Below are 57,671 nucleotides of genomic sequence, written 5' to 3'. Positions count from 1 at the left end.
ATAATTGGTCCATGATACGGATTGCAGGTGCGTCATCGCCCTCATATAAAAACTCTTCATCTTTAGCGTCGTTTAAATCATAATAACGGTTAATGGCTTGCAGAATATCTTCTTTCGTTGCAATAACTGGTGTAATTTGAAAACCTGTGGAAATTTCCAAATCATCAATAGCGTAATAGTCCATCGGATCATTCATCGCTACGGTTAACGTGTTACTTTCTTGCTTAATCGGGATAGCTAGGTTTCTCCTAGCAAATTCTTTAGAAACAAAACTTAGCAATTTCGTATCCATTGGATAGTTATAAAGGGATACACTTGGAATTTTAAGTTGAAACTCCAGCACTTCAATCAATTGGTTTTCTGTAATTACACCTAACTCCAATAGTGCGTCACCAAGTTTTTGGTCACGCTTTTTCTTTTCAAGTGCTAATAGTATTTGATCCTCAGTTATTAAGCCTGATTCTTTTAAGAGATCCCCTAATTTTTTACGTCGATTTTGAGCCATTAAATACCCTCCACAAAAATTGGTTTATGCATGCCTTAAATAGGATTAAAAGGGAAATTCTTCTCCAGAAGAAGGCATTTCAAAGTTGATATGTGAGTTCCCTGTTACAGAAACTTGCCTTGCTATAATGATTCCTTTAAATGTTGAACTTCCGTTAATATTTACGACACCATTTGGGGCAAATAACACGCCTGAAACATGTACATTACCTTCTAAATTTATATTACCCTGAGAGACGATCGACACATTGTGAAACTGATTACTTCCCTGATCTCTAAAAGTTAGTGTCGGACCGAAATATTTCATATCATGATCCAGGGTTTGATCATTGGAATAACCTCGTGCACTATACCAACTCTCATCTTTTAAATTTGGAATATCAAAAGTCGGAAAAGATATTTCATCTAATTTCTCAGGTGGTTTTGTCATAACAGATGAGTCAAGGTTTGATTGATATTTAAGTTCACCTGTATGCTTTAAATAACCATATATTCTTGGTCCTCCACCACCAAACGTTATTCCGCCATCCACATATATATTGCTCGAAGGTCCACTTGAGTTACCGAGAGAGAAGTTACGCATCATCATATCGCCTTTTATATATATTTCTTTTGCTTCAATATATTTTTTTGACGCGGAGGCAGGTTGGAAATTTTCTTTTATTATGACAGTTGCTTCACTGCCCTTTATCGTTGAACTTCCTGTAATTTTAATAATGTTACTATATACATAAATATTATTATTGCGTACATATTCACCAAAAGTTTCTTCACTAGAGGGCTTTTCTATTGTTAAAGCTAGTGGTAAAGCCTTTTCTTTTTTTGCTTCTATCGTGGTTTCTAAATTAAAACTTTGATTTTCATTATTTTGCAGCTTTAAATCTAATTTTAAGTCCAAGGATGTATCGATGTTCTCACATCCCCCACCTGCAATATTCTGACCATTCAATACTAGCTGTTGTACAGTGCTATTTATATTTAGGAGCTGACTCTCACAAAACTGGTAATTTTCTCCATTATGATTTTCTCTTATTTGTGTAACTATAAGATTGGCTTCTTGTCTTACATCAGTAAAAGCTGTAGATTTTGTATTGAAATTAAAAGTAGAAGTAACAACGCCAAAAGTAACCCCAATTAACAGCATTAAAATAGTGAGTGTCGCTAATAATTCAATTAAAGTAAAACCATCTTCATTACGAGAGAATTTTCTCATAGCATTTAACACTCCCTATTTTTAATGTTTTAGCACCGTCAATTTTTATTCCACTATCTCTAAATCAACCGTTTGATCCTCAGAAATAACATTTTCATCATGGTATTGCCCTGTAGCAGAAGGAGTAATGTCATAGCTTAGTATAATAGTAGAATCTTCTATATCAATTTCTTTTATTTCCATTTTAAATCTAAATTTCGCTGGGTCTAAAATTATTTCGTGTTGTGGATTTAATCCGTATGTTGCTAGTTCCGCTTCAAGTTCAACTTCGTATCTACTAATAATAGCTGCATTATTTTCCAACACACTAGAGGATTGATTTTCCATCCACTCTTCCAAATTTTCTAATGCTGTGTTAGAGGCAGCTTCAATAGCATGCTCTACAAAGGTAATACCCATTACTTCCATTTTTTCAAGTTGGATGAGCTCTTCTGTTTTTTTATATTGCGTAGTTGCATTTAAAATATTGACCAGAATGGGAGGAATAAGCAGCATGATAATTGTAATCGATAACAAAACAATCAATAGGGCATATCCATTTTGATTTTTCATCATGGGGCTTCCTCCTGAATCATATAACCGAAAACTTCAGCGTCCGCATTAGAATCATTTAGATCCGTATAAACTTTTACATGAACTCTTTTTAAACCTAAAAGCTTTTCCTCTTCAGTAAGGTCCGATTCGTCTACTATGTTCGCTTCGGGATAGTACATTTTGCCATTAACTTCCCTCGCAGCTAAAGAAAAAGAGCCATTTGGTGGAATGCTAGTGTTTTTTACCTCCACTAAAAATTGTTCTGCAACATTAGAAGCAGTTAATTCATCATCTACTTTAGAAGAAAGTGTAACCGATTGTGAAAAGAAGCTTAGGAAAGAAACGATGACTATAGCTAACAAAGTAACTGCTGCCAGTAACTCAATTAAGGTAAAACCTTGCTGATTACTATGCTTTTTATCATACTTTATCATTCGCTATCACCATTCTTTCCTACTTATTTAACGAAAACAGGTCCATTTACGTATTGCGTGTGTACTATAAGTATAAATTTGTTTCATCCTTATGTAAATTGAATATTAGACAAAAGCCATGAAAAGATAAAGGTTTTACGACAATTATTGACAATAAACTTTCCTTCATTAAAGGGTTTTAAGAAATCTTATAAACTTAAACTAAACGAGTTTTCTTCTTACAAGCGCTACGAATTCTAGCGAACCCACGATAAAGGTAAGAGGTGCTTCTCCATCACTTACCATATCATCAATTAATTTCTCCCAATTTTTATTAAAACTTTTCCTTTCTAATTTCGACATTTCATACAGTCTTTCTGCATTACAAGCTCTTGGATGGTCAAAAGTAGTAAATGCTATCTCTTGAAAAACACTCTCTATTTTTTCTAACATTTGTGAAATTGGTTTATCTTTATAAACCGCAAATATGACTTGTTTTTTACGATTAGGGTAAAACTTTTTTACCGTTTCTAAAAATGCTATTACACCCTCGGTATTGTGAGCAGCATCTATTATAATTTCAGGATCCTCATGGATTTTTTCAAATCTACCAAGTAACTGCGCGGATTGAATTCCTTTTATAATGTCAGTTGAAGCTATATTTAAATTCAGTTTTAATACAGCCATAACGGCTAAAGAAGCATTCTCCAATTGATGTTGTCCATTCATTTTTGTTTGAAGATTTAGAACATGATGATCAGAACGAAAAGTAAATCTACCAGTCTCTAGTTTAGCTTCCATGCTGAAATCTTTTCCAAACTCAGTTACTGGAGCATTCTTCTTTTCTGCCTCGCTTCTAATCACATCGATTGCTTCTTTGGGCACTTTTCCGATTACAACTGGGATATTTTCTTTAATTATCCCTGCCTTATGGCTAGCTATTTTCTCGAGAGTATCTCCAAGAAAAGAAGTATGATCAAAACCTATCGTAGTAATAACGGATAAAATAGGAGTAATGCAATTCGTTGCATCTTCTCTTCCACCCATCCCAGCTTCTAGTATTGTTATATCTGCATGATCTGCCAAATAACCAATCGCAATGGCAACAATTATTTCGAATGAACTTGGACTATCTCCAACTTTGTCTAACTGTTCAATAGATTCACTTAACTGATTAAAATATTTCAGAAAATCTTTATCGAAAAGTGGAGTGCCATTTATTTTAATCATATCGTTTCGAGTAGACATACTTGGTGATGTAAAGGTACCTACCTTATAATGAGAAGTGGATAAGACAGATTCGATATAGGTAAGCGTTGATCCTTTCCCATTCGTACCGGCAATATGAATTGCTTTTAACCGGTTTTCAGGATGCTTTTGTGCTTCTAATAGGAAATACATCCTATCTAAGCCAGGCTTTATACCAAGATTTGCTCGACTATCTAAAAAATGATCAATTTCATGGACATACTGGAACAAATTTCTACACCTTCTTTCAAAATATATACAGTAAAAGTCATAATTAGTATATCATGCAATTAAGTTAATAGATAAGAAAGGAAGATTTCTTTATGTTGGGATGGGTTATTTATAATGGCCATTTAAACAGTAAAAAATTTATCGAATTTGGCCAGTGGATAAAATTTGCTGCGCAAACTCACAAGATCGATATAGAACTAGTTAAAAACAATGATTGCTATAGTGTGATGGATCTAGATGGTCCTGTAGTGCTACATTCATATTTCTCTGAGTTACCAGACTTTGTCGTATTTTTAGATAAAGACATTGCACTAGCTAAACAGTTTCAATCAATTGGAGTTCGTGTTTTTAATAGTCCCGAAGCAATTGATGTATGTGATAACAAAATAACGATGTATCAGCGTCTAAGTGAACAAAATATTGCTATTCCCAAAACAATTATCGCTCCTAAAACTTTTTTCAAACCTCAGAATATCGAGTGGAAATCGTTCATTAGAATAGGGTCTATTTTAAACTATCCTTTAATTATTAAAGAGGCTTATGGTTCCTATGGTGATCAAGTATATCTAATTCAAGACGAAAAGGAGCTTAAGAAGAAAATAGAAGAATTAGTTCATATTCCACTTCTATTTCAAGAATATATTTCAGAAAATATCGGAAAAGATCGTCGAATCTATGTAGTAGGAGATAAAGTTATCGGCGCTATAGAAAGAATTTCTGAAAAAGATTTCAGAGCTAACGTCGAACTAGGAAGCACTGTTACGGCGCACGTACCTAGTGAAAAAGAAATAGAACTGTCTATTCGTGCGACAAAAGCAGTAGGTGCAAGCTTTGCAGGAATTGATTTATTAACAAATGAGAAAGGTGAACCTATCGTTTGTGAAGTAAATACGAATGCACACATTAAAAACATTTATGATTGTACTGGTGAAAATGTTGCAGAACATCTAATCAGTTTTATCGTTAACGATATAGAAAAAAACCCCAAAAATTAATTTGGGGCTTTCTTTTATCCTTTTAATTCTTTAATTCTTTCTTCAACTTTTTCACGTTTTTCTATATAATCACGCTCTTTTTGTTTTTCTTCCTCTACCACTTTTTCAGGTGCTTTTTTTACAAAACCTTCATTTCCTAACTTCTTCTGCACGCGCTCTACTTCTTTCGTTAATTTATCAAATTCAGCATTAAGACGAGCAATCTCCTTATCAATATCAATTAAACCTTCAATTGGCAAATATAATTCTGCACCCGTCACTACTGAAGACATTGCTTTTTCAGGGGCGTTAATTTCAGTAGAAATTGTAAGTTCACTTGTATTGCAGAATCGTTCTAAATAAAGTCTATTTGCCTCTAATTCACTTTTAATCTGATTGTCATTCGCTTTAAGATATAATACTACCTGCTTTGACATTGGTGTATCAACTTCCGCACGAATATTTCTCACTGAACGGATAATAGAAACTAACTGTTGCATTTCTTCTGCCGCTTTATTATCTGAATAATCTTCATTTACTTTCGGCCAAGCTGCTCTTACAATTGATTCTCCTTCATGTGGAAGTGACTGCCAGATTTCTTCTGTAACAAATGGCATAAACGGATGAAGCATACGCATTATATTATCCAATACATGAACAAGAATCGATCTTGTTGTTAATTTTGCTTGTTCATCTTCCCCGTAGAGCGGAAGCTTGGCCATTTCAATATACCAATCACAAAAATCATCCCAAATAAAATTATATAGATGGCGGCCTGCTTCACCAAAATCATAACGATCACTGTTCTTATTTACTTGCTCTATCGTTTCATTTAAACGGGTTAAAATCCATTTATCTGCTACTGATTTTTCACCTGATAAATCGATATCCTCTATTTTCATTCCTTCTAAATTCATTAGCACAAAGCGAGAGGCATTCCAAATTTTATTGATAAAATTCCATGTTGACTCAACCTTTTCCCATTGGAAGCGTAAGTCCTGACCAGGAGTTGAACCCGTTGCAAGGAAATAGCGTAAAGCATCTGCACCGTATTTTTCAATTACCTCCATTGGATCTACACCATTACCGAGTGATTTACTCATCTTTCTGCCTTCAGCATCTCTAACAAGTCCATGAATCAAAACATCTTCAAAAGGTTTTTCATCATTAAACTCTAAGGATTGGAAGATCATTCTAGCAACCCAGAAAAAGATAATATCATAACCTGTAACAAGTGTACTTGTAGGGAAGAAATGCTTATAATCATCATTTTCCGTATCTGGCCAATTTAAGGTTGAAAATGGCCATAAAGCAGATGAAAACCAAGTATCTAAAACATCTTCATCTTGCTTCCAATTTTCTATATCTTTTGGTGCAGTTTTACCAACGTATATTTCTCCAGTTTCTTTGTGATACCATGCAGGGATTCTATGACCCCACCATAATTGTCTGGAGATACACCAATCTCTAATGTTTTCCATCCATCTTAGATAAGTACCTTCAAATCTTTTCGGTACAAAATTAACTTTTTCATCTTCTGATTGGCTTTGCAAATCAACAGCTTGATCAGCTAATGGTTGCATATGAACAAACCATTGTGTTGATAGGTATGGTTCAACTACAGCTCCACTTCTTTCTGAGTGCCCAACTGAATGCATATGCTCTTCAATTTTGAACAAAACTTCTTGATCCTGTAAATCTTTCACTATTTGCTTTCTGCAGTCAAATCGGTCCATACCTTGATATTTTCCAGCTTTTTCGTTCATCGTACCATCTTCATTCATTACTAGAACTCTTTCAAGATTGTGACGATTACCAATTTCAAAGTCATTTGGATCATGAGCAGGGGTTATTTTCACAGCACCTGAACCAAATTCCATATCCACATAGTCATCTGCTACAATTTCAATTTCTCTATTCACAATCGGTAATACTACTTTTTTACCAATCAAATGCTTATATCTATCGTCTTTAGGGTGAACAGCAACAGCAGTATCTCCTAGCATAGTTTCTGGACGAGTTGTCGCAACCTCAATATAAGCCTCTTCATCCTTTAGAGGGTAACGCATATGGTAGAAGTGACCTTGTACCTCTTCATGAATAACCTCTATGTCTGATAATGCCGTTTTTGTAGCAGGATCCCAGTTAATGATATATTCCCCGCGATAAATGAGTCCTTTTTCATAAAGCTTAACAAAAACCTCTTTTACAGCTTCTGATAACCCGCTATCTAGAGTGAAACGTTCTCTAGAATAATCAAGCCCTAATCCTAATTTAGACCATTGCTCTCTAATAAAGCTTGCATATTCTTCTTTCCAATCCCAAGCCTGTTCTAAAAACTTTTCGCGTCCAAGATCATACCTGTTTTTGCCCTGTTCTTTTAATTTAGCTTCTACTTTAGCTTGTGTAGCTATACCGGCATGATCCATACCAGGTAAATAAAGAACATCATATCCTTGCATCCGTTTCATTCTTGTCAATATATCTTGAAGTGTTGTATCCCATGCATGCCCAATATGAAGCTTACCTGTAACGTTTGGAGGTGGAATCACAATTGAATATGGTTCCTTATCTCCTTTCCCACTAGCTTCAAAAAATTTATTGTCAACCCAAAATTGGTACCGATCTTTTTCAACACTAGTTGGATCATACTTAGGTGGTAAGTTTATTTCATTTTGCTCTGTCATTTTGTTTCCTCCTTGTTAAATCTATCATATAAAGCTTCTTTTAAAATCACTAACATTAAGAATTAAACCACTTACTATTTTATTGAATTAAAAAAATCCCCCTCATCCTTATGAAAAGGACGAGAAGGACATGCTTCCGCGGTACCACCTTTATTTATAAGTATTTCTACTTATACGCTTACTAAAGTAACGGCTTCACACCGGCTTTTTCTACTATTACTTCAAAAAAGCTGCATCCAAGGCTACCTTCTTTCTACGTTAAACCTAGGAGATGTTTCAGCCTTGCATCTCCTTCTCTTTTTAGGAACAATAGAAATACTCTTCCTCTTCTTCGCATTTTACATATAATCGTTATTTTCTTGTGCTTATTTTATCTAAAAACAGCAGTTAAAGTCAAGTTCAATCTTTGATAAGTAGATGAGTTTAGCCTTTTAATTGTGCTTCTTTATTGAAAAATGTTTGATACCCAAAATATAAAAACAAAATAACTGTGAGTGCAACACTTCCAGTGATCCCTAACATTATAGCGATTTGATATTTTATCGCATCTAAAGGGCTGGCACCAGAAAGGATGACCCCGGTCATCATTCCAGGTAAAAACACAATACCCATTCCTACCATATTATTTATGGTTGGTAAAATTGCTGAATCAAACGAGTGATTAACAATGGAACGAGCAGCTCGGTTTGGTGTAGCTCCGAGCATTAGAGCTGACTCTACCTCTTTTCTTCTTGAGGAGAAGCCTTCTATTAGGGCACTTACACCTAATGTTACTCCCGTCATTGAGTTTCCTATAATCATACCGGCAATTGGTATGAAATATCTCGGGTCATACCACGGTGAAAAATGCACGACAACAAAATCAAAGTAAAAAAGCGTAAATAACGTACCTGTCACCATAGATACTGCAATAATTTTCTTTAATTGTTTGTCCATCTCAATTTTGCTTCGTTTATAAATATTAAATACTGCAAAAACCTGCATAATTACTAGTACTATTATTGAATACAATACATGTTCATTTTCAAAAATAAATGTTAGTAGATAACCCACTAATACAAGCTGAATAGTCATCCTTAGTGTAGCTATAATTATTTCTTTTTCACGAGGAATTTTTCGCAAGCGAACGATTGCTAATAAAATTAAGATAAAAATATAGGCAGATAGTAATTGTAAGAGGGTGATATCAATCATTCCGTCCATGCGTCGCACCCCCTACCATCAAATTCTTCATATAGATCACTTCATCAGAATATTTCTGGGCTACTTCTTTAGAATGTGTCACCATTACTGCTGTTTTATCATTATCTTTTATAAAATTTATAAATAAATCCATAATAGTGGTTTCTGTTGATTCATCTAATGCAGAAGTAGGTTCATCTACTAAGTATACAGGAGCATCTAATAACATAATTCTACCAAGAGCAACTCGCTGCTTTTCGCCACCCGATAATTCTTTTCCATCGTCATCTAATTGCTTTTTAACCTTTAATGATTCTAACAACTTCATTAATTCTTGATCTTCTTTCTTTTCTTTTTCGGAAAATTCAAGTCCTATTTGCAAATTATCTCTAACTGTCCCCTTAAAAATTGTTGGTTCTTGAGGAAGCATAATAACTTCTCTTCTCAGTTGTATAGGATCCAAAGTAGAAATCTTTTGATTTTTATATGTAATTTCTCCACTTTCATTTGTATGAATTCGATTTAATAATTTTAAAAATGTGGACTTTCCACTCCCACTTTCTCCGAATAAAGTAGTAATCGCTTGACCCTTAATTTCAATATTATCTATGCTTAATATATTTTTGTAGGATACATTTTTTAATGTAAACATATCTTATCTCCAATCTTTTGTATCTTTTAAGGCATTATATCCTGCTTTTTTATAATCTGTCATATAAATGGATTAATATATGTTCATTATGTCTTTATACCATAAAAACTCAGAAAAAAATAATCCGCCCATAGTCTATTATGAGCAGATTAAATCTGTTTTATCTAAAGTCACGAGTTTCTTCAATACTACGAGAAACAACCACGTAAGCAATAGTGGAAACAATTGTTACTAATGTAAAGAGTAATGTGTTTTTCATTTTTTACCCCTCCCTTTTTTGGAAGCAATATTTTTAATACTTTAAAATGGACGGAACTTACCTTTTTTAAGTACTAATAGTGGACCACCTAACATAAATAGATAACGGTCATCAATAATATTTTTCATCGCTTTTGCTTGTACACCATATAATTTGTGTCCATCAAAAATCGTACCCATGGCATGTTTTCCACCTAATGAAGCAACTGTTCCTTTATTATCAAAGTGGAATTCTTCAAGCTCGCCACCATTAATAGATGCAGCAATGTTATGTGCACAAGTATCCGCTTCTTGAATCGCAATTTGTGCAGTTGGAGGGTATGGTCTTCCTGTTTCTTGATTCATTACCCAAGCACAATCACCTAGAATAAATACTTCATCATGACCAGGTGCTCTCAATGTAGGATCCACATTCACTTTGCCTTTTGTTAGTTCAAAGCCTGAATTTCCAACAATACGATTAGCCTGTACGCCACCAGTCCAAACAACAGTAGCTGCTTTAATTTCATCTTTTTCTTCCCCAATTAAAACACCATCAGGCTTCACTTCTTTTATCACAGTACCTGTTTTAAATTCAACGTTTCTGAATTCAAGGGATTTTTTAGCATAATCAAGCAAGTCATCATCAAAACCAGGAAGAATAGTTGGTGCCATTTCAATATTAATGATCTTTACTTTGTTTTTATCAACATCATGTTTTTTACATAACTCAGGTAGCTTCTCAGCTAATTCCCCAACAAATTCAATTCCAGTGAATCCTGCTCCACCTACAATGAAGGTTAATAGATGATCTTGTGTAGGGTCATTTTTGTAACTAGCAAATTGATATTCGATATGCTCTCTTATCAATCGGCTTTTTTCCACATCTTGAATCGAGAATGCATACTCTTCCATTCCTGGTATACCAAATGTTGCTTTCTCAAATCCTAACCCAATTACTAGGTAATCATAATCAATCTCTTGGTTTTCTAAAACAACCTTTTTACTATCCTTTTTAATTTCTACTACAGCATCTTGAATAAATTCTACACGCTTATTATTGATTACGTCTTTTATCATAATTCGTGATTGATTAGGATTAATTGTTCCTGCTGCTACTTCATGTAACCAGGTTGTTTGATAATGATAGTTATGTTTATTTACTAAGACTATCTCAACCTCATCTTCTGTAAATTGTTGAGTTAATCGTTTTGTAGTCATCATTCCAGCGTATCCCGCTCCTAAGACAACTATTCTTGGTTTATTTTCGCTCAATATAATCCTTCCTCTCTCTAAGTATCGTTATTTAAATTGAATAAGGTGAAAACGATCACAATAATAATTAATCATGTAACTGCAATCTTTATCTTATCAAAAACACTTTCGTCAGTCTAACGATATCTCCTAACTAATACCACTAGAAACGAATAGTAAAACTTTTGTAAGATATTTAAAAAGTATTATGCTTTATAAAACAATATACTTTTTGCTTCAAACGGCTCTATTACTTGAACTACAAATAATTTTCCAACAAAAAATTCTCCATGCTTATTAGATCTTAAGCATGGAGAATATAAATGAACCTAACCCTAAAATTCTTTATAATAAGTATGGATGATTTTACCCTTTCTATTCCCAGATGCAGCTTTTTCCGATAAAAATAGCTTCACATCATCAATACTTATTCCTCTCTTTTTTGCCTCTAACAACAAACAAAGCCATTCCCGATCTACTTTTTGGTTTACTTCTGTCATCATTCTTACCTCCTAAAATACAAACTGTATTTCAGGCAGCACAGCCATCATTATTGCTATAAAGCAATAGAAGATCTGTAACTTTGCGTCCCTATTTTTCAATAGGTTTGCCTTTCTCTGATCATCCTTCCCCGACATTGATCATAATGCTTAAAGTACATATTACCATTAACACAATTATCCCATGGCTATTGAATGAATGTGGAAGCTAATAGGTAATGTTAAATAAACTCGAAAACTTACATCTCGTATCCCTTCGACATGCGCATTGTCGAACCCCTTATATAGGGACCGTTTATGTAGTCTAATTTTAAACAGACAGATCATGACTATCTGCTTTATTCTCTACTAGTATATCAAACGACCCATTACACAAGCATTACAAATCCTTCATTAAAAACTTTATTTTTATTGTTTTTTATAAATATTCTGATTCTTTTAATTTTTCTAACCTTTCCTGAAGGCCGGATTGGTCAAAAACATAGTTTTGTCTTATTTCCAAATAAAAAAAAGCTCTTTTATAATCGTGTTTATCTTCATACCATTCAGCTAAATATAGTGCTATTTCAGCCCATAGATGTTCAATTTTTCTACGGTAATTCTGAAAGAAATCCTCATATAAACCCGGCAAAATATTACTAGACCTTCTTGTCAAAATCGCGGTGTATTGTGCAATTTTATCTTGGGCATTTTCTATTTGTTCTGCTTCATTAATCCATTTAAGATAAATTAATAAATCAGACTCTACTTCTGCTAAAAGCATTACATGCTCTCTGTCTGTTATTAAAATGCTCTCCTCTTTATCCTGTATATGTGCTTCCAATAATTGTTTTAAGTGATGCAGAGAAACACGTAACTGATTCTTTGCATTTTGAAGCTTTACGTCTGGCCAAAACACTTCACATAACTCATCTCTTGTTACAGAACGCTGAATTACTAAATATACGAGTAAAGCTTTGGCTTTTCTCTTACTCCACCCAGTTAAAATTGGTGTATCATTTAAATGCACCTTAAATCCATCCATGATATCTACACGGAGTATATCTTTATTTACCTTCGCTTTATTATCCTTATTAAATATTTCACGTATTTCAGCATACATTTCTGTTGTTAAATGTTTTTTGTATTCATTATCGAACAACTGAGTTAACTCTGCCGCTCCGTGTCTTTGCTGTATGAAACGTTCTAACCAATCCGCAGTAATTTGTGGTTGATCTAATTGGATTAAAAATGATGCGTAAGGCACAATTAAACACTTAGCATCAGAAATAAAGTTCAAGGTAGCGCTTGATAATTCAGGAGGGTATACTTTATCCTCTGATCCAGACATTATCAGCACTGGCACCTCTAAATTACGCAATTGACTTATAGCTTTATCACCAAAACCTGTATGAAAAAGCTCAAAATAAATATCCGGATGAACTTTCTTATATCCATTTAATAGAACTTCTCTTTTTGTTTCGTCATCATCAAGTAATATATGAGGAATCAGTATTTCACCAACAGATTTCATTGATTCATCTTGTTTTATAAGTTGTTTTCTTGTTTCTGTTATTTTTTGTCCCAGCTGTTTAGGATAATGGATTGGAACAGCAATAAGCGTTAAGCTATTAATTGCCTCACTTCTGATTTCAGCAGCCTCTATCGCAATAAATCCTCCAAAACCCTGTGCAATTATATGGAAATGGCTAACTTCTAAATAATCGATAAGAAATAAGAAATCTTCTGCTAGAATATCCATTTCTAATGTGGCATTACCTCTATCCGTTCCACCATGGCCTCTAAAGTCATAAAGTAATAAATGATATTTATTTTTAAGAAGTGGAATCAAATAATCCCACGTATGCAGGTCCATTCCTAGTCCATGTATAAAAATAAGTGTCTCTGTTACTTTCGTATTTGAAGATTTATAGTATTCATAATGTATATTTACTTCCTCGCGGCAAATATTCATCTTTTCACCTCCATTACTTCACAGAAGATAACATAATTTACCACAATTAGATTATATTCCACTTAAATATTAAAATGTCCTTCTTTTCGCTGTATTAAAGTTCTCAATCTATTAAAAATAATAATTATTTATTTAGACCTATTTATAAAGTAAGTAACCAAACAAAGCGGTATGCATATAAGTATAATAGTTAATTTTATCATAATTATTTGAAAATGTATCTTTGGACAAATGAATACAAATAAAAAGAGGTGGTAAAATTGTCACGTCACTATCGCTATCGTCTTCCTCATTGGGCTCGGCAATGTGTTATAACCATAGAAAAATGCACCTTGCCCCTTTTAATATTTCAATGCATTCGAACACTTATTTTCCCTAATAGCTTTGATGTATTTATTCTAGGGTTACTATTAGGAATTTATGTAGCATTTCAATTGAAATGGATCTAACATCAAATATGTAATTATATTCAAAAAACAGCATAATAAATGATTTAAAAAATCCCTTGGTATAAGGGTACCAAGGGAAGAACTCAGGTAGTTGACTCCGTACTTACTGGTATATAGATTATGTCACCTATTTTTAATTCATTATCATCCAATCGATTGATTTTTATTAATTTTGTCTGAGGCAGTTGGTAGCGCTCTGCTATTTTTTCTAGTGTATCATCCTCCTGCACAATGTGCATTTTTAACGGTTTATATCTGGCCTCTTCTTTATCATTAAACATATTTAATAAATAACTAGAGTCCTGATAATTATTTTCGCTTCTTATTTCTTGAGATTCATCTACTTTAATTTCTATTGCACGATCCGTTTCGCTGTTATTTTCATCTTCTTCTTTTTCATCAAGATTACTAGATAATGCTTCATTATCTATGGTCTCTTTTTCTTCTTTCTCATTTCGAATTTCTTCCAAGCTCTGATTTTCAATTTCTTTGTAATTATTTGTATCGATTTCAGAATCGACTTTCTCACTTCGAATATTATCTATTTCAGTATTTTCAGAATGAAAGTCAATAACTTTATTATCGTTAGGAATGTTCAGTGGAAATTCTTCATTTTCAAGAGAAGTTGAATCATCTACATTTATTTGATTCCTATATTCTTCTTCCAATGTGAATTCATTTATATCTTCTACTGATTCTGCCAAAACACCATTTAATGATAATACAGCAAATACTCCTAGACTTTTAGAATTAGGTAAATTATAATCAAATCTTGTTATTTCTACTTCTACATCATTTACATTGTGAACCCTTGAAAGCGGAATAGAAACTTCTACAGGAAAATGATGAAAAAAAGAATATGGACCATCTTCCATTACGTCGATATTATCCACTATACGAAATTGATTATCACTTTCTCTTAGTTCCTTAGTTTCTTCTTCTTTTTTAGGGTAAAATTCCCCTTTAAGCTCTATAACTCCTCGAATAGATAAATAATTATCTGCTGTTTCCATTGAAAGCTCAGGTACTAATGCAATTCCTAAAATTTCATCTATCGCAAATCCTCTTTGCCAGGCAAGTGTTTCAGACAAATTAAACGTATATTGATCATTCATCTTTTAATTCCCTCCCATTATCAAACCTAATTGGCCTTTATCACTTGGTCTATATACATATATGCAATAAAAAGTGATTTATGAATAGCGAAAATAGGAATACAAGGCTAGTATGAATATGCAAAAAACCACCCAAGCGTGAAAAATCTCTCACTAGAGTGGTTTTGATTAGATGAAAAACATCTTTAGTTTATAAACTTGATATCTTTTCAAAAGCTTTTCTTGCTGCGTTAATTGTATGATCTATATCTTCGTTACTATGAGCTGTAGATAAAAATAGACCCTCAAATTGAGATGGTGGTAAAAATACACCCTCTTCAATCATCACTTTATAATACAAAGTAAAATGCTCTAAATTGGATTCACTTGCACTTTTATAGTCCGTTACTTCCTTGTCATTAAAGAATATTCCTACCATTGATCCAGCTCTGTTAATTTGAATAGGAACGTTAAAATCTTCTGCAGCTTTTCGATAACCATTTATCAACCGATCTACTTTTTCATTAATACCTGCATATTCATCCATTGTCATGGCATTAAGTGTCTCGAAACCTGCTGTCATTGCTAATGGATTACCTGATAATGTACCTGCTTGATATATGGAACCTGTTGGCGCTATTTGTTCCATTATTTCTTTTTTACCACCATAAGCACCTACTGGTAAACCACCACCTATAACTTTACCCAGACATGTTAAGTCAGGAGTTATGTCAAAATGACCCTGAGCACAAGCATAGTCCACACGGAATCCAGTCATAACTTCATCAAAAATCAATAAGGACTTATATTGCTCAGTGATTTCCCTTAGTTTAACTAAGAAGTCTCCTTTTGGTGGTACTACTCCCATATTTCCAGAGACCGGCTCTACTATAATTGCAGCAATATCTTCCCCGTATTGCTCAAAAGCATATTTCACACTATCGATATCATTATAAGGGACTGTAATTGTATTTTTTGCTACACTTTCAGGCACACCCGGACTGTCTGGCAATCCTAATGTTGCAACCCCGGAACCAGCTTTAATTAATAAGGAATCTCCATGACCGTGGTAGTTTCCTTCAAACTTTAAAATTTTATCTCTTCCAGTATATCCACGAGCCAGACGAAGAGCACTCATTGTTGCCTCTGTTCCCGAATTCACCATTCTCACCATTTCAATGGACGGGACGCGATCGATAACTAATTTTGCTAGCTTGTTTTCAAGTAATGTAGGGGCTCCAAAACTTGTACCGTCTTCAACCACTTCTTTTAGTTTTTTTATAACTCTTTCGTCTGCATGACCTAAAATTAACGGTCCCCAACTTAACACATAATCAATATAAGTATTGCCATCAATATCGGTTATTTTTGAACCTTTACCTTTTTCCATAAAGATTGGATTTAAACCTACAGATTTAAAGGCTCGAACTGGTGAATTCACACCACCAGGCATTAGATTTACTGCTTCTTTATAAGCATCCATTGATTTTATATAGTTGTTCATCCAATACACCTCTTTTCTAGATATTTTATAACCACTTGGCTACATCCTTAGCGAAATAAGTAATGATTAAGTCAGCTCCAGCACGTTTCATACTCGTTAACTTTTCAAGCACTAGGGCTTCTTCATCTACCCAACCATTTTGTGCTGCTGCTTTTACAAGTGCATATTCACCACTCACATTATATGCTACTAGTGGAAGATTAAATTGATTTTTAACATCTCTCACAATATCTAAATAAGACAAAGCTGGTTTCACAATTAAAAAGTCCGCTCCTTCATTTACATCAGAAGTTGCTTCACGGATTGCTTCGATCCGGTTTGCAGGATCCATTTGATACGTTTTACGATCACCAAATTGAGGAGTACTATCCGCCGCATCTCGAAATGGACCATAAAAAGAAGAAGCATATTTAACTGCATAAGACATAATAGGAATATGAGAATAGCCAGCATCATCTAACCCACGCCGAATCGCTCCCACAAATCCGTCCATCATATTAGATGGCGCGATAATATCCGCTCCAGCTTTCGCTTGAGCTACTGCAGTTTTTACATGCAATGGTAGAGAAGCATCGTTGTCTACATCATTATTATGAATAACCCCACAGTGGCCATGATCGGTATACTCACATAAGCATGTATCAGCTATGACTAACATGTCTGGTGCGATTTCTTTTATGTGTTTAATTGCTAATTGAACAATCCCTGCATCATCATAAGCACCTGTTCCCGTAGGGTCTTTAAGTTTTGGTATTCCAAATAATAATACTGACTTTATTCCTAACCGTGTTAACTCTTCTATTTCTTCTGTCAGATAATCCAAGGATATTTGAAACACATTCGGCATGGATGGTACTTCATTTTTTATGTTTTCACCTTCTACAATAAATAGCGGGTAAATAAGATCGTCCACAGTAAGTTTAGTTTCTCTAACTAATGCTCTCATATTACTTGAAGACCTTAGGCGACGATGTCTATCCATATGTAATTCTTTCAATTTGTTTCAGCCCCATTTCTACAAAAATTTTTATCCATTAGCTCGATCATGGCTTCTGTCGTAAATTCATCGGGGAAAGAGATGTTTTTAAAGCCCAACTCTTCTAATACATCAGCTGTCGTTGTTCCAATTGCTACACACCATAAAATTTGCTTTAATCGCTTACAGGTTGATTCATCTAATAATTGGGTAAAAGCCTCTACAGTAGAAGGACTAGTAAACATAGCTGCGTCAAGCTTTAACAAGGGAACCTTAGTATTAAGGTAGCTCTTAATTTCTTTGTTTGTTATCGTATCATACAAAACTATTTTATCGAAAATAATACTTGCTTCTGTTAAAAGGTATGGTATTTCTTTCCGTGATTTCTTTCCGCATAGGATTGCTACCTTGCTATTAGTTCCATAGTTTTCAATAAACTCTTCTACAAAGGATTGACCATTGAAAGTAGTGGGTTGAAAATTAACAGTTAATCCAAATGAGTGAAGAGCTTTAGTTGTTTTCTTACCAACAGCTGCGATATTCAGATTTTTAATAGTGGAAATGGCAGGACCAAATTCTTTAAATGCATCCATAAAGAACCTTACGCCGTTTTCACTTGTAAAAAAAAGCCAGTCGTAATTTTTTACTAAGTTCTCTATCTTTCCCCTTTGCTCAGCAGTATATACTTTTTTAAATTTAATTAGTGGTGCATGATAAACTTCTGCACCACTTTGTTGTAGCTTTTGAATTACGGATTGAGCTTGACGAGTTTGGCGCGTTACTAGAATTTTCTTTCCTTGTAACGTGACTCTGTTCATTACTGTTCATTCTCTCTAATGGCATCATCCACCATTTTTTGAGCACCCTGCGCTTTTAACTTTTCCGCAGCAACCTTACCTACCTGATAAGGATCATTTCCTCTAACTATTTCTTTTAAAACCTTTTTGCCATCTGAAGTAGAAACAAAAGCAGTTAAAACTACTTCGTCTTTTTCTAAATGAGCATATCCACCGATAGGTGTCTGACAACCACCATTGAGTAAATGTAGGAAGGTTCGTTCAGCTGTTACTGTTTTTTCTGTATAGTCATCATTTATCATTGTTAATAGTTCTAGTAATTCTTTGTCATCTTCACGACATTCAATCGCTAATGCACCTTGACCAACTGCAGGCACACAGACATCCGGCTCAAAAAATTGTGTAACCATCTCGTCACCCCAGCCCATTCTTTTTAAACCAGCTGCGGCTAAAATAATCGCATCAAAATTTTCTTCCTTTAATTTACGAAGACGAGTTTCAATATTCCCTCTTATCCACTTAATTTCTAAGTCAGGACGATTTACAAGCATTTGTGAACCTCGACGTAAACTACTTGTTCCAATAATGGCACCTTTAGGAAGATCCTCAAGCTTAATATGATCATTTGAAATAAATGCATCACGGTGGTCTTCACGAATAGGAATAGACCCAATAACTAATCCATCAGGCATCACAGCGGGCATATCTTTCATGCTATGAACTGCCATATCTATTTCTTTGGCATACATTGCATTCTCTATTTCTTTCACGAACAAACCTTTTCCACCTACTTTTGATAAAGTAACGTTTAAGATTTGGTCTCCTTTTGTAGATATTTTCTTAATTTCAAATGTATATTCTTCGCCTACTTTTTGCTTTAATTGATCAATTACCCATTCTGTTTGAGTAATAGCTAAATTACTTTTTCGAGAGCCTATGACAATATTTCTCATCGATATGTCCTCCTTTTATATATGAAAATTAGATAACTGATTAAATAAAATAAAATTAATTAAAAGTATTATAAAGGAAACGATATTAATATATGCAATTACCTTACCGCGATACTTTGCTCCTATACGAAGATATAGGTACAAGCAGTATACCGCAAAGACCACAATAGATCCTATTGTTTTACTATCATACCAATAGAAAACACTATCTGATACATACGCCCAAACTACACCGAGTATTATAGATAGTAGTAGCAATGGTTGCGCAATTGTAATGGTTTGAAAAGACTTCAATTCCAAGCCTTCTAAGTCTTTTAATCTCCTTAACCATTTATAACCCTGTTTCATTTTTAATAATCGATACTGAATTAAAAATAACGCTGCTAATACAAATGAAACAGTAAATAATCCATAGGAGACAAACGCAAGTACAATATGGGATATTAACCATTCGTGCATGATCGTTTCTACAAAGGATGTGTCCGCTTGTTGAATGGATAAAGCAACATGTAATAGTAGAACCAAAAACCCTGCGATACTCATGAAAAATAAAAAGAATTCCACTCTTACAAATCGATGTATAAATAAGGACATAGCTACAATTATCCAGCTATAGGCATACAATCCACCTGTAAAGGATTGAATCGGAAATGTGGAAGACTGAATGAATGAAACCAATAAAAAAATGGTTTGAAGGAGCCAAACCATTGAAAGTAACCAAAAAGCAATTTGATTTGCTTTTCGATTATGATACAAAAAGTCTAAAAAGTAAAAGAAAACTGTACTCCCGTAAATTATTAGTAAAATTTCATAAAAAAACTTTGGAGCAATCATAAATAACCGTCCTCTTAACGTGTTATAACTTTTTTCAATTTATCAAATGATCCAGATTCCTTTTTATCAAAAGAAAGGATCTTAGCTAGATCGGTTTCATCTTGCATTTCTTCGACATCACTTTCTATGTCAAAGATTCTAGTAAATAATGCTAATGATTCTGCAGCATTTTTTTCACCAGCTAATTCTTTTGCTTGTAAGATTGGCTGCTTTAGCAATTGATTCACAATGCTTTTTGTATGTTTATTTAATACTTTTCGTTCTCGTTCTGTTAAATTAGGCATCTTTCGTTCAATACTTTTCATCGTTTCATCTTGTATTTCTAGTGCTTGTTCACGCAAAGCAGTAATAATTGGAACTACGCCTAACGTTTGCATCCATGCTTTAAAATTAACAATAAGTTCTTCTATCCATAATTCAATTTCCATTGAAGCCTGTTGACGAATTTCTTTATTTGAATCAACGACTCCCTGTAAATCATCTATATCGTACAAAAACACATTTTCTAATTCATTTAAATTTGGATCTAAGTCTCTTGGAACAGCAATATCAACTAAAAACAATGGTTTACCTTTTCTCTTTTTGTGAATAGGTAATACTTGATCCTTTGTAAGAATATAGTTATCAGCACCAGTAGAACTAATGATGATATCGACATCTTGAATCGTTTCATTTAAAACACTTGTAGACTTTGCCACCCCATTAAAAAGTCTTGCAATTTCTTCTGCTTTTTCAACAGTACGGTTCATAACAGTTACTTGCTTAGCACCTGAACCATATAAATTCTTAGCAGCAAGCTCGCCCATTTTTCCAGCACCAATAATTGCAACATGCTTGTTTGTTAAATCCCCAAAAATCTTCTTTGCTAATTCCACTGCAGCATAACTAACTGATACAGCATTATCACCTATATCTGTTTCTCGGTGCGCTCGCTTCGCAAGCGTAATAGCTTGTTTAAATAACTCATTAAAAATCGTACCCGTATGCTTATTTGATTGTGCTAACATGAAAGAGTCTTTTACTTGACCAAGAATTTGCGTCTCGCCAACGACCATAGAATCTAGTCCTGCGGAAACACGAAATAAATGCTCAATTGCAGCATCATTTTCATAAATAATCAAATGAGGAGCAAATACTTCTTTATCTATTTCAAACCAATCAGCCAAAAATTGTTTGATAAAGTATCTTCCAGTATGCAATTGGTCAACTACAGCATACACCTCAGTGCGATTGCATGTAGAGAGAATTACATTTTCCAATATACTTTTTCTTTCATTTAATTCCTTCATTGCTTCTTCCAATGAACTTGGTTGAAATGTAAGCTTTTCTCGAACTTCTACTGGCGCTGTTCGATAATTTATTCCAGCCGTTAATATATGCACCACTATCTACCCCCAAAAACAATAGCCTTACTTTCTCATCCTGTCCTATTATAACATTTCTTAATGTACAAAATCGCACAAATTTATGAACGTTTCATAACATTAAATATTTCATTGATCCTAACGACCAATGAAAAATGAAAAGATATTTAATTAACATGTTTTTTCTCTGTCAACGTATGCTAAAATTAATTATTGATATAATTTGTGATTAATTGTACTTTATCATAACCATTAAATTTAATCAAGAAATGAATACTAGTTAATAATTATTTTAATCTGATACTTTAGGAGAATTTTATTTTATGAAAAGAAAGAATTCGTTACTTGCTTATTTATTAATCGGAATCGGCCTTTACTTCCTTTTAAAAGAGCTTAAAATACCAATACTAACCGATTTTTATTCATGGCCCACTCTGCTTATACTAATTGGAGCGGCTTTTGTTTTTCATGCTTATTCTACTCGAGATTTTAAAAATATCTTCCCTGGAGCAATCTTATTAGGAATTGGGATTCATTTTCACGGCTTAAACCATTATGGATTTTGGATAGATCATTGGGGAATTTATCCCTTCATTATTGGCATAGCCTTCCTACTTAGGTTTTCTAAAACAAAGAATGGTTTGTTTCCGGGATTAATTTTAATTTTAATAGCTATTTTTGCTATATTTGTAGACAATAAACCAGGCTGGTTTAATTGGATTCATGAAACAGTCGCATTTATAGAAAGATTCTGGCCAGTACTACTAATTGGTTTTGGTATTTATCTTATAATGAAAAAAAAGTAAGACTTCAATTTTACAGAAGTCTTACTTTTTTATATGCAACAAATTAAAATTATGATTACCTAATAAATGACTCAATTAGTCGCCAAGCATCATCTTTTCCTTCTGCTGTTTCAGCAGAGAAAGGAATGACTTTGTCCGTTTCATCCATATTCAAGGTGTCTCGCACTCGTTTAATGTGCTTTGCACGTTTTGATTTTGGTATCTTATCTAATTTTGTTGCAACTACCATCACAGGAAGATCATGAAATTTTAGGAAATCATACATTCTTATATCATCTTTTGTAGGTTCATGCCGTATATCTACAATTAAAGCAGCCATTTTAAGGTTAGCTCTCTCTGTAAAATACTCCTCCATCATGCTGCCCCATTTTTCACGTTCTTTTTTGGACACTTTAGCATAACCATAACCTGGAACGTCTACAAAATGAAAGAAATCATTAATAATGTAAAAGTTAAGTGTTTGTGTTTTTCCAGGCTTGGAAGAGGTTCTGGCTAAATTTTTTCTATTAATTATTTTATTGATAAAAGAAGATTTCCCCACATTCGATCTTCCTGCCAGAGCTATTTCAGGTAATATACCTGTTGGGTATTGTTTTGGTGATACCGCACTTATTACTATATCAGCTTTTGTTACCTTCATTTTCATCCTCCATAAGCGCATACTCTAATACTTCATCAAGATGCTTTACCGGTATAAACGTAAGATCTTTTCTTACACTTTCCGGTATTTCTTCTAAATCCTTTTGATTGTCAAAAGGAATAATCACACTAGTTATACCCGCACGGTGCGCACTCAAGGATTTTTCTTTTAAGCCACCTATCGGTAAAACTCTTCCTCGAAGAGTTATTTCACCAGTCATTCCAACTTCTTTTTTAACTGGGCGATGTGTCAGAGCGGAAACTAATGCTGTTGCCATTGTAATTCCGGCAGATGGACCATCTTTAGGTGTAGCTCCTTCTGGAACGTGAATATGAATATCATACTTTTCATGGAAATCTGGCTCAATATTCCATTCTTTTGCACGCGATCGAATATAACTAAAAGCTGCTTGAGCAGATTCCTTCATCACATCTCCTAATTTCCCCGTTAGTGTTAGCTTACCTTTTCCAGGTGATAAACTAACTTCAATAGATAACGTGTCTCCACCAGCTGCAGTATAAGCTAATCCAGTAGCAGCTCCAACTTGATTTTCTTCTTCCATCATACCATAGCTGAATTTTGGCTTACCTAATAATTCCTCTAATTTTTGTGTAGTAACTACCACTCGTTTTTTTGATTCAGAAACGATTGTTTTTGCTGATTTTCTGCAAATAGATGCTAATTGTCTTTCTAATCCACGAACTCCAGCTTCTCTTGTATACATTCTTATCAATTTAAGTAAAGCATCCTCGCGAATTTGGAGCTGGCTTTTTGTTAATCCATTTTCTTTCAATTGTTTTTGAATTAAATGGTTTTTAGCGATATGAATTTTTTCAATTTCTGTGTAACCAGCGATTGAAATTACTTCCATTCTATCCAATAATGGCCGCGGAATAGTCGATAAATTATTTGCAGTAGCCACAAATAGTACCTGGGACAGGTCGTACGTTTCTTCTAAATAATGGTCACTGAAAGTGCTATTTTGTTCAGGATCTAACACTTCTAACATTGCAGAAGACGGGTCCCCTCGGAAATCATTTGCCATCTTGTCAATTTCATCTAGTAAAAAGACTGGATTTATAGTTTCTGCTTTTTTCATTCCTTGAATAATCCGACCAGGCATGGCACCTACATACGTTCTTCTATGTCCTCGAATTTCAGCTTCGTCACGTACTCCACCAAGCGAAATTCTGACAAAGTTACGATCAATTGATCGAGCAACTGATTTAGCTAAAGAGGTTTTACCAACACCTGGAGGACCTACGATGCAAAGTATTGGTCCCTTTAAAGAATTGGTAAGCTGTTGAACAGCTAAATACTCTAATATCCGTTCTTTTACTTTTTCCAAACCATAATGGTCCTCTTCTAGTATCTTAGAGGCGTGATTTATATTTAAATTATCTTCTGTTTTTTCATTCCATGGTATTGCGAGTAGCCAATCAATATAATTACGAATGACAGAACTTTCAGCTGAGCTTTGTGGAACTCTTTCATATCTTTCTAACTCTTTATTAGCTATTTTTTCAATTCTTTCTGGAAAATTAGCTTGTTCAATTTTTTCAGTGAGTTCTGATATTTCTCCAGTTTTCCCGTCGCGATCCCCTAATTCTTTTTGAATAGCCTTCATTTGCTCTCTTAAGTAATATTCTTTTTGCGTTTGTTCCATTGATTTTTTAATTCGTTGACCAATCTTTTTTTCTAATTCTACTACTTCTTTTTCATTAGAAATTATCTCTAATAATCGTTTCAATCGTTTGGTAACATCTGCTGTTTCTAATAAATTTTGTCGATCAGACATTTTTAATGATAAATGAGAAGCAATAATATCTGCAAACCTCGCTGGTTCTTCTATATCGGTTACAGTTGCTAACGTTTCTTTACTAACCTTTTTTGAAACCGTAACATACTGCTCAAACTGTTCTAATAAGGAACGCATTAGAGCATCTTCTTCATTTTTCTTACTATGCTTTTCATTCAGCTTTTGTATTTCTACATAAAACTGATCCTTCTCATCTAAAAACTCAAGAATTTCTGCTCGATATAATCCCTCTACAAGCACACGTATCGTACCGTTTGGTAATTTCAGCATCTGATTAACCTTTGCAACAGTTCCAGTTAAATAAATGTCTTCTTTACTCGGCTCATCCAATGCACTTTCTTTTTGAGCTGCTAAAAAGATAAGATGATCGTCAAGCATTGCTTTTTCTAGCGCTTGTACTGATTTATCTCGCCCAACGTCTAAATGCAAGACCATCGTTGGGAATACAATTAATCCCCTTAAAGGTAATAATGGCATCTTTAATTGTTTTTTTCTAGGCATATTGCACCTCCATGACTGACTTAATTGCTGCATCCACTTGTATAATTGATGGTTATATTCAATTAAAAGATCGAATGATTCAATTGCTTTACTTAGTCTTATTTTCTATAGAATAACCTTGATTCATATTAATATAAGTGTATAGAAAAGATAAATCGTTGTAAAATTTAAATGTTTATTCTTTTATATTTCTAACAAAAATAAGTAGAATCCCTTACTAAGTCAGCAAGGGATTCCTTAAATAAAACAATAAAATTGTTTAATTATGCACTCTCTTTAGGCTTTTGCTTGTTTTTGTCAATTACAGTACCATCTTCTTGTACGAGTTTAGGTTGCCCATTTTCTTTAAGAACTGTTTCTTTAGTTATAACGCACTTCTTAATATCATCTCGAGATGGTAATTCAAACATCACATCAAGCATAATTCCTTCAATAATCGAGCGTAACCCACGGGCTCCCGTTTTTCTTTCAATTGCTTTTTTAGCAATTTCAACAAGCGCCTCGTCTTCAAATTCTAATTCAACCTCATCAATATCAAATAATTTAATAAATTGTTTCACTAAGGCATTTTTAGGTTTGGTTAAAATTTCAACCAAGGCATCTTCATCAAGTGGTTCCAGACTTCCGATGACAGGTAAACGTCCAATAAACTCAGGAATTAAACCAAAACGCAACAAGTCTTCAGGTAACACTTTGGAAAGTAATTCTGCTTTGTCTAGATCTTGATTCTCATCATCAGCACCAAAGCCAATAACTTTTTTACCTAAACGACGTTTAACGATTTGCTCAATCCCATCAAATGCACCACCGCAGATGAATAAGATATTAGTCGTATCAATTTGAATGAATTCTTGATGTGGATGCTTTCTACCTCCTTGAGGCGGTACGCTAGCTGTCGTGCCTTCAAGAATTTTCAGTAATGCCTGCTGCACACCTTCACCAGAAACGTCTCTAGTTATAGATGGATTTTCAGACTTCCTAGCAACCTTATCGATTTCATCGATATAAATAATACCTTTTTCTGCTTTTTCTACATCATAGTCTGCAGCTTGAATTAATTTCAAGAGAATGTTCTCTACATCCTCCCCAACATATCCAGCTTCAGTTAATGAAGTCGCATCCGCAATAGCGAAAGGAACATTTAATATACGAGCTAATGTCTGAGCTAATAATGTTTTACCACTACCAGTTGGCCCAATCATTGCAATATTACTTTTAGCTAGTTCAACGTCATCTTTTCCTTTAGAAGAATTGATACGTTTATAATGATTATATACTGCAACAGAAAGATTTTTCTTTGCTTTTTCTTGACCTATAACATAATCATCTAAGATGTCGCAAATTTCTTGTGGCTTCGGAATATCTTTATATTCTACTTCTTCTTCCGTTCCTAATTCCTCTTCCACAATCTCTGTACATAATTCAATGCATTCATCACATATATATACACCTGGACCAGCTACTAATTTTCGAACTTGATCCTGACTTTTACCACAAAAAGAACATTTCAATTGGCCTTTTTCTTCATTAAATTTGTACATGGTATTCACCCCTTCAACTTAAGATATCTATAATTTCTAACAGTTCTATAATCGCAAATCATTCTGTAGGTAATCATAACAAATCATGCCTTAGATAAAAAGCAATACACATAATTTAGTTAAATCATTGGTTCATTCAGAATAACAGATGGAAGTTAACTTTTTCAAATAATTCGCTTTTGGTGGGTTTCATAAGGGAGTCTTATAATTGATTATGATATGTGGGATCTCTAATAGTATGCTAAATATGTATTTAAATTAAGCGATTTTTTAGAGAAAACAAGGCACATTTATGTGCGCCTTGTTTTCTCAATTAATTATTTACTTTGTTTTGCTGTTATCAGCTAAAACATCAATTGCTTTTTTGAATTTAATATCATCTTTTAATGCAGATGTATTTCCACCTAACATTTGCTTAATTTGTTCTGCTTCCATTTGATACATAGAAGCCATAGCTTCAATTTCTTTATCAACATCTTCATCAGAAACAACAATTTCTTCTTCAATGGCAATAGCTTCTAGAGTCAAGTTTGTTTTAACACGCTTAGCCGCATCTTCTTTCATTTGACCTTTTAGAGCATCTTCGTCTTGACCAGAGAATTGGAAATACATTTCAAGAGTCATACCTTGAGTTTGAAGGCGTTGTTCGAATTCTTTAAGCATGCGATCCAACTCTGAAGTAACCATTGCTTCAGGTACCTCAACCTCTGCATTATCAGAAGCTTGTTGAATTAATGATTCTTTTTTGTTGCTGTCTGCTTCAGCTTCTTTTTGCTCTTTTAAGCGATTTTTAATTTTTTCTTTTAATTCATCTAAGCTTTCAACTTCTTCATCGACATCTTTTGCAAATTCATCGTCAAGTTCAGGAAGTTCTTTTGCTTTAATTTCGTGAATCTTAACTTTAAAAGTTGCTTCTTTCCCAGCTAAGTTTTCAGCATGATATTCTTCAGGAAATGTAACATTTACATCGTACTCTTCTCCTGCTTTTTTACCAACTAGTTGTTCTTCAAATCCTGGAATGAAAGAACCTGATCCAATTTCAAGAGAATGATTTTCAGCGTTTCCACCTTCGAAAGCTTCTCCATCAACAAACCCTTCGAAGTCAATGACTACTGTATCACCATTTTCTACTTCGCCATCTTCTTTAACAACAAGTTCTGCTTGTTGTTCTTGTTGTTGTTTAAGATCATTCTCAACGTCTTCATCCGTAACCTCAGTAGAAACTTCCTCTACTTCTAAGCCTTTGTATTCACCAAGCTTCACTTCAGGTTTAACTGTAACTTTTGCAGTAAAAATTAAGTTTTTGCCTTTCTCGATTTGCTCAATGTCTACATCTGGTTGATCTACTGGTTCGATTCCAGTTTCTTCAATAGCGTTAGTGTATTCTCCTGGAAGAATAATATCTACCGCATCTTGGTATAATGATTCTACACCGAAACGCTTTTCAAACATGCCTCTTGGCATTTTACCCTTACGAAAACCAGGTACTTGTACTTGCTTCACTACTTTTTTAAATGCTTGATCTAATGCTTGATCAAATTTTTCAGCATCAACTTCAACAGTTAATTGGCCTACATTTCCTTCTTGTTTTTCCCATTTTGCAGTCATTCTTATTTCCCTCCAACATATTAAATACTTCTGTATATTTGACGTTCATTCAATATACAATCCTATAATAGACCGAACGCAAATTGCAACCATCTTATTATAACATAATTGTATTTGCTTTCAATAATAATACCATTTCGATGTTTTTCATTCATTTTCACCATTGAAACATGTACCGTTTTAACTACTTTTCCTTCAATTTTCGACAATTAAACGATACACAGTTTGCGCGTATTCTATTTGCTCCGTAATAATCTCTGTAACCTTGTCTATCTGAGTTTCTTCCACTTTAAGATCGAAGCTACTTCTAATATATCTCCGGATTGCCTCTGCTACGTATGGATATTCTTCCTCACTAGGTAAGAATGGTACAAAAACATACGCATACATATGCAAAATAGAATCAATTAATTGAAAGGAAGACGGTTCATTCGTTTCCATGTCTTCTAAATAATCTAAAATATCTTTATAAAATTCTTCAGTAATTAATTTATTATGAGAAGAAGGGGTGAAAGTAATGGCTCGATCAAATTTTGTTACCGTTAATTTCTCGTTAAATTCTATCGTTATGTAATAGTCCAGGATTGCACTTTTTATCACAGGATGAATAGATGGCATTTCAAGCATCTCACGCAATATTGGGATATCTTTTTTCCAACTAAGCTCATTCATCGACATGATGATCGACCATTGCTCTTTCGAATTTTGAGACAACAAAGCAGTATGAAGCTTGCCTTCGTATTCCTTTAGAATCTCTTGATCCTTCTGATTTTGCAGCTCTCTACTAAGTTGATATATTTCTTCGAGTTGCTTTAGAGTATCTGCATCTAGATTGTTTACCGATAGACTATCCTCAATAAATTCAATAACTTCAGGATATTGACTAGACTGAAATAAAAGTGTTGCATAAATATGGATGTATCCAGCAGTGTGACTGTCTTTTGTTTCAATTAAAGACTCACATAATGCTTCTGCTTCTAATTGAAGGTCTAACTCCATCATACAAATTAATAAGCCTGTCATCACTTCGTAACTATTATTCCCATTATTATAAAGTTGTTGAAGAGCTTTATATGCACGAGTAAAAGCTTTATCTTCTAGTGCTTGCTTCGCTTCTTTCTCCAAGTCATTTTGCCATTTCGGAAACATAATAATATTTTCATTCTTATCCTTCAAAATTTCACCCTCTCTCACATACAAAGTATAAATAAAATTATTTTGAAATGTAAAAAGCCTTATAAACATAAATGTTTACAAGGCTTAATTAGCGTCCCAGGCAGGATTCGAACCTGCGACCCACAGCTTAGAAGGCTGTTGCTCTATCCTGCTGAGCTACTGGGACATGGAGCGGGTGAAGGGAATCGAACCCTCATCATCAGCTTGGAAGGCTGAGGTTTTACCACTAAACTACACCCGCTTATTTATGTATTTTTTGTTAACAACTTTGTTAACGGACAAGTACCATTATATTAAGCCAAGGATATAAAGTCAACCTGTTTTTACTTCTAATTTTATTTTTTTATAGAATCAAGCATATTAAAAGATAAAATAATTTTAAAATATCTTTATAAAAGCAAGCTGGCGTTCTTTTACCAACCTGCTTTTACTGTTTAGTTAATCTAGTTTAGTTTCAAAATATAAAGATGAAATTTCTTTTCCTTCTAAAGTAAAATATCGAATTGATAGAAGATTTGTCGATTCATCAAAGTTTAACAGGGCATAAGACCCTGGATGAGCTCCTCTTGGTTGTCTTATACTTCCTGGATTTATGACTATTTGGTCACCTATTCTTTCTGCAACTGCAATATGAGAATGCCCGTGACAAATTATATTAGCTCCGAGCTCCTCTGCACGATAAGAAACATGCATCAAACTGCTCTTTATTTGAAAGAGGTGACCATGTGTACTATAGAAGTGAAGCTCTCCCAGCTTGAAGTCTATTTCTTCTTTATATCTGCTATCCATGTCACAATTACCCTGTACTCTGTAAAATCCATCTAACTCTTTAGCATCATAAGGGAGTTCTGAATCTCCACAATGAATCCGTGCATCTACATTTGGATAGCGGTCTTTAATTAATTGAACCTCTTCTTCCCATCCATGACTATCACTTACAATTAATACTTCAGACAACATTACCTCTCCTCATATCTCGTTTTTAACCAATCTTTTAATTGATGCATGGCCTGACGACGATGACTTATCTTATTCTTTTCATCCCCGGACATTTCAGCTAAGGTTACATCTTTTCCAATTGGAAAAAAGATTGGATCATATCCAAATCCATTTTCTCCTCTTGGGTTATTACTAATTCTTCCTTCACAAATACCTTTGGTTAATACTTCTTTTTTACCCGGTTCTACCACAGCTAAAACACAGATAAAACGTGCTGTTCTTTTATCATTTTCTATACCTTGAAGATTTTTTAGAACTTTTTCTAAATTCTTTTCATCATTTTTCTCAAGACCTGCATATCTTGCAGAATATACGCCAGGGTCCCCACCTAATGCGTCTACCTCTAAACCAGAATCATCAGCAATTACTGGCAACTGCAAAATATCCGCAATTCCTTTTGCTTTCAACAAAGCATTTTCCTCAAAAGTTGAGCCTGTTTCTTCTATATCTGGTAATGTCTCACCTAAATCTAATAAAGATTTAACTTCTACCTGATAAGGTGCAAATAACTTTTTAAAATCAACCATCTTACCTTGGTTCTTAGTTGCTATAATTATTTCTTTCATCGACTTAAACCCCTATTCAGCTTCTTTTTCTCCAATGGAATCAGCCCATTTTCCAATTACATCTTTTTGTAAAGCAAAGATTTGATTCATTCCATTCTCAGCTAATTCTAATAATTTTTGTAGTTGTTTCATAGAGAAAGTTGCTTCTTCTCCAGTCCCTTGAATTTCGACAAATTCATTACTTCCAGTCATGACAATATTCATGTCTACATGCGCAATGGAGTCTTCACTATATTGTAAATCTAAAATTTCTGTGCCATCAGGTGTTATACCTACAGAGGTAGCTGCTAAATAATCTTTAATAGGCAATTCCTTAATCGTTTCTTTGTCTACTAATTGACCAAGTGCAAGCACAACAGCAACAAACGCTCCTGTAATGGAAGCTGTTCTTGTACCACCATCGGCTTGGATTACATCACAATCCACCCAAATCGTTCTTTCTCCTAATTTGTCCAAATCCACAACTGCTCTTAAAGAACGTCCAATGAGACGCTGAATTTCCATTGTTCTTCCAGATACCTTACCTTTTGATGATTCCCTTATATTTCTTGTTTCAGTAGCTCGTGGAAGCATAGCGTATTCTGCAGTAATCCATCCTTTACCTTTTCCTCGCAAGAATGGTGGCACGCGTTCTTCTATACTAGCATTACAAATTACTTTTGTATTTCCAACTGAAATTAATACCGATCCTTCTGGATGGACCGTAAAGTTAGTTTCCATATTTATTTTTCTTAATTCATCTATTTCTCTACCCGAGTCTCGCATATATATCCTCCTTCAATTTCCTACTACATCTTAACATATTATGGCACTAAATATAACTTTCATCCATGCTCAGAGACAAATTACAAAAAGAAAAACTCCCTCTGTTTATAGAGAGAGTTAGTAGAAGATTTAGATGTTTTCAGTAGGTACAAAATAATCTCTTGAAACTGGTACATCATAAGATTCTCCAGCTTCGTTCACTAGCCGGTCATGATTTTCTACATTTACCTCTACTGCTTCCACTTCTTCATTTTCTGTTAGAGATAATACTAATACTTGCATAACTTCTTCTGCAATCATACTTTTTTCACTATCAGAAAGAATATTCTCATTAAAGGTTAATGTTAATACCCCATCATGGATGACTGGGTCCTCCGTTAATGTCGTTCCAGTGTTTATCATATTCAATAACGATGAGGAAAAATTCGGTCCTTTTAATAAAGCTTGTACAATCGATTGATATGGATTGTTATTCTCCGTATTAATATGAGTAGTAACAGGAACATAATTTACAGCTGTATCCTTTTGTGTAGGAAAGTAAAGCGTCACGGCTTTACTTTCCATAATGTCTAGTCCATCATTTGATTGAATATTAATTCCATTTGCTCTAGAATAACCTTCCTGTATTGGTGTCCCATTTACAGGCATCACTTGTTGCTCTTCACCATTTATCCATAGCTTTATATTATTAACATTTTCGAATTGGGTCAGCGTATATGTCATGGCTTCAAGAATTTTCAGTTCTTCCTCTGCTTGATAATTTTTAAAATCCTCAGAAACGTCTACTACAAGCGTTCCATTTGCTTCTAGATTTAGTGAATTAATTTCTGTCCCTGCAGGTAATACTGCTTGGTAACCTGAAGGAAGTAATGACGTAATCGGGCCATCTTTTACTAAATGTTCTAGTACTTGTTTCGCAACTTCTTTTGAACTAGGATTTGGAAGTTCAACTGTATGTGGTACAACTAATCCACTTTCATCTAATAAATAAATCTGTCTAGATATAGTTTTTTGTTCACTTACTTCATCCAATCCAGCCTCTGCCTCTGTTTCTTCATTGCTTTCTTTATCATCCATTCCCACTTCTATTTCCTCAGATTCTAACGTTTCATCGCCTATTGTTGCAGTTTCTGGAGGGGCATCTATATTTTCACTTGTTTGTTCTCCTTCAAAAATGCCACACCCTACTAACAAAAATAAACAAAGCTGTGTTAACAACACTAATTTCAATACCGAATACTTCATATTGCTTATCCCTCCCACGATGATTTGTACTACTATGTATACGAGCATCATCTGGAAATAGACCAAGCATAATCAAAAGTTATTATTTCGGAATTCCAATTACTGAAGCTACTATGTTTTTCACACACAAAAAAACAGCATTCAATAACCATGCTGCTCCTAGTGTGTATAAATAATAAATTTCTGCAAAAAGATATATCTCTGTGGCAGAAATATGTAAATCCCGATTATAAAAAATGTGAGATTGGTTATTCGTTGATTATTGATGGCTTATAAAATAATAGTTTCCACATCGTCTAGTTTTTCGCCAATCCAATTTGAGGCGATCTGTGCAAATACTTCTCTTTCCCCTGTGGTATAAAACTGATAAGTTGGCTCTTGTTCGCCTTGGTACAATTTTCGCTGATAACCTAATATAGCACTTACTTCTCTTGCAGTTTCTTCGCCTGATGAGATAATTGTTACTTGGTGACCAATCACTTCTTGAATAACATCTTTAATCATCGGATAATGCGTACACCCCAGAATTAATGTATCCATTTTTGGATGATGCATTAATGGTTGTAAAGAATCTCGGACAACTTGATAAGCTTTTTCACCAGAAAATGCACCTGACTCAACAAGAGGTACAAACGCTGGGCAAGCCAAGTCTTGTACCGTTATCCCGTCATTTATACTTAAGAGCGCTTGTGGATAAGCTTTACTATTGATCGTACCCTGTGTTCCAATCACACCGATCTCGGCAGTTTGTGATACGGAAATTGCTGCTCTTGCACCAGGTAAAATGACACCAATAACAGGTATAGGTAACTCTTTTCTTAGTATATCCAAAGTAAAAGCTGTAGCAGTATTACAAGCTATTACAAGCATTTTTATATTTTTTTTCATTAAAAAGCGAACCATTTCCCATGTATAGGTAATAACTTCTTCCTTCGTTCTTGGTCCATACGGACATCGTAATGTATCACCTAAGTAAATTAAGGATTCTTTTGGTAGCTGCCTGATCAATTCACTTGCTACCGTCAAACCACCTACACCTGAATCTATTACTCCAATCGGCTCTTTCATGCCAATCCCCTCTTCATCTAGTCTACTTTTTTCATGTTGTCATGCATCATATGAAGTAATACCGATAACGTCTCTATATCCGTATTAGGCACGTTAGCCAAAACCTCTGTTAAATATTCTTGACGCTTTAGAATAACTTCTTTAATCACTCGTTGCCCTTTTTCTAATAAATGTATACGAACAACACGTCGATCCTTACTATCTTTAACTCTCTCTACTAATTCATTTTTTTCCATTCGATCCACTAAGTCAGTGGTCGTACTAAAAGCTAAATGTATTTTCGATGATAATTCACCTAATGTTAAATCGCCGTATTCTGATAAAAATTGCAAAGCAATAAATTGAGGTGCCGTTAATTGATAGTTATTCAATATTTTTCGGCCTTTTTGCTTAATAATTCCTGCTATATACCTCAGTTCTTTTTCAACATCCGCAATTTTATCCGATGGTGGTGTATTTTGCAATCTATATTATCCTCCCTCTAATGAATAACAAACCTTTGCCCTTTATGATTAAGGTCATTTATTCTGGTTTTAATGTGAGATCCTGAGAAAAATTATATCTTAATAAAAAGCGTGTAAGAAAGCGTCCATACTTTTTATTAAAGTATAATAATGAAATGCGACCCCATCTTTTCTATTTTACCGAAAAAAATAAGATTGAGCACTTATTTTGCATAATATTGTAGAAAATCCTTTATTTTTTCTATCACAAATTGTACAAATTAATGATAAATAAGTTAAAATCATAAAAAATTCTATACACTTATCCTATGTTTTATTTTGATTTTTGCATCTCTTATTGATTATTTTGAAATTTACAAATTTAGTTCTGGAAATAGGCTGAGATTTGATCAATATTTTTTTTCGTAAAAAAAGTGAATGTATTTCTTAAGAACTCAGCGAAAACCAGTCATTCCTTTGAAGAATAACTGGTTTTTATTTAAAGCTTAAGCTCGCCCATTTGCAATAATTCGACTACAGCTTATAAGAAAATCCTCACGAATGACAGTTTAAAGCGAGTTTAAATAATTAACCCTGACATATTATAAAGAGGATACATAGTAGCCAATTGCCATAAAAATAAAAAAACTAAAACTCATAATCGCGTTCAGTATTATTAAAATTATGCTTCTATTTAATAAAGCAAAGGCTATTCCTATTGGTCCTATAATTTAAACAAGCATATAAAATGGACTGCTAATTTGGAACACAATGTTAGGTACCCATAGTAGTATACAAATTATAAAACAGGTCCAAGATAAAGTTTTGTAATCTTTAAACCTTTTCAAGTTCTCACCTCACTGCTCTCTTACATTTCTCAGAGACTCAAAACATCCTTAATAATAGATTTAAGCAGAAAAATAAAATTAGACATTTCTTGCAAGTGCTGTATTAAGAATTTTCTTCTATAAAAATCTCCGATCATCCCAAGTATAAGTTTTAGATCGTTATCATAATCAATTTCCCATATTTAACCATATAGATAATGGTATCACAATTTCATTATTCCTACTTGATTATTTTTGATTAAAAGTATAATTTTAACTATTTTTATAAATCCATCTTGCTTTATAATCATTTCTTTTAAGCTAATTTTCCTTAAAAAAGATTTTCTGGTTTTTCTAATGTAATTATATTTTTGAGTAATTAATAGCAATGCTAATATTACCTTTATCTTTTGATTGTGTTTGAAATATAAAAATCAAATGCAAAGAAAACCAGTTATTCCTTTGAAGAATAACTGGTTTTCATCTAAAGCTTTAATTCGCCCATTCGCAATAATTCCACTACAGCTTGTGAGCGCCCCTTTACCCCTAGCTTTTGCATAGCGTTTGATATATGATTGCGTACGGTTTTTTGTGAAATAAATAATTCTTCAGCTATTTCTTTTGTTGTTTTATCTTGTACCAGTAGTTCAAATACTTCTTTTTCACGTTTTGTTAAGAGTTGCTTTGGTCTGTAGTCACCATCTTTCAAATGTAAACCCCTCCTTGCTGAATTTAGGGTCTTAAAACATAGAGGGTTGCTATTTAGTCTTTATATCGTATGATTTTTATAAAGAATTGTGTGAGGGCTAGAGTGGAAAGATACGCAAAAAACCCCTCGTTCATGAAATGGACGAGGGGTAAAATCTATTTGCTATTATTATACACTGTCACTTCCAAAGAAATTTTTGAAAGATTGGATATTTGTATCACGATTTAAAGCTGCAATGGAAGTAGTAAGTGGAATCCCTTTAGGACAAACCTGAACACAGTTTTGTGAGTTCCCACAACCGGATATTCCACCATCCTCCATAAGTGCGTCTAAACGTTCACCTTTATTCATCTCACCTGTTGGATGAGCATTAAATAGACGTACTTGAGATAGGGGTGCTGGACCAATAAAATCAGAGCTACTATTAACATTTGGACATGCCTCTAAGCATACACCACATGTCATACATTTAGATAATTCATATGCCCATTGTCTTTTTGTTTCTGGCATTCTAGGTCCAGGCCCTAGATCATAAGTTCCATCAATCGGAATCCATGCTTTTACCTTTTTAAGAGAGTCAAACATTCTACTACGATCAACCACAAGGTCACGCTCTACAGGAAATGTCGCCATTGGTGCGATTCTTATCGGTTGTTCTAATTGGTCGACTAAAGTAGAACAAGCTTGTCTTGGTTCATCGTTTATAACCATCGAACACGCGCCACAAACTTCTTCTAAACAGTTAGATTCCCAATTTACTGGTGAAGTCTTTTCTCCATCAGCATTAATAGGAAAGCGTTGTGTTTCCATTAATGCTGAAATTATATTCATATTTTTACGATAGTTTACCTCAAAGGTCTCCACATAGGGAGAAGAATCAGGATTATCTTGACGTGTAATAATTAGTTTTAATGTTTCTTGAGCCATCTTTCCCCTTACCCCCTTTTATTTCTTCTTACTATAATCACGTTTCCTTGGTTCTATTAATGATACATCAACGTCTTCATAACTAAATACTGGCCCATTAGTTGCTGGATCAAACATTGCTTTTGTTGTTTTTAACCATTCTTCGTCATTACGGTCAGGAAATTCCGGCTTATAGTGGGCCCCACGGCTCTCATTTCGGTTATATGCACCAATAGTAATAACTCGTGCCAAGTGTAACATATTCTTTAATTGACGTGTAAACATCACTCCAGAGTTATTCCAACGAGAAGTATCGTTTATATTGATATTCTCCCATCTTTCTAATAGCTCTTGAATTTTTTTATCCGTCTTAATAAGTTTTGCATTATCACGAACAACGGTTACGTTATCCGTCATCAACTCTCCAAGCTCTTTATGAATTTGGTAAGCATTTTCCGTTCCATCCATTGCCATTAACTTATCAAAAGTGTCTTCTTCTTCTTTTAATTTATTATCAAATACAGAGGAAGGAACATCTTCAATTGTTTTTTCTAAACCATTCATATATTTAATAGCATTTGGTCCTGCTACCATTCCTCCATAAATAGAAGAAAGTAAAGAATTTGCTCCAAGACGATTTGCACCATGCTGTGTATAGTCACACTCACCAGCTGCAAAGATACCTGGGATGTTTGTCATTTGATCGTAATCGACCCAAATGCCACCCATAGAATAATGCACAGCAGGGAATATCTTCATCGGCACTTTTCTAGGGTCTTCACCTACGAATTTTTCATAGATTTCTATAATCCCGCCTAGTTTAACATCCAATTCTTTAGGATCCTTATGTGAAAGATCTAAATAAACCATGTTCTCACCATTTACACCTAATTTTTGATTAACACATACATCAAAGATTTCACGTGTGGCAATATCACGAGGAACTAAGTTACCATATGCAGGATACTTTTCTTCTAAGAAATACCAAGGCTCGCCGTCTTTATATGTCCATACACGACCACCTTCACCACGTGCAGACTCACTCATTAGACGAAGTTTGTCGTCACCAGGAATTGCCGTCGGATGAATTTGAATAAATTCTCCGTTTGCATAAATTCCGCCTTGTAAATATAATGCTGCTGCAGCTGAACCAGTATTAATTACCGAGTTAGTTGATTTTCCAAAAATTATCCCAGGTCCACCAGAAGCAAGGATTGTCGAATCCGCTTTAAATACTTTACATTCATGGGATTTAACGTTTTGACCGATAATTCCTCGACCTATTCCCTCTTCATCAATGATTGCTGAGATAAATTCCCAGCCTTCATATTTAGTAACTAATCCTTCCACCTCATAACGCCTAACCTGTTCATCCAACGCATAAAGTAGTTGCTGACCAGTCGTAGCACCAGCATAGGCAGTTCTGTGATGCTGTGTACCACCGAATCTTCTAAAGTCTAAAAGTCCTTCAGGTGTACGATTAAACATAACCCCCATACGGTCTAACATATGAATAATACCCGGAGCTGCTTCACACATTGCTTTTACCGGTGGTTGATTAGCTAAAAAGTCTCCGCCATAAACAGAGTCATCAAAGTGTTCTAAAGGTGAATCACCTTCACCTTTTGTATTTACTGCACCATTAATTCCACCTTGTGCACAGACCGAGTGAGAACGTTTTACAGGAACAATTGATAAAAGATCTACATGTACACCTGCTTCTGCTGCTTTAATTGTTGCCATAAGACCTGCAAGGCCGCCACCAACAATTACCATATTGCGATCACTCATTAATTACTCACCCCTCTATTCTTCCTTAACTTTTTGTTATACAAATGCGAATAATGCACGGATTCCAATATACGTTACAGCTAAAAACACAAGAAGAGTTGCATATGTAGCAATTCTCTGTGAACGTGGTGTTACCGTGATACCCCATGTTACTAAGAAACTCCATAATCCGTTAGCGAAATGGAATGTAGTAGAAATAACACCTACAACATAAAACCAGAACATTACCGGACTAGCTAAAATATTTTCCATTAAACCAAACTCTAATTGTTCATTTCCTAATCCAATTTGCACACGTGTTTCCCATACATGCCAAACGATAAAAATTAACGTGATAATCCCTGTAATTCTTTGTAAGTAAAACATCCAATTACGAAAGAACCCATAACGCTTCACATTATTTTTAGCTATAAAGACAATATAAACTCCCAACACAGCGTGAAATAAAATAGGAATAAAAATAATAAAGAGCTCTAATAAAATTCGAAATGGTAAGTCGTGCATAAATTGAGCTGCTTTATTAAAGCTGTCTGCTCCATATACGGCAAAATGATTGATAACCAAGTGTTGCACTAAAAAAAGACCAATCGGAACAACCCCTAAAAGAGAATGCAGACGTCTCATAAAAAATTCCCTATTCTCCACTTTTGTACCCCCCTCAAAGTATGTAATGTCGACACGATATACAATTTTTGAAAATAAAAGCGCTTTAATTTATTTTTCAGCGGTTCATTATGACAAAAATATGTATACGCTATAACAAAACTATTGTACTTCTAAGCAGGGTACGCGTCAAGAAAACAAATCATTTTTCATATCTATTTGATAGGTTTGAAGCGGCCTAAATTGAGGTAATGTAAAGAAAAAACTAAAACTAGCAAGAAGTGCAGTATTTTAATAAATCTTTTCTATTTAGCATTGCATCAAGAAGTAAAAAAGTGAATAATAAGAAGATGCATGATAAATTTTCTATAAAACTAGTATGATTAAATAGAAGGCAAAATAATGATAAGTATAGATAGACTTTTAAGGGGGATCAACTTATGAGCAAAAATAATGCTTCCATACCTACTATTCTAACGAATTTAGAATCGACAGGTGCTGGAAATGATTTATTAAGGTATGTAGCACTTCCTGATTTATTAGGAGAAGAATTGGATTTAATGATGTACATACTGGGGAAAAATATTGGGCGAAAAGCCGAATGTCAATCCATGGAGGAAGTAGTGCAATTATTTCATGATAGTAATTGGGGTAACTTAATCTATGAAAAAGAGAAAAGAAGAGGTTTTACTTTTCTTTTAGAAGGCGACATTATAAGAAAAAGAATCGAAACAATCGATAATGTCGAGTTCAGACTTGAAAGTGGATTCCTTGCAGAAACAATGTCCAGACTACATGATCAAAGCTGTGAGTGTAGAACAATAATCAAAAAAGATCACGTGGAGTTAGAAGTTTTATATAGTAAATAAATGGTCCCCAACTAACGGTTGATTTGTATGTTAGTTGGGGATGTTTTGTTTTTATTTACTTTTCGATAAATGCTCTATTAATGTTTTAGCAAGCGACTCAGGTAATCCAATATTTTTAAAAGCCTCAAGATCAGCATTTTTAATTTCTTTCATCGATTTAAAGTGAGTAAGTAACAGCTTTCTTCTTTTTTCTCCTATACCTGGAATTTCATCAAGCTCAGATCGAAAGGCACTTTTCCCACGTAATTGTCTATGAAATGTAATAGCAAATCGGTGCACTTCATCTTGTATTCGTTGGATCAGATAAAATGCTTGAGAATTTCTTTCTAATGGGATCACTTGTGGTGGATCACCATACAACAGTTCACTTGTTTTGTGCTTATCATCTTTTGCTAAACCACAAATTGGGATATCTAAGCCAAGCTCATTTTCTAATACTTCACTAGCAGCAGAAATTTGACCTTTTGAACCATCTACTACGATTAAATCTGGAAGCTCCAGGTTATCTTTTAATACCCTTGTATATCTTCTTCGCACCACTTCTCGCATGGTCTCATAGTCATCTGGACCCTTTACACCCTTAATTTTATATTTTCGATATTCTTTTTTTTCCGGTTTACCATTAATGAATACTACCATTGCAGAAACCGGATCTGTACCTTGAATATTCGAATTATCAAAAGCTTCTATTCTTACTGGTGTTTCGATATGAAGCTTCTCACCTAAGCTTTCAATAGCTTTAATCGTGCGATCTTCATTCCGAGCAATTAATGAAAATTTTTCATTTAAAGCAATATCAGCATTTTTCTTCGCAAGTTCTACTAATTCTTTCTTTCTTCCGCGAAGTGGTATTGTCACATCTATTTCTAATAATTCCTTTAACATTTCGTAATCAGTTAATACAGGGACAAGTATTTGTTTTGGCTTTGGATGATGGTGGTGTAAGTAAAACCTTCCTATGAAAGATAGAAATGTATCATTCGCATCATCAAAAAATGGAAAAATGGAGACGTCTCTTTCAATTAGCTTGCCTTGTCTAATAAAGAATACTTGTACACACATCCAACCCTTATCATAGCTAAAGCCAAATATATCGCGATCCACCTGATCAGTTAATGTTATTTTTTGTTGTTCCATAACAGATTCAATGTGCTGAATTAAATCTCTGATTTCCATCGCTCTTTCAAAATTTAAATCTTCGGAAGCAGATAACATCTTTTCTTTTAAATCTCGTTTTATTTCTTTATAACCACCCTTTAAAAAGGAGCTGATACTTTTTACAATTTCAAGGTATTCCTCTTTCTTTGGTGGTACTTCCCCGCACGCTAAACATTGACCGAGATGATAGTAAAGACAATACCTACCAGGTGGATTATTACATTTCCTTAGCGGATAGAGGCGATCTAATAATTTTTTTGTCTCTCTTGCTGCTATCACATTGGGATACGGTCCAAAATATCTTCCTTTATCTTTTTTTACCTTTCTGGTAATAATCAATCTTGGATGACGCTCGTTTGTAATTTTTAAAAATGGATAGCTTTTATCATCTTTTAATAAAACATTATAGCGTGGATCATATTTTTTTATTAAATTCATTTCAAGAATTAAAGCTTCAATTTCAGAAGAAGTAACAATATATTCAAAATCCGTTATTTCCCGCACTAATCTTTGTGTTTTTTGATCATTAGCTCCAGTGAAATAGGATCTAACTCTATTTTTTAAAACTTTTGCTTTGCCAACATAAATAACTGTACCATGTTTATTTTTCATTAAATAACAACCAGGTTGATCTGGCAAAACAGCTAATTTTTCTTTAATAATATCCATCTGCCACCCCACCTTTACCAATACTTTCACTAGCTTTTTATTTTATCATAAAAAGAAAGGTTAAACTAAAAAAATCCCTTACCTATCAAAATATCGATAGATAAGGGATTTACGGAATCATTTTCAATTTTTTTACGAATTAAGAATGTTTAGAAATAAGCTCTTCTAAAGCTTCCTTCGGTTGGAATCCAACAACTTGGTCTACAACTTCTCCGTCTTTAAATAAAAGAAGTGTAGGAATACTCATTACACCATATTTACCAGCCGTTTCTTGGTTTTCGTCAACATCTAATTTGACAATCTTTACTTTGTCACTCATTTCACCATCTATTTCTTCTAAAACAGGCGCTATCATTTTACATGGTCCACACCAAGCTGCCCAAAAATCTGTTAATACTAAACCTTCTTTTGTTTCATCTGTAAATGTTTGATCGTTAGCATGTACTATCGCCACTATCATTTCCTCCTCTTCTTAAAGAAAAATTCTACTTGAGTATAACATTACTAGCAAAATGTTTGCTAATACTTTGCTCAATTCTATTTACTCTTGAATTGTAAGTTATTCAACTTACTCCATCAGCTTTCTTCTTAATATTTTACCCACTGCAGTTTTCGGAAAATTATCCCGAAACTCAATTTCTGTCGGCACTTTAAAATTTGCAAGCTGTTGTCGACAATGGTCTTTTATATCTTTCTCGGTAACCTTATACCCTTCTTTGATAACAATAAACGCCTTCGCAGTTTCTCCTCGATATACATCAGGAATTCCGACGACAACCGCCTCTTCTACCCCCTCAATTTCATAGAGGACTTCTTCCACCTCACGAGGGTAAATGTTATAACCACTAGCGATAATGACATCCTTTTTCCTATCTACAATATAAAAGAAGCCATGCTTGTCCATATAAGCAAGGTCGCCCGTATATAGCCACCCATCTTCTATTACTTCTTTTGTTTCTTCATTTCTTCGCCAATATCCCATCATAACTTGTGGACCACGAACAACCAATTCACCAATTTCATCAATCTCTGCTTCCTTTTTTTCAGTTAGTGTCATAATCATCGCATCTGTATCCGGCCAAGGTACACCTATGCCACCATAATATTTATGTTCTTTCATAAAATTAGCGTGTGTTATAGGTGATGCCTCTGTTAAACCGTAACCTTCCACTAACCGTCCCTTCGTTACCTTTTCAAATGCATCCTTCACTTCGATGGGTAAAGAGGCAGAACCACTTATACAAAAATCAATGGATGAAAGATCATAATTCGTGATACTTTTCTGTTTTAGCAATCCAATATATATAGTGGGCGCACCTGGAAAGATATTAGGTTTCTCTTTTTTTATTGTATTTAACAGTGCTTCTGCATCAAATTTCGGAACAAGGATCATGTTTGAGCCTGTAAAGATGGAATAATTCATAATGGCTGTCATCCCATAAACATGGAAGAAAGGTAATACCCCTAAGACATTTGCTTGGGTATTTCGCTCCCACGGAATCCAGGCTTTAGCCATTTCAGTATTAGCTATTAAATTAAAATGGCTAAGCATGACACCTTTAGGTTCACCAGTTGTTCCGCCTGTATATTGTAATAAGGCGATATCATTTTTTGGATCAATATCTAATTTAGGTATGTCCTTATCGTTTCCTTGTTTCATCATTTTATGCCACATGGACGTATCTGACTGAAAATCAGGTAAAGGATAAGCCTGTCTTGATTGCTTTTGAAGTGAATATACGATATTTTTTGGAAAGGCTAAGTAATCACGGATAGATGTCAGTAAAATATGCTCTAAATCAATCTGATGCTCAATGTTTTTTATTCTTTTAGCAAGTAAATCTAAAGTTATAATGGCGCTCACATCAGCGTCAATCAATTGATGACTTATTTCTCTTTCCTTATAAAGTGGATTTACTTCTACCACTATGCCACCAATTGCTAAAACAGCGTAATAACTTATTACAGCCTGCGGACAATTCGGTAGCATAATAGCGACGCGTTGTCCTTTTTTTATATTTTGTTCCTGCAAGAAATTTGCAGTTTTTTTTACTTCAAGCCACAATTCTTGGTACGTTATCGATTTCCCCATAAATCTAATAGCCACTTTATCCCCGTTATTCTCCGCTTGTTCCATTAATACTTCGTGCAATAATTTATCTGAATATCGAAGTGTAAGAGGTACTTCTTTTGGATAATGATTTTCCCATATTTTCTGATGAGCCATCGGAATTACCTCCAATTAAAATTTTTTCATTCCGTGAAATATATAAAGTTACAATTAATATTAAATGTAACTTTCTTTATGATAGCGCTTTATCGTTTCTGAGCAAGAATAATACAATTAACTATTTTTATAAGTGAGGTAAATTTATACTATGAAAAATATGCCGAATACTAAAAAAATAATCGCAATAATAATTAATATAATCGCTAAAGTTTTCATCATTTCATTCCTTCATCTGTTAATCCTAACCAATACTTGCACCAATTACGAAAGAGAGGCCAATTGATATTATCATGGAAATAAATCCAACAGCTCGATTATCATTTTCTATTTCTTTGTCTATTTTATAAGATGGTGTTAAAAATTCAAATATAAAATATCCAATTAACAATAAAATGAAGCCGTAACTGCCCCATAAAATACTTTCGACCAATGTATCATTATGTTCGATTGAATACCTAAAAATATTAGCAATACCAAATATCTTTCCACCTGTAGCCATTGCAACACTCATATTACCTTGCCTTATTTCATCCCAATTCTTATAAGATGTAACTAGCTCTAAAATGGCTAAAAATAAAATTAAACACAAAATAGCGACGCTATACCTTGCAGCCGTATCAATAAAAACATTTTCAAATAAATTCTCCATGCTTCTACTCCTTTATTACGACTTCTGTAGCAATCTTGCTACAGAAGTCAAATATATTCTACTTTAATTCAAGAACGGTAACACCTGAACCGCCTTCATTCATTCCGCCATCTTTGGCTGCATTTATTCTAGAGTGTTTGCGAGCAAAGGTTTTAACACCTTGGCGTAATGCTCCAGTCCCTTTTCCATGAATAATCGATACCGTAGTGTAGTTCGCTAATATAGCGTCATCGATGTATTTTTCAAGCTGTTGCAGGGCATCCTCATAACGCTCTCCTCTAAGATCTAATTCCGGCTTCACATGGTACGCTTGACCTCTCATCGTTGTTAAAGGCTGCTCTATTTTATCTTGTGTGCGATTTAAAAATAATAAATCCTTACGCTTCGCTTTCATTTTCATAATACCTACTTGAATCTGAAATTCATTTTTTCCTGTTTTCTCTAATATAGTGGCTTTTTGATCTAGCGATAACAATTTAACTTCATCGCCTACTTTTAATTCTTTAGTTTTTGGTGTTGGCGCTGTTTCCGCTTTATCAGGAGTCTTTTTTGTCAACTTGGGCTGTGATTCTTCCAATAACTTTTTCGTTTCAATCCATTCATGGTCTTTGAAATTTATATCTTCTTTCCTGCTTTTTAATTCATTTACAATTTGTTCTGCTTCTTCTTTAGCTTTTGCGAGAGCCTTCTCCGCCTTTTCTTCTGCTTTTTTTAGAACCATTTCTTTCTTTTGGTCTAACTTATCTAACTGATCTTTTAATTCATTTCGTAAATATTCCGCTTCCTCAAGTATTTGATGGGCTTCTACATAATCATTATCTGCCCCACGCCTAGAAGCCTCTAAAGATGCTATCATATTTTCAACGTCTTTTGAATCCGTTCCTACTTGCATTTTGGCCTGAGCAATAACTGCTTCATCTAAGCCCAATCTTCGAGAAATTTCAAAGGCATTACTTCGACCAGGGACACCTATTAACAATCGGTAGGTAGGCTTTAACGTTTGAATATCAAATTCAACCGAAGCATTTACTACATTTTCTCGATTATAACCATAGGCTTTTAATTCTGGATAATGCGTTGTGGCAATAACTCGCGCTTTTTTATCTACGACATAATCAAGGATAGACATCGCAAGAGCTGCACCTTCTTGTGGATCGGTACCTGCTCCAAGCTCATCAAATAACACAAGCGTTTTTTCATCCACTTCTTTTAAAATTTTTACGATATTTGTCATATGAGAAGAAAATGTACTAAGGCTTTGCTCAATGGATTGTTCATCCCCGATATCAGCGTATACTTCGTTAAATAGTGATAACTGACAACCATCCTGAGCGGGAATTTGGAGTCCGGATTGTGCCATTAGCGTACATAAACCTACCATTTTAAGTGTAACAGTTTTTCCACCAGTATTGGGACCAGTAATAACAATGGATGTATAGGATTCTCCTAATTCAATGTCATTAGCTACCACTTCATCCTCATTTAATAGTGGATGTCTTGCTTGCATCATTTTAATAATTCCTTGATCATTCATTTTAGGTTTTCTGGCCTTCATTTGTTCTGAAAGTTTACCTCTAGCGAAAATAAAATCCACGCTACCAAGTATTTCAACATTAGAAGATAATTGTTCCTCTTGCTCTGCAATTGCAATAGTTAAATCCCTGAGAATTTTCTCTACTTCTTGCTTTTCTTTTACCCGCAGGCTTTGTAGTTCATTATTCAATTCCACTACTGCTTGAGGTTCCATGAAAAGTGTCTGACCAGAAGCGGATTGATCATGTACAATGCCACCAATTGCCATTCTATATTCTTGTTTAACAGGTAGAACGAAACGATCATTTCGAATCGTTACAATCGTATCAGATAACATTTTTGATTTTGACTTTGTGATGTTATCCATTCGATCTCTAATTCTACTTTGATTTGATCTTATTCTTGATCGCAACGATCTTAATTGATCAGAGGCACCATCCATCACATGACCATGATCATCGATAGCATTTTTAATCATTCTCTCTAATTCAGGTAACGTGACAATCGCATCTATCATTTCTCTTATAATTGGCAATTCGGGTTCTTCCATTTGCTCAATGAATAACTTTAACTGTCTACCCCCGTAAATTGTTCCTGCCACGTCTAAGCATTCATTGGCGTTTAAAATCCCTCCAATAACAGCTCGCTTAATCATAGGCTTAATATCTACAATTCCACCTAGAGGAATATGTCCTTTTAATCGAAGGACTGACACAGCTTCATCGGTCTCTAAGTGGTTTTTTTCTACTTCATTCAAGTCTGTTAACGGTTTTAATCTACGCGTTTTTTCTTCTCCTAATGAAGATGCGGTTAATTGATTAAGACGTTGAATTATTTTATCAAACTCTAATACCTTGAATATTCGCTCATTCATGAGGATTGCTCCTTTAATTTCTTTTGTTTTTCTCTATATACTTTTGTAATTTAGTAATTTCCCATGTATTTATTACATTTTCAGGCTTTAACCAACCTCTTCTACCCGCTTTCACACCTATGTCCATATCTTTAAGCATTTCTAAATTATGTGCATCGGTATTTATTGCTAATCGTACACCTTTCTCTTGAGCTTTTCTTACCCATGTACTAGCTAAATCTAAGCGGTTGGGATTTGCATTTAATTCTAGAATTTTATTATATTTCTGTGCTTTATCTATAAGCCACTCTACATCGACATTATAACCTTCTCGTTTTCCAAGCAATCGACCTGTTGGATGAGCAATCATGTCAACATATGGATTTTTTAATGCTGTCTCAAGTCTATGATGAATCTCTGCCTGATTTTTATTAAAGCTTGAGTGAATCGAAGCTATCACAAAATCAAGTTGTTTTAATACATCATCATCAAAATCTAAAGATCCATCTGGTAGGATATCCATTTCTATACCTGCAAAAATATGAATATCCTTATACTTTTCATTCAATTGATCAATTTCTTCTCTTTGTTTTTTGATCCGTTCTTCATTTAGTCCATTTGCAACTCTTAAAAATTTTGAATGATCCGTAATGACGATATATTCATACTCATATTCTATTGCATTTTGAACCATTGTTTCGATTGATTCAGCTCCATCGCTCCATGTACTATGCATATGAAGGTCCCCACGAATCATAGATCGATCTATAAGCGAAATTTCATCTTTAGCTTTCTCAATTTCACTATCATCTTCTCTAATTTCAGGTGGAATGTAATTTAGGCCAAAGCTTTCAAAAAAAGCTTGTTCACTTGTAAATGTTTCTACCTTACCCGTGTTTAAATCCTCTACACCGTATTCACTTATTTTCTTCTCTTGTTCTTTTGCTAACTGCCTTAATCGCACATTATGGTCTTTGGATCCAGTAAAATGGTGGAGCGTGGTATAAAACTCATCCACTTTAACTAATCTAAAATCTACACCCAAAGGATATTTTTCCTTTAAAATAATCGACACTTTCGTATCACCGTTGGATACAACCTCAGTTATATTATCTAGCTCCAATAGATACTCTCTAACTTTTTTAGGAGAGTTCGTTGCTATAATAAAATCTAGATCCTTCACTGTTTCTCTAAGCCTTCTAAAGCTACCCGCAACCTGGAATTTTTCAATATCATTAGATTTAGCTAAATAGGATTCTATTTTTTTAACTACAGGAACAACTAATGGAAGCGGTAATCGATCCGGTCTATTATTTACATCTTTCAAAGTTTGGAGAATTTTTTCAGCTGTTTTCTTTCCAAATCCAGAAAGTTCCTCAACCTTGCCTTGTTCGCATGCTTCTTTTAATTCTTGTTCATTTGTGATATTTAACTCTTGATATAATTTTGCTAATTTCTTACCACCTAGGCCTGGTAAGTCTAGAAGCGGAATTAGCCCTTCTGGCACTTCTTTCTGAAGTTCTTCGAGTGTTTCTGAGCTTTCTGTTTCTATAAATTGCGTAATCACAGTTGCAGTACCTTTACCTACACCTTTTATTTTTGTGAAGTCATCAATTTCTGCCAAGGACCGTTGATCTGTTTCTAAGGCTTGCGCAGCTTTTCTGTAGGCAGATATTTTAAAAGGATTCTCTGCCTTTAATTCTAAATAAATTGCAATTTTTTCTAATAATTTAATGACATCTTTTTTATTTACTGCCATACTACTCCACCGCCCTATTTTAATGTGGGAAGACCCTTGCTACGAATTGGCAAGGGTCTACAAAATTACATTTTAATTATTTTCAAACCATATTTCCTTTAAACGCTCTGAAATAATAGGTGTATGCTCTAAGATAAATGTTGCAATGGATGACTGATCTATATACGCCTGAACACTTACAACTGGTGCTAAAGCCAAGATATATAGAATAACAAATAACAATAAATATACTTCAATAAATCCAAGGATCGCTCCTAGCCAGTTATTCAAAAATTTTAATATTGGCAGATCTGCAACAAAATCTAACATGGATGCGATGATTTGCATGATTATTTTCACTGCGAAAAAGATTGCAGCAAAGGCAATGGCATTATAAAAAGCAGTTTCTAATGGAAGGGAATCCAAGAATATTGCCCAGCTCTCGCCTTCAGGAAAATCAGGATAAGGAATCCATAATTCTAATTTTGATGCAAATGTATCATAATACATTGCCGCTAATACAAAGGCGACTACAAATCCTATTAAATGAAATGCCTGTAAGATAAAACCTCTTTTTAAACCAATTAAAAATCCTAACACTAATAAAATAAATAAAATAATATCAACCATAATCTTTTTATTCCTCTTTCTCTTCTAATAAATTTTGCAATACTTCATATTCCTCTTTTAATTTTATATAGTCGTTCATCGTATTAAGCGCAGTTAAAACTGCTAAACTAGTCGTATCTAAACTTTTATTGACAGTATGTATTTCGTTTAATTTATCATCTACTAACTGGGCGACATGACGCATTTGCTCTACGCCTTCTTCACCAATTACAGTATAAGATCTCCCATATATAGTTACCGTTGTTCTTTCTTTTTTATTATTAGACATTTCATTCCCACCTTTATACGTAAGCCGACTCAATCTATTGAAATATTTGCGTATTCACGTTCAATTTGTTATCTCTTTACATAAAGTTTCACTTTATATTAACATGAAGCTTCAAATTAGAAAACTATTCTGATGGAACTTATCTTTGATATAATGAATTTATGAAATAAGATAGGAGTGATATTTTTGGCAAACGTCGTATTAAAATTACCGATCAATGAAATAAAGAAAATAGAAAACCATTACAAAAAGCAATCGATCACTCCACCACAATATGCTACCTTTGCTGCAAAAGTGAATGGCACCAACGTTACGGTTTACAAATCTGGAAAGGTTATGTTTCAAGGGCGAGATGCAGAAAAAGAAGCTAGCATGTGGCAAGGAAAAAGTGAAGCTCTCCCAACAAAGAAGGCTAATAAAAAATCAGTAAATGAACATTCTTTTTATCCTCCTAATCATTTTTTTGAAACCTCTCATATCGGTTCAGATGAAGCCGGAACCGGTGATTACTTTGGACCTATTACAGTTGCTGCGGTTTTTATTCCAAAGGAAAAAATAGCACTTATCAAAGAATTAGGTGTAAGAGACTCCAAAGATTTAAAGGATCCTATGATTGAAAGAATAGCGAAAGATTTAGTATACGCTGAAATTCCTTATACACTTATGACATTAAAAAACGAAAAATACAACCAGCTTCAAAGGAAAGGCTGGAACCAGGGCAAAATGAAGGCTATGCTGCATTACCATGCCATCCAAAAATTATTAGATAAACTAAAAGGCACAACTATAGACGGGATTTTAATCGATCAATTTTGTCAGCCTCAAGTTCATCAAAAATATTTACGTACTGAAAAATTAACACTCCAGCCAGATACATATTTTATGACAAAAGCAGAGAGCCATTCCCTATCTGTAGCTGCTGCATCTATTATAGCTAGAGCAAAGTTTGTAAAGGAAATGGATAAGCTGTCAAAAGAATCTGGTATTACGATTCCTAAGGGCGCATCCAATAAAGTTGATCAAACCGCTGCATATCTTGTTAAGAAATACGGAAAAGATGTATTAGAGAAATATGCAAAGCTACATTTTGCAAATACAGAAAAAGCAAATAAATATCTCTGAATTGATAAAAGATATAGTTGAAAATCATTAACTGTTTTGGTTTAGGTTAAATTTTAAGTTTTCATACGCTTCTAGCTTCGTTCTTTTTATTTCGAGCTAACTTTTGGATCAAATTATATTTTTGCTTTCCACACAAAAAATAATGCGCTTTTTATCTTATCGATAAAAAGCGCATTATTACTAACTTCTAAGTTTAGCATCTAAATCTTCTTGTAAACGAGATAGTATTGCTTGATAGGAAGCTTCCACATCCTCGTCTTTTAACGTTCTTTCAGGATCTAAATAGAGAATACTACAAGCAATAGACTTTTCGCCTTTTTCTAAGTGTTCCCCTTGATACACATCAAACACATGGACATCTTTTACCAACTCACCACCAGCTTTTGTTATGGTATCAATAATTTGTCCAGCAAGAACATCCTCTTTTACGACAAGAGCCATATCACGTGTTACTGTAGGAAATCTCGGAATTCGATCAAAGTTAGGAATTTCTTCATATTGATCCATTAAATAATCAAGATCTAGATCGAATACATAGGTTTCTTTCAAATTAAAATCTTTAGCTAATTGTGGGTGAATCTGACCTAAAAAGCCAATTTCTCTGTCATTCAGATAAAGTTTTGCAGTTCTACCAGGGTGCATATTTTCTTTTTTCACTGGCTTATAACTGACAGCTAGTGAGAGTTTTTCAAATAGCCCAGTTAAGATTCCTTTTACTACATAGAAATCAACTGCTTTCTTTTCCTCCTGCCATTCATGTGTTACCCAATCACCAGTTAATAAACCTGTTGCCCTTAGTCTTTCTGAAGGTTGTTCTGTAATGGTCTCTTCTTTTGAGACAAAGACAGTTCCAACTTCATAATTCGCTATGTCCGTCTGCTTACGCGCTAAATTATAAGAGGCGGAACTTAACATTTCTGGTAATATGCTTAAACGAAGTGTACTATGCTCTTCACTCATTGGCATGGCTAAAGATACAGTTTCTTTTGCATCTTGAAGTATTTCGTCACTAGCTAATAATGGTGCTTTTTCTTTACTTGTTAAAGAATACGTAATTGTTTCTGATAAACCAGCACTTTCAAAATAATTTTTAACAAACCGTTTTAACTCTTGTTGTTTGGTTAATCCGCCTGCTTGTGCATCCCCTTGTGGAAGTGTATATGGTAGATTATCATATCCATAAATACGAGCAACCTCTTCCACCATATCTTCAAAAATAACAATATCTTGTCTTCTTGTTGGAACGGACACCTCAAATACTTCGTCATTATTTTCATATGAAAAGTGTAATTTTCTTAATATATTTCCAATCTCTTCAGTAGAAATCTGCGTTCCTAATCGGTTATTTATTTTAGAAGTAGAGATTTCTACTTTCTTTTCAGTTAAATCGAGCCCATCTACATTTACAATTCCACTTAAAATCTTACCATGTGCATATTTTTCAAGTAATTGGCAAGCCCTCAAACCTGCGCGCTTCACACGCTCTGGATCAATACCTTTTTCAAACCGACTACTAGATTCACTTCTTAAATTGAAATCTTTTGAAGCATTTCTAACAATTGCAGGATCAAAGTAAGCAGCTTCTAACAATACAGTTGTTGTATTTTCATCTACTTCTGAATCCTTCCCGCCCATTACACCAGCTAATGCCATTGGTTCTTTTCCGTTTGTAATGACTAAATAGTCTGGTGACAATACACGCGTTTGATCATCTAGCGTAACTATCTTTTCATTTTCTTTCGCACGTCGAACTACCACTTTTTCACTATCGAACTTATCATAATCAAATGCATGCAACGGCTGACCATACTCTAATAACACATAATTAGTAATATCTACTACATTGTTAATTGGTCTAATTCCTGCAGCAATTAAGTAATTCCTCATCCATAAAGGTGATGGTGCAAGTTTAATATCCTTTATAACAAATGCTCCATAATATGGATTAAGAGTAGTATCTTCTACTTCCACATCAATATAGTCCTTTGCCTCTTCTTCTACCATATGAACATCTTCTCTTGGGAGTCTTAGAGGAAGATCCAAAATAGCAGCTACTTCGTAAGCAACACCTAGCATACTCATTGCATCAGCACGATTTGGAGTTAATCCTAACTCCAAAATAGCATCATCTAAATTTAACAATGGTAAAGCGTCTACGCCAATTTCAGTATCTTCAGGAAAAACAAAAATTCCGTCTGCAACGTCTTTTGGTACAAATTTCTCTTCGATTCCTAATTCTTGGAGCGCACAAATCATACCGTTAGATTCTGTGCCTCTTAGTTTTGCTTTTTTGATTTTGAAGTTACCTGGTAAAACTGCTCCTGGTTTTGCAACAGCAACTTTTTGTCCAGCTGCGACATTTTGTGCACCACAAATGATCTGCAAGGTTTCATCTCCAACGTTTACTTGACAAAGATTTAATTTGTCAGCATTTGGATGCTTTTCGCAAGATTCTACTAGCCCCACTACAACGTTAGAGTTTTTTTCAGCGATATACTCTATGCCTTCTACTTCGATACCTGTTTTTGTAATTTTATCAGCAAGCTCTTCTGGTGAGAGCTGGTCTAAATCGATATAATTTTTCAGCCAATTTAATGATACAAACATGTTACTACCTCCTCCTTAAGCTTTGTGATATTGTTTTAAGAATCGATTATCGTTTATATAGAAATGACGAATATCATCTACACCGTATTTAAGCATTGCAATGCGTTCTGGCCCCATTCCAAATGCAAACCCATTATAGACATCGGGATCATATCCAGCCATTTCTAACACTCTAGGGTGAACCATTCCACCACCTAAGATTTCAATCCATCCAGTTTTCTTACAAACACTACAGCCTTTTCCATTACAAACTTTGCAGGAAATATCCATTTCTACTGATGGTTCAGTAAATGGGAAAAAGCTAGGTCTTAATCTAATTTCGCGATCTTCCCCAAACATTTCTTTTGCAAATCTGTTTAAGACACCTTTTAAATCACTCATTCGCACATCTTTGTCTACATATAGACCTTCTATTTGGGTAAATTGATGGGAATGTGTTGCGTCATCTGTATCTCTTCTATACACCTTACCAGGACATATCATTTTAACGGGCTTTTCACCGTTATACTCTCCCATCGTCCTCGCCTGAACTGGAGAAGTGTGCGTGCGAAGTAAAATATCTTCCGTAATATAGAACGAATCCTGCATATCACGAGCCGGATGCCCTTTTGGTAAATTAAGTGCTTCAAAGTTATAATAATCTGTCTCCACTTCAGGACCTTCTCTTACTTCAAAGCCCATTCCAATAAACAAATCTTCTATTTCTCCGACGATACTTGTTAGTAAATGCGGACCACCAATTTGAACTGGTCTACCTGGTAATGTCACATCAATCGTTTCATTTTCTAACTGCTTTTCTAATTCAATAGCTTCCAGGGTTGATTTTTTTCCATCCAGTTCATTTGCAATATTTTCTCTTACCTTATTTGCTAATTCTCCGATAACAGGTCGCTCTTCCTTTGACAGCTTTCCCATTCCTCTTAATACCTCTGTGATGGGACCTTTTTTTCCTAAATAAGCTACCCTAACTTCTTGAAGATCTTTTAATTCTTTTGCTTCATTAACTTTTAATAAGGCTTCTTTTTCTAATTCTTGTAATTTTTCTTTCATGAATAAAACCTCCCTAGATATTTAAAAACTGTTTCTAAAAGCTATTACGAATTTGATTTATTGGTTCATAGAGACCCAGTACCTTCTCTTTAAACAAAATAAAAAAGCCTCTCCCTAAAAAAGGGACGAGACTATACATATCGCGGTACCACCCTTGTTGATATCATTAAAGATACCCACTCGAGAATTGTTAACGGGAAAACCCGGGACACCTTTACTTCATCATACTAAGGTCTAAGTGCCAGCTCCAGAGTGAATTTCAATCAGGCTTCAATAGAAGTGCTTTCAGTCTAAGACACTTCCTCCCTATATTGTTGTACTGATTTACTTGCTCCTTCAAAGCAATTTATATGAGTCCTCCATAAGCATTGAAGACTATTTTTAATTCGTAAAGTTTATTTATTACTATAGTATAGAAAATGAATGAGATACTTGCAAGCTTTTTAAGAAAATTCCGCTACCCGATACATTAATATACCTGCTGCAACTCCAACATTTAATGATTCTGCCTGTCCATAAATAGGGATCTTGACTTTATGATCTGCTAAATTGATTAAGGATTCATCTACTCCTGATCCTTCATTGCCTAAAATAATTGCAATCTTCTCGTCAATTGTAACTTGATTATATGGAGTAGCTTCCTCCAAGGTAGTCGCCCAAACAGATACAGCATCCTTTTTTAATTTAGAAACAGCATCATTTAAAGAATAATGGATTATATCTAAATGAAAAACAGATCCTTGTGTTGCCCTAATAACTTTATCATTATATAAATCCACCGTATTATCCCCTAAAATTATACTATCAAATCCTGCGGCGTCTGCAGTCCTGATGATGGCTCCTAAATTACCAGGATCCTGAATTTGATCAATACAAATTATCTTTTTCCACTGCTTCCATGCGTTATTTTTCATCTTCACAACTGCTGCAATACCTTGTGGTGTTTTGGTATTTGAAATAGCACCGAGAACATTAGTTGTTACAACCGTAACTGGTAAAGAACTAATATTTTGAGGAATTTCTGCATCTTCTACAGCGATGATTTCTATTACATTCCACTGACTACTTATAGCCTCTTCAACTAAGTGATAGCCTTCCACCAAAAACTGTTGATCGATATCTCTAAATTTTTTCTTTTGTAATTTTTTCCACTGTTTTACTTTTTCATTTTGTACGGATGTTATCATTTACTCTCATTCCTTTTTTAATCTCTTCCTTATCATACATATAAAACTTAAATCAGGTCAAACTAAATATAAATGAAGATAGAAAGGTGTGAGAAAATGAATTTGAATTTAAGAAAAGCCATTCTTTCCAATGTATCCGGTAATACGGCAGAAGAACTAGAAGATACGATTGTAGATGCTATTCAAAGTGGTGAAGAAAAAATGCTACCCGGTTTAGGTGTCTTTTTCGAAGTTTTTTGGAAATCCGCAGAAGAAACAGAAAGAAAAGAATTACTTCAAGCGTTAGAAAAAAGCTTAAACGAACAGGTTAATTAAATATCAACGAAAATAAAATTTTTCTCTATTTGACAAACTCTTTTCTAAAAGAGCTTGTCTTTTTTGTATTGTGTTTTTGGTAAAATAAACGTATGATAAAGCTATAGTAAATTTCAAGGAGAATAACAATATAATGGATATTCGATTTATTCAAAATTATATTCAAATGCAAGCCATGAACACCTTTGGATCAAATTCATCCAGTTCACAATCAAATTTTTCTGACATTTTTTTAAATATGCTTCAATCCAATCAAATGAATACCACGGCAGGGCAACAAAATTGGGATAACCAAAATATTCCTGCTTCCTATTTTTTATCAAAAACACCGGATATGCGCAATATCACGTCGAATCTTCCTTCTCAGGATGTATCTGTTAAATCAAACTCTAGTGAAGAAATCTCGTCGCTAATTGATCAAGCCGCTAAAACTTATCAAATTGATGCTAAGCTAATAGAGGCAGTAGTTCAAGCTGAATCAAATTTTAACGCACAAGCAGAGAGTCATGCAGGGGCTCAAGGGTTAATGCAATTAATGCCCGACACAGCTAGATCATTAGGCGTAACAAATAGCTTTGATGCAAAGCAGAATATTTTTGGTGGAACCAAATATTTAAGAGATATGCTTGATCGTTACGATGGTAATAAATCGCTAGCTTTAGCTGCTTATAATGCGGGGCCAGGAAATGTAGATCGTTATGACGGAATTCCTCCTTTTGAAGAAACAACTCGCTATGTTCAAAAGGTACTTGGTAACTATTTAGCATAGTTATCATTTTCTATTCACATAAGCTTTGTTAAATTTTCTAGCTCACCAATACATTACTTTTTTAAATTATATATAATTTAAAAAAAATTTGAGGAACTTTCTATTAATAGAAAGTTCCTCTTTATATGTTCTCATTTGATTATTATGAAAAAGTGATATTTTTTACCGTTTCTTTATCTAACCCTTTAATAACTTCTACAATTAATTGAACGGTGTGATCAAAATCATCACGATGTAAAATCGCTGCATGTGTATGAATATATCTCGTGGCAACAGTTATCGATAAAGCTGGTACACCATTTGCTGTTAAATGGATAGATCCTGAATCTGTTCCACCACCAGCCATTGTTGAATACTGATATGGAATATTATTTACCTCTGCTTTTTCGACTACAAAATCACGTAAACCCTTGTGAGAGACCATAGAAGCGTCATAAAGAATAATTTGTGGTCCATC

At 34.2% G+C, this 57,671-nt stretch carries 51 protein-coding genes, 2 tRNA genes, 1 riboswitch and 2 other annotated features (2 of these 56 cut by a window edge); of the genes, 6 read left to right on the top strand and 47 right to left on the bottom strand.

Translation table 11 applies throughout. The annotated features are described in order from the left end of the window. From DFR57_RS11675 to DFR57_RS11655, 5 genes are all read right to left on the bottom strand, one after another. Positions 1–505, bottom strand: partial view of a GspE/PulE family protein gene (locus DFR57_RS11675; RefSeq protein ID WP_114353377.1) — the beginning only. Its footprint begins 1,124 nt before the window's first position; the window shows 505 of its 1,629 coding nt (coding positions 1–505); the start codon lies at positions 503–505; the stop codon falls past the left edge of the window. Between the two features lie 45 nt (positions 506–550). Then, positions 551–1,717: a PulJ/GspJ family protein gene (locus DFR57_RS11670; RefSeq protein WP_114353375.1), complete on the bottom strand. Its 1,167-nt coding sequence runs from the start codon at positions 1,715–1,717 to the stop codon at positions 551–553. Positions 1,718–1,762: 45 nt separating this feature from the next. Beyond that, a complete protein-coding gene (locus DFR57_RS11665; RefSeq protein WP_114353373.1) occupies positions 1,763–2,272 on the bottom strand; it encodes a hypothetical protein in 510 nt (169 codons plus the stop codon). Further along, on the bottom strand, positions 2,269–2,685 hold the full coding sequence (locus DFR57_RS11660; RefSeq protein WP_114353371.1) for a prepilin-type N-terminal cleavage/methylation domain-containing protein: 417 nt from the start codon (positions 2,683–2,685) through the stop codon (positions 2,269–2,271). Before DFR57_RS11660 ends, DFR57_RS11665 begins: the two co-directional genes overlap by 4 nt. Before the next feature lie 201 nt (positions 2,686–2,886). Then, positions 2,887–4,143 (bottom strand): bifunctional folylpolyglutamate synthase/dihydrofolate synthase, encoded by a 1,257-nt coding sequence (locus DFR57_RS11655; protein ID WP_114353369.1) that lies wholly within the window; start codon positions 4,141–4,143, stop codon positions 2,887–2,889. Positions 4,144–4,235: 92 nt separating this feature from the next. Between DFR57_RS11655 and DFR57_RS11650 the strand changes: the two genes are divergently transcribed. Continuing rightward, complete coding sequence (locus DFR57_RS11650) at positions 4,236–5,138, top strand: ATP-grasp domain-containing protein (protein ID WP_114353367.1); 903 nt, start codon at positions 4,236–4,238, stop codon at positions 5,136–5,138. 14 nt (positions 5,139–5,152) lie between these two features. Here DFR57_RS11650 and DFR57_RS11645 read toward each other — a convergent pair whose 3' ends face one another. From DFR57_RS11645 to hemA, 13 genes are all read right to left on the bottom strand, one after another. Beyond that, complete coding sequence (locus tag DFR57_RS11645; RefSeq protein WP_114353365.1) at positions 5,153–7,804, bottom strand: valine--tRNA ligase; 2,652 nt, start codon at positions 7,802–7,804, stop codon at positions 5,153–5,155. Between the two features lie 112 nt (positions 7,805–7,916). Further along, positions 7,917–8,145: a binding site (T-box leader), on the bottom strand. Between the two features lie 82 nt (positions 8,146–8,227). Further along, positions 8,228–9,007, bottom strand: coding sequence for an ABC transporter permease (locus DFR57_RS11640; RefSeq protein ID WP_114353363.1), 780 nt, complete (start codon positions 9,005–9,007; stop codon positions 8,228–8,230). Continuing rightward, complete coding sequence (locus tag DFR57_RS11635) at positions 8,991–9,638, bottom strand: ABC transporter ATP-binding protein (RefSeq protein ID WP_114353361.1); 648 nt, start codon at positions 9,636–9,638, stop codon at positions 8,991–8,993. The genes DFR57_RS11640 and DFR57_RS11635 overlap by 17 nt, the downstream gene beginning before the upstream one ends. A gap of 300 nt (positions 9,639–9,938) precedes the next feature. After that, entirely contained in the window at positions 9,939–11,150 is a 1,212-nt protein-coding gene (locus DFR57_RS11630; RefSeq protein ID WP_114353360.1) for an NAD(P)/FAD-dependent oxidoreductase, read from the bottom strand. Positions 11,151–11,464: 314 nt separating this feature from the next. Further along, positions 11,465–11,629: an anti-repressor SinI family protein gene (locus DFR57_RS11625; protein ID WP_245937452.1), complete on the bottom strand. Its 165-nt coding sequence runs from the start codon at positions 11,627–11,629 to the stop codon at positions 11,465–11,467. A gap of 31 nt (positions 11,630–11,660) precedes the next feature. Further along, positions 11,661–11,751, bottom strand: a riboswitch (cyclic di-GMP riboswitch). Between the two features lie 296 nt (positions 11,752–12,047). Then, positions 12,048–13,583, bottom strand: a complete 1,536-nt coding sequence (locus tag DFR57_RS11620) for an alpha/beta hydrolase (protein WP_114353357.1) — start codon at positions 13,581–13,583, stop codon at positions 12,048–12,050. Between the two features lie 532 nt (positions 13,584–14,115). Continuing rightward, on the bottom strand, positions 14,116–15,147 hold the full coding sequence (gene spoVID, locus DFR57_RS11610) for a stage VI sporulation protein D (protein WP_114353353.1): 1,032 nt from the start codon (positions 15,145–15,147) through the stop codon (positions 14,116–14,118). A 190-nt stretch (positions 15,148–15,337) separates the two neighbouring features. Beyond that, positions 15,338–16,630: a glutamate-1-semialdehyde 2,1-aminomutase gene (gene hemL, locus DFR57_RS11605; protein WP_114353351.1), complete on the bottom strand. Its 1,293-nt coding sequence runs from the start codon at positions 16,628–16,630 to the stop codon at positions 15,338–15,340. Positions 16,631–16,655: 25 nt separating this feature from the next. After that, positions 16,656–17,612, bottom strand: a complete 957-nt coding sequence (hemB, locus tag DFR57_RS11600) for a porphobilinogen synthase (RefSeq protein WP_114353449.1) — start codon at positions 17,610–17,612, stop codon at positions 16,656–16,658. An 11-nt stretch (positions 17,613–17,623) separates the two neighbouring features. After that, entirely contained in the window at positions 17,624–18,424 is an 801-nt protein-coding gene (locus tag DFR57_RS11595; protein ID WP_114353348.1) for a uroporphyrinogen-III synthase, read from the bottom strand. Continuing rightward, on the bottom strand, positions 18,424–19,356 hold the full coding sequence (gene hemC / locus DFR57_RS11590) for a hydroxymethylbilane synthase (RefSeq protein ID WP_114353346.1): 933 nt from the start codon (positions 19,354–19,356) through the stop codon (positions 18,424–18,426). The genes DFR57_RS11595 and hemC overlap by 1 nt, the downstream gene beginning before the upstream one ends. Before the next feature lie 15 nt (positions 19,357–19,371). Beyond that, complete coding sequence (locus DFR57_RS11585) at positions 19,372–20,190, bottom strand: cytochrome C assembly family protein (protein WP_114353344.1); 819 nt, start codon at positions 20,188–20,190, stop codon at positions 19,372–19,374. A 14-nt stretch (positions 20,191–20,204) separates the two neighbouring features. Continuing rightward, on the bottom strand, positions 20,205–21,572 hold the full coding sequence (hemA, locus tag DFR57_RS11580; protein WP_114353448.1) for a glutamyl-tRNA reductase: 1,368 nt from the start codon (positions 21,570–21,572) through the stop codon (positions 20,205–20,207). 305 nt (positions 21,573–21,877) lie between these two features. Here hemA and DFR57_RS11575 point away from each other — a divergent pair, with 305 nt between their 5' ends. Then, the gene (locus DFR57_RS11575; protein ID WP_114353343.1) at positions 21,878–22,360 is read left to right on the top strand and encodes a LiaI-LiaF-like domain-containing protein; all 483 of its coding nucleotides are present in this window, start codon (positions 21,878–21,880) and stop codon (positions 22,358–22,360) included. Positions 22,361–22,415: 55 nt separating this feature from the next. On the opposite strand, the gene yihA is transcribed toward DFR57_RS11575, so the two are convergent. The 17 genes from yihA to DFR57_RS11490 form a co-directional block, all read right to left on the bottom strand. Further along, positions 22,416–23,000: a ribosome biogenesis GTP-binding protein YihA/YsxC gene (gene yihA, locus DFR57_RS11570; protein ID WP_114353340.1), complete on the bottom strand. Its 585-nt coding sequence runs from the start codon at positions 22,998–23,000 to the stop codon at positions 22,416–22,418. Further along, a complete protein-coding gene (lon, locus tag DFR57_RS11565; RefSeq protein ID WP_114353338.1) occupies positions 22,981–25,320 on the bottom strand; it encodes an endopeptidase La in 2,340 nt (779 codons plus the stop codon). The genes yihA and lon overlap by 20 nt, the downstream gene beginning before the upstream one ends. A gap of 263 nt (positions 25,321–25,583) precedes the next feature. Then, positions 25,584–26,861, bottom strand: coding sequence for an ATP-dependent protease ATP-binding subunit ClpX (gene clpX, locus DFR57_RS11560; RefSeq protein ID WP_114353336.1), 1,278 nt, complete (start codon positions 26,859–26,861; stop codon positions 25,584–25,586). Positions 26,862–27,182: 321 nt separating this feature from the next. After that, on the bottom strand, positions 27,183–28,469 hold the full coding sequence (tig, locus tag DFR57_RS11555; RefSeq protein WP_114353333.1) for a trigger factor: 1,287 nt from the start codon (positions 28,467–28,469) through the stop codon (positions 27,183–27,185). Positions 28,470–28,664: 195 nt separating this feature from the next. Then, positions 28,665–29,645, bottom strand: coding sequence for a DUF3196 family protein (locus DFR57_RS11550; RefSeq protein ID WP_114353331.1), 981 nt, complete (start codon positions 29,643–29,645; stop codon positions 28,665–28,667). A 92-nt stretch (positions 29,646–29,737) separates the two neighbouring features. Further along, positions 29,738–29,811: transfer RNA gene (locus DFR57_RS11545), tRNA-Arg, on the bottom strand. A gap of 1 nt (position 29,812) precedes the next feature. Further along, positions 29,813–29,886 (bottom strand) — tRNA-Gly (locus tag DFR57_RS11540). A gap of 197 nt (positions 29,887–30,083) precedes the next feature. Then, a complete protein-coding gene (locus DFR57_RS11535) occupies positions 30,084–30,602 on the bottom strand; it encodes a YfcE family phosphodiesterase (RefSeq protein WP_114353330.1) in 519 nt (172 codons plus the stop codon). A 2-nt stretch (positions 30,603–30,604) separates the two neighbouring features. Further along, complete coding sequence (locus tag DFR57_RS11530) at positions 30,605–31,210, bottom strand: XTP/dITP diphosphatase (RefSeq protein ID WP_114353329.1); 606 nt, start codon at positions 31,208–31,210, stop codon at positions 30,605–30,607. A gap of 12 nt (positions 31,211–31,222) precedes the next feature. Further along, positions 31,223–31,975 (bottom strand): ribonuclease PH, encoded by a 753-nt coding sequence (gene rph, locus DFR57_RS11525; RefSeq protein ID WP_114353327.1) that lies wholly within the window; start codon positions 31,973–31,975, stop codon positions 31,223–31,225. Between the two features lie 129 nt (positions 31,976–32,104). Next, positions 32,105–33,220 (bottom strand): GerMN domain-containing protein, encoded by a 1,116-nt coding sequence (locus DFR57_RS11520; RefSeq protein ID WP_114353326.1) that lies wholly within the window; start codon positions 33,218–33,220, stop codon positions 32,105–32,107. 270 nt (positions 33,221–33,490) lie between these two features. Then, positions 33,491–34,288: a glutamate racemase gene (racE, locus tag DFR57_RS11515; RefSeq protein ID WP_114353324.1), complete on the bottom strand. Its 798-nt coding sequence runs from the start codon at positions 34,286–34,288 to the stop codon at positions 33,491–33,493. Between the two features lie 17 nt (positions 34,289–34,305). Further along, positions 34,306–34,752 (bottom strand): MarR family winged helix-turn-helix transcriptional regulator, encoded by a 447-nt coding sequence (locus DFR57_RS11510; protein ID WP_114353322.1) that lies wholly within the window; start codon positions 34,750–34,752, stop codon positions 34,306–34,308. A 1,290-nt stretch (positions 34,753–36,042) separates the two neighbouring features. Further along, positions 36,043–36,267, bottom strand: a complete 225-nt coding sequence (locus DFR57_RS11505) for a helix-turn-helix domain-containing protein (RefSeq protein WP_114353321.1) — start codon at positions 36,265–36,267, stop codon at positions 36,043–36,045. 168 nt (positions 36,268–36,435) lie between these two features. After that, entirely contained in the window at positions 36,436–37,194 is a 759-nt protein-coding gene (gene sdhB, locus DFR57_RS11500; protein ID WP_114353320.1) for a succinate dehydrogenase iron-sulfur subunit, read from the bottom strand. 18 nt (positions 37,195–37,212) lie between these two features. Next, a complete protein-coding gene (gene sdhA / locus DFR57_RS11495) occupies positions 37,213–38,964 on the bottom strand; it encodes a succinate dehydrogenase flavoprotein subunit (RefSeq protein ID WP_114353319.1) in 1,752 nt (583 codons plus the stop codon). 36 nt (positions 38,965–39,000) lie between these two features. Continuing rightward, complete coding sequence (locus DFR57_RS11490; protein ID WP_281270491.1) at positions 39,001–39,588, bottom strand: succinate dehydrogenase cytochrome b558 subunit; 588 nt, start codon at positions 39,586–39,588, stop codon at positions 39,001–39,003. 419 nt (positions 39,589–40,007) lie between these two features. Here DFR57_RS11490 and DFR57_RS11485 point away from each other — a divergent pair, with 419 nt between their 5' ends. Further along, on the top strand, positions 40,008–40,436 hold the full coding sequence (locus DFR57_RS11485) for a DUF2507 domain-containing protein (RefSeq protein WP_114353317.1): 429 nt from the start codon (positions 40,008–40,010) through the stop codon (positions 40,434–40,436). A gap of 51 nt (positions 40,437–40,487) precedes the next feature. Here DFR57_RS11485 and uvrC read toward each other — a convergent pair whose 3' ends face one another. The 8 genes from uvrC to zapA all read right to left on the bottom strand — a co-directional run bounded on the left by uvrC (position 40,488) and on the right by zapA (position 50,164). Further along, positions 40,488–42,263: an excinuclease ABC subunit UvrC gene (gene uvrC, locus DFR57_RS11480; protein ID WP_114353315.1), complete on the bottom strand. Its 1,776-nt coding sequence runs from the start codon at positions 42,261–42,263 to the stop codon at positions 40,488–40,490. Between the two features lie 139 nt (positions 42,264–42,402). Then, complete coding sequence (gene trxA, locus DFR57_RS11475) at positions 42,403–42,717, bottom strand: thioredoxin (protein ID WP_114353314.1); 315 nt, start codon at positions 42,715–42,717, stop codon at positions 42,403–42,405. Between the two features lie 114 nt (positions 42,718–42,831). Further along, entirely contained in the window at positions 42,832–44,490 is a 1,659-nt protein-coding gene (locus DFR57_RS11470; RefSeq protein ID WP_114353313.1) for a long-chain-fatty-acid--CoA ligase, read from the bottom strand. Positions 44,491–44,734: 244 nt separating this feature from the next. Continuing rightward, positions 44,735–45,142 carry a DUF350 domain-containing protein gene (locus DFR57_RS11465; protein ID WP_114353312.1) on the bottom strand — a complete coding sequence of 136 codons (408 nt, stop codon included), beginning with the start codon at positions 45,140–45,142 and terminating at the stop codon, positions 44,735–44,737. A 58-nt stretch (positions 45,143–45,200) separates the two neighbouring features. Next, positions 45,201–47,549 carry an endonuclease MutS2 gene (locus tag DFR57_RS11460; protein ID WP_114353310.1) on the bottom strand — a complete coding sequence of 783 codons (2,349 nt, stop codon included), beginning with the start codon at positions 47,547–47,549 and terminating at the stop codon, positions 45,201–45,203. 13 nt (positions 47,550–47,562) lie between these two features. After that, positions 47,563–49,287, bottom strand: coding sequence for a DNA polymerase/3'-5' exonuclease PolX (gene polX, locus DFR57_RS11455; protein ID WP_114353309.1), 1,725 nt, complete (start codon positions 49,285–49,287; stop codon positions 47,563–47,565). Positions 49,288–49,359: 72 nt separating this feature from the next. Further along, complete coding sequence (locus DFR57_RS11450; protein ID WP_114353308.1) at positions 49,360–49,896, bottom strand: CvpA family protein; 537 nt, start codon at positions 49,894–49,896, stop codon at positions 49,360–49,362. A gap of 7 nt (positions 49,897–49,903) precedes the next feature. Next, the gene (gene zapA, locus DFR57_RS11445; protein WP_114353307.1) at positions 49,904–50,164 is read right to left on the bottom strand and encodes a cell division protein ZapA; all 261 of its coding nucleotides are present in this window, start codon (positions 50,162–50,164) and stop codon (positions 49,904–49,906) included. A gap of 177 nt (positions 50,165–50,341) precedes the next feature. Here zapA and rnhC point away from each other — a divergent pair, with 177 nt between their 5' ends. Continuing rightward, positions 50,342–51,286 carry a ribonuclease HIII gene (rnhC, locus tag DFR57_RS11440; protein ID WP_342768839.1) on the top strand — a complete coding sequence of 315 codons (945 nt, stop codon included), beginning with the start codon at positions 50,342–50,344 and terminating at the stop codon, positions 51,284–51,286. Positions 51,287–51,466: 180 nt separating this feature from the next. On the opposite strand, the gene pheT is transcribed toward rnhC, so the two are convergent. The 3 genes from pheT to DFR57_RS11425 form a co-directional block, all read right to left on the bottom strand. Beyond that, positions 51,467–53,893, bottom strand: coding sequence for a phenylalanine--tRNA ligase subunit beta (pheT, locus tag DFR57_RS11435; protein WP_114353305.1), 2,427 nt, complete (start codon positions 53,891–53,893; stop codon positions 51,467–51,469). Between the two features lie 15 nt (positions 53,894–53,908). After that, positions 53,909–54,943: a phenylalanine--tRNA ligase subunit alpha gene (pheS, locus tag DFR57_RS11430; RefSeq protein ID WP_114353303.1), complete on the bottom strand. Its 1,035-nt coding sequence runs from the start codon at positions 54,941–54,943 to the stop codon at positions 53,909–53,911. A gap of 118 nt (positions 54,944–55,061) precedes the next feature. Beyond that, positions 55,062–55,292, bottom strand: a binding site (T-box leader). A gap of 94 nt (positions 55,293–55,386) precedes the next feature. Further along, positions 55,387–56,130: a TrmH family RNA methyltransferase gene (locus DFR57_RS11425; RefSeq protein WP_114353302.1), complete on the bottom strand. Its 744-nt coding sequence runs from the start codon at positions 56,128–56,130 to the stop codon at positions 55,387–55,389. 96 nt (positions 56,131–56,226) lie between these two features. Between DFR57_RS11425 and sspI the strand changes: the two genes are divergently transcribed. Beyond that, complete coding sequence (sspI, locus tag DFR57_RS11420) at positions 56,227–56,445, top strand: small acid-soluble spore protein SspI (protein ID WP_114353300.1); 219 nt, start codon at positions 56,227–56,229, stop codon at positions 56,443–56,445. Between the two features lie 133 nt (positions 56,446–56,578). After that, positions 56,579–57,214, top strand: coding sequence for a lytic transglycosylase domain-containing protein (locus tag DFR57_RS18580; protein ID WP_114353299.1), 636 nt, complete (start codon positions 56,579–56,581; stop codon positions 57,212–57,214). Positions 57,215–57,356: 142 nt separating this feature from the next. Here DFR57_RS18580 and DFR57_RS11410 read toward each other — a convergent pair whose 3' ends face one another. Further along, positions 57,357–57,671: the final stretch of a M42 family metallopeptidase gene (locus DFR57_RS11410; RefSeq protein WP_114353298.1), read on the bottom strand. 771 nt of this gene lie beyond the right edge of the window; 315 of the gene's 1,086 nt are visible here — the last part of the coding sequence; the start codon falls outside the window, past its right edge — the gene reads right to left on this strand; it ends in the stop codon at positions 57,357–57,359.

The sequence above is a fragment of the Saliterribacillus persicus genome (genome assembly GCF_003337485.1).
In the GTDB taxonomy this organism is placed as follows: Bacteria; Bacillota; Bacilli; order Bacillales; family Amphibacillaceae; genus Saliterribacillus; species Saliterribacillus persicus.
Note: the sequence above shows the minus strand (reverse complement) of the source record. Positions and strands in the feature narration are given on the sequence as shown.

Bases quoted from the DNA above. Each gene is read 5' to 3' on its own strand.
- DFR57_RS11645 (WP_114353365.1), bottom strand. From the start codon at position 7,804: ATGACAGAGCAAAATGAAATAAACTTACCACCTAAGTATGATCCAACT.
- sspI (WP_114353300.1), top strand. From the start codon at position 56,227: ATGAATTTGAATTTAAGAAAAGCCATTCTTTCCAATGTATCCGGTAAT.
- DFR57_RS11625 (WP_245937452.1), bottom strand. From the start codon at position 11,629: ATGACAGAAGTAAACCAAAAAGTAGATCGGGAATGGCTTTGTTTGTTG.
- rph (WP_114353327.1), bottom strand. From the start codon at position 31,975: ATGCGAGACTCGGGTAGAGAAATAGATGAATTAAGAAAAATAAATATG.
- DFR57_RS11485 (WP_114353317.1), top strand. From the start codon at position 40,008: ATGAGCAAAAATAATGCTTCCATACCTACTATTCTAACGAATTTAGAA.
- DFR57_RS11665 (WP_114353373.1), bottom strand. From the start codon at position 2,272: ATGATGAAAAATCAAAATGGATATGCCCTATTGATTGTTTTGTTATCG.
- DFR57_RS11640 (WP_114353363.1), bottom strand. From the start codon at position 9,007: ATGGACGGAATGATTGATATCACCCTCTTACAATTACTATCTGCCTAT.
- sdhB (WP_114353320.1), bottom strand. From the start codon at position 37,194: ATGGCTCAAGAAACATTAAAACTAATTATTACACGTCAAGATAATCCT.
- DFR57_RS11635 (WP_114353361.1), bottom strand. From the start codon at position 9,638: ATGTTTACATTAAAAAATGTATCCTACAAAAATATATTAAGCATAGAT.
- hemC (WP_114353346.1), bottom strand. From the start codon at position 19,356: ATGAGAAATATTGTCATAGGCTCTCGAAAAAGTAATTTAGCTATTACT.
- DFR57_RS11670 (WP_114353375.1), bottom strand. From the start codon at position 1,717: ATGAGAAAATTCTCTCGTAATGAAGATGGTTTTACTTTAATTGAATTA.
- DFR57_RS11450 (WP_114353308.1), bottom strand. From the start codon at position 49,896: ATGGTTGATATTATTTTATTTATTTTATTAGTGTTAGGATTTTTAATT.
- sdhA (WP_114353319.1), bottom strand. From the start codon at position 38,964: ATGAGTGATCGCAATATGGTAATTGTTGGTGGCGGCCTTGCAGGTCTT.
- DFR57_RS11490 (WP_281270491.1), bottom strand. From the start codon at position 39,588: ATGAGACGTCTGCATTCTCTTTTAGGGGTTGTTCCGATTGGTCTTTTT.
- pheT (WP_114353305.1), bottom strand. From the start codon at position 53,893: ATGTTTGTATCATTAAATTGGCTGAAAAATTATATCGATTTAGACCAG.
- yihA (WP_114353340.1), bottom strand. From the start codon at position 23,000: ATGAAGGTAACAAAAGCTGATATAGTAATAAGTGCGGTATCACCAAAA.
- uvrC (WP_114353315.1), bottom strand. From the start codon at position 42,263: ATGGATATTATTAAAGAAAAATTAGCTGTTTTGCCAGATCAACCTGGT.
- tig (WP_114353333.1), bottom strand. From the start codon at position 28,469: ATGACTGCAAAATGGGAAAAACAAGAAGGAAATGTAGGCCAATTAACT.
- pheS (WP_114353303.1), bottom strand. From the start codon at position 54,943: ATGAAAGAAAAATTACAAGAATTAGAAAAAGAAGCCTTATTAAAAGTT.
- zapA (WP_114353307.1), bottom strand. From the start codon at position 50,164: ATGTCTAATAATAAAAAAGAAAGAACAACGGTAACTATATATGGGAGA.
- lon (WP_114353338.1), bottom strand. From the start codon at position 25,320: ATGCCTAGAAAAAAACAATTAAAGATGCCATTATTACCTTTAAGGGGA.
- DFR57_RS11520 (WP_114353326.1), bottom strand. From the start codon at position 33,220: ATGAAGTATTCGGTATTGAAATTAGTGTTGTTAACACAGCTTTGTTTA.
- DFR57_RS11530 (WP_114353329.1), bottom strand. From the start codon at position 31,210: ATGAAAGAAATAATTATAGCAACTAAGAACCAAGGTAAGATGGTTGAT.
- clpX (WP_114353336.1), bottom strand. From the start codon at position 26,861: ATGTACAAATTTAATGAAGAAAAAGGCCAATTGAAATGTTCTTTTTGT.
- DFR57_RS11465 (WP_114353312.1), bottom strand. From the start codon at position 45,142: ATGGAGAATTTATTTGAAAATGTTTTTATTGATACGGCTGCAAGGTAT.
- DFR57_RS11650 (WP_114353367.1), top strand. From the start codon at position 4,236: ATGTTGGGATGGGTTATTTATAATGGCCATTTAAACAGTAAAAAATTT.
- spoVID (WP_114353353.1), bottom strand. From the start codon at position 15,147: ATGAATGATCAATATACGTTTAATTTGTCTGAAACACTTGCCTGGCAA.
- polX (WP_114353309.1), bottom strand. From the start codon at position 49,287: ATGGCAGTAAATAAAAAAGATGTCATTAAATTATTAGAAAAAATTGCA.
- DFR57_RS11585 (WP_114353344.1), bottom strand. From the start codon at position 20,190: ATGATTGCTCCAAAGTTTTTTTATGAAATTTTACTAATAATTTACGGG.
- racE (WP_114353324.1), bottom strand. From the start codon at position 34,288: ATGAAAGAGCCGATTGGAGTAATAGATTCAGGTGTAGGTGGTTTGACG.
- hemB (WP_114353449.1), bottom strand. From the start codon at position 17,612: ATGGATAGACATCGTCGCCTAAGGTCTTCAAGTAATATGAGAGCATTA.
- DFR57_RS11470 (WP_114353313.1), bottom strand. From the start codon at position 44,490: ATGGCTCATCAGAAAATATGGGAAAATCATTATCCAAAAGAAGTACCT.
- DFR57_RS11620 (WP_114353357.1), bottom strand. From the start codon at position 13,583: ATGAATATTTGCCGCGAGGAAGTAAATATACATTATGAATACTATAAA.
- DFR57_RS11425 (WP_114353302.1), bottom strand. From the start codon at position 56,130: ATGATAACATCCGTACAAAATGAAAAAGTAAAACAGTGGAAAAAATTA.
- DFR57_RS11595 (WP_114353348.1), bottom strand. From the start codon at position 18,424: ATGAACAGAGTCACGTTACAAGGAAAGAAAATTCTAGTAACGCGCCAA.
- DFR57_RS11460 (WP_114353310.1), bottom strand. From the start codon at position 47,549: ATGAATGAGCGAATATTCAAGGTATTAGAGTTTGATAAAATAATTCAA.
- DFR57_RS18580 (WP_114353299.1), top strand. From the start codon at position 56,579: ATGGATATTCGATTTATTCAAAATTATATTCAAATGCAAGCCATGAAC.
- DFR57_RS11575 (WP_114353343.1), top strand. From the start codon at position 21,878: ATGAAAAGAAAGAATTCGTTACTTGCTTATTTATTAATCGGAATCGGC.
- hemL (WP_114353351.1), bottom strand. From the start codon at position 16,630: ATGAACAACTATATAAAATCAATGGATGCTTATAAAGAAGCAGTAAAT.
- DFR57_RS11660 (WP_114353371.1), bottom strand. From the start codon at position 2,685: ATGATAAAGTATGATAAAAAGCATAGTAATCAGCAAGGTTTTACCTTA.